Consider the following 57,671-nt stretch of genomic DNA (forward strand, 5'->3'; position numbering starts at 1 on the left):
TGCACCGGTTTGCTGAGCCAGCAAACGCAGACGTTGTACGGAGTCCATCACGTCTTTCGGTTGGGCGAGGAAGGCATCGCCCAGGCTTTGTACCCACGGCGGGTTTTCGCCCATCAGCGACATGAGCTGAGGAAACGCCACCAGCGATTTCACGCTCGGATCCCACGGCTGCCCGGAAACGGCCTGAATGGCGGCATCCCCCTGCATTTTAGGGTTGTCCTTTGACCATTGCGCAGCCTGGATAACGTTCGCGGGGTAGGTTGATGCCATCAATATTTGCGACAACAGGGCATCAGGATAAAGCGCAATAGGCGCTACCCACTGATCGATTTGCGCGGCACTGTAGGTTGGCGGTGCGACAGGCGCGGTTTGCGTTGCGGGGGCCGGTGTGGCAGCCGGAACCGGTGTTACAGGTTGTTGAGCAACGGGAGCAGGAGTGACGGGCGTTTCCGTTGCGCGGCTTTTGACAAACATAACGCCAGACGCGGCAAACAGCCCGGCACTGCATAAAAGGACAAGCAGATGTGGCTTAAATGGCAACTTCATAAAGTGACTCCAACGAGACAAGCGCTGTGCCGTGAGGCGTTCCTGTTGCCGCGAGTATTATTCACCCGTGTCTTACAGTTTTGACTTTTCTTGGGAAACCACCCGGAGTGTCCGGATAAAGAGTGTGAGCATTTATTACACAATTATATCTGAAGGTTGAAAAGCCGCTGGAATATACAGAACTGCTCCCGGGCCCGGTGACTGGTTGCTACACCAGCGAAGCAGGCCGAGAAGAAGAATAGTGGATTCAAAGGGGATGCAGAAGATGAGAAGTGAAGTTACATTAATTTTCATACGAAACAGGAAAGCGCTACGCAGTATTTCACCTTCGGATTGCAAGGAAACGATCTCTGGGGCAAAATTTTTATCCGTTGGGGTTTTGCCGCAAATCTGCCAGCCCGGTGTGCTACCACCGCAAGGCAACAAATTAACCGCTTTAAGGCGGTTTTTTTGTGTCCAAAATTCGAATCGTCTCCCTGCTATACCATCCTTAACGATTCAGCAAATTTTTTAATGTTGCTTTTTTGTAAACGGATTAACACTGTGCAGAAATCCTGCTATGCTGCCCGACGCGGTATCGGGCATTTACCCTACAAACTGCTGTCTCACAGGAGCGTGAAGAGATTCGCCCACATACACGCTGTGTATGCCGCAATATGACAATGAGAGCGAGGAGAACCGTCGTGCTAGAAGAATACCGTAAGCACGTAGCAGAACGTGCCGCCGAGGGAATTGTACCCAAACCTTTAGATGCAACCCAAATGGCCGCGCTCGTCGAGCTGCTGAAGAATCCGCCTAAGGGCGAAGAAGAATTCCTGTTAGATCTGTTGATCAACCGCGTACCGCCTGGCGTAGATGAAGCTGCCTACGTAAAAGCCGGTTTCCTTGCTGCCATTGCCAAAGGCGAAGCAACCTCCCCACTGGTGACTCCTGAAAAAGCGATTGAACTGCTCGGCACCATGCAGGGTGGCTACAACATTCATCCGCTAATTGACGCGCTGGATAACGAAAAGCTGGCTCCAATTGCGGCCAAAGCGCTCTCTTCAACGCTGCTGATGTTCGATAACTTCTACGATGTAGAAGAAAAAGCCAAAGCGGGCAACAAATACGCGAAGCAGGTTATGCAGTCCTGGGCTGATGCCGAATGGTTCCTGAACCGTCCTGCGCTGGCTGAAAAAATCACCGTGACCGTTTTCAAAGTAACCGGTGAAACCAACACCGATGACCTCTCTCCGGCTCCGGATGCGTGGTCCCGTCCTGATATCCCTCTGCACGCGCTGGCGATGCTGAAAAACGCCCGTGAAGGTATCGAACCGGATCAGCCTGGCGTGGTTGGTCCAATCAAACAGATCGAAGCCCTTCAGAAGAAAGGTTTCCCGCTGGCCTATGTGGGCGATGTTGTGGGTACCGGCTCTTCCCGTAAATCTGCAACCAACTCCGTGCTGTGGTTCATGGGCGATGATATCCCTCATGTGCCGAACAAACGCGGCGGCGGCCTGTGTCTGGGCGGCAAAATTGCCCCTATCTTCTTCAACACCATGGAAGATGCTGGCGCACTGCCAATTGAAGTGGACGTTAACAACCTGAACATGGGCGACGTGATTGACGTTTACCCGTTCAAAGGTGAAGTGCGTAACCACGAAACCAACGAACTGCTGGCAAGCTTTGAGCTGAAAACCGACGTGCTGGTCGACGAAGTCCGCGCCGGTGGCCGTATTCCACTGATCATCGGCCGTGGCCTGACCACCAAAGCGCGTGAAGCGCTGGGTCTGCCGCACTCAGACGTATTCCGTCAGGCGAAAGACGTGGCGGAAAGCAGCCGCGGCTTCTCTCTGGCGCAGAAGATGGTTGGCCGCGCCTGTGGCGTTGCCGGTATCCGTCCTGGTGCGTACTGCGAGCCGAAGATGACGTCCGTGGGCTCTCAGGATACCACTGGCCCAATGACCCGTGACGAACTGAAAGACCTGGCGTGCCTGGGCTTCTCGTCTGACCTGGTGATGCAGTCCTTCTGTCACACCGCGGCCTATCCGAAGCCGGTTGACGTGACTACGCACCACACGCTGCCAGACTTCATCATGAACCGTGGCGGTGTATCTCTGCGTCCGGGTGATGGCGTTATTCACTCCTGGCTGAACCGTATGCTGCTGCCAGATACCGTGGGTACCGGTGGTGACTCTCATACCCGTTTCCCGATTGGTATCTCCTTCCCGGCGGGCTCTGGTCTGGTGGCGTTTGCTGCTGCGACCGGCGTGATGCCGCTGGATATGCCGGAATCCGTTCTGGTGCGCTTCAAAGGCAAAATGCAGCCGGGTATCACCCTGCGCGACCTGGTTCACGCGATCCCGCTGTATGCCATCAAACAGGGTCTGCTGACCGTTGAGAAGAAAGGTAAGAAAAACATCTTCTCTGGCCGCATCCTGGAAATTGAAGGTCTGCCGGATCTGAAAGTAGAGCAGGCGTTCGAACTGACCGATGCCTCTGCTGAGCGTTCTGCTGCGGGCTGTACCATCAAGCTGAACCAGGCGCCGATCGAAGAGTATCTGACCTCTAACATCGTACTGCTGAAGTGGATGATCGCAGAAGGTTACGGCGATCGTCGTACGCTGGAACGTCGTGTTCAGGGTATGGAAAAATGGCTGGCGGATCCGCAGCTGCTGGAAGCCGATGCTGACGCTGAATATGCGGCAGTGATCGACATCGATCTGGCGGATATCAAAGAGCCAATCCTGTGCGCACCAAACGATCCAGACGATGCTCGTCTGCTCTCTGACGTTCAGGGCGATAAGATCGACGAAGTGTTCATCGGTTCCTGTATGACCAACATCGGTCACTTCCGTGCTGCCGGTAAGCTGCTGGATACCCATAAAGGCCAGCTGCCAACCCGTCTGTGGGTGGCTCCGCCAACCCGTATGGACGCCGCTCAGCTGACTGAAGAAGGTTACTACAGCGTGTTCGGTAAGAGCGGTGCGCGTATCGAAATCCCTGGCTGTTCCCTGTGTATGGGTAACCAGGCGCGCGTAGCAGACGGTGCGACGGTAGTCTCGACCTCTACCCGTAACTTCCCGAACCGTCTGGGCACTGGCGCTAACGTTTATCTGGCCTCTGCGGAGCTGGCGGCGGTTGCCGCGCTGATTGGCAAACTGCCAACCCCGGAAGAGTACCAGACTTATATTGCTCAGGTTGATAAGACTGCGGTGGATACCTATCGCTATCTGAACTTCGACCAGCTGTCTCAGTATACCGAGAAAGCTGACGGCGTTATCTTCCAGACGGCAGTATAAATGCTACCCTCTCCCGTGGGAGAGGGACTGGGGTGAGGGCACCAGACCGCACCTGACCCATTGCCCGGTGGCGCTACGCTTACCGGGCCTACAAAACCCATCGCAACTGCGGTGGGTTTTTATTTTCATTCCTCCCACCTCTCACGCTTTTTTTCTTCCTCGCTGCTGCGATAATTACCTTAATGGCTTTGCAGAGGAAAACACTATGGATTACGAATTTCTGCGCGACATCACCGGAGTGGTGAAAGTGCGTATGTCGATGGGCCACGAAGCCGTAGGACACTGGTTTAACGAAGAGGTGAAAGAGAATCTCGCGCTTCTTGATGAAGTTGAACAGGCGGCAAATACGGTGAAAGGCAGTGAGCGCTCCTGGCAACGCGCCGGGCATGAATACACGCTGTGGATGGACGGTGAAGAGGTTATGGTCCGTGCCAACCAGCTTGAATTCTCGGGCGATGAGATGGAAGAAGGGATGAGCTACTACGATGAAGAGAGTCTGTCGCTTTGCGGCGTTGAAGACTTCCTGAAGGTGGTGGCGGCGTACCGCGAGTTCATGAAACAGAAATAGCACACCGGAGCGTCCTTGCTCCTTGCGTCTCTTACATGGCCGGAATGTTACGGCCATAGTAGATTTCGCGCATCTCTTTCCAGATAAGGTCGGTGATGGCCTTACGCTCTTCGTCGCTCAGGTCTTCCGGTTTGGTGTGGAACATGTAGTGCTTAAGGTCAAACTCCTTAAGTAACATCTTGGTATGGAAGATATTTTCCTGATACACATTCACGTCCACCATGTCATACAGCGCTTTCATGTCCTCGGACATAAAGTTCTGAATGGAATTGATTTCGTGGTCGATAAAGTGCTTCATCCCATTGATATCACGGGTAAAACCTCGTACACGATAGTCAATGGTAACGATATCGGATTCCAGCTGATGGATTAAGTAGTTCAGCGCATTCAGCGGTGAAATCACACCGCAGGTCGATACTTCTATATCGGCGCGGAAGGTACACAGCCCGCCTTCAGGATGGCTTTCCGGGTAGGTGTGTACGCAGATGTGGCTTTTATCGAGGTGAGCCACTACCACTTCTGGCAGCGGGCCAGGGTGTTCGGTTTTGTCGATAAGCTGCGGGTCGACCGGTTCTTCGCTCACCAGAATGGTCACGCTCGCACCCTGAGGATCGTAATCCTGGCGGGCAATATTCAGGATATTCGCGCCAATAATAGAGCAGGTTTCTGACAGGATCTCCGTCAGACGATTGGCGTTGTAGAGTTCATCGATATAGGCGATATACCCATCGCGCTCTTCTGCTGTTTTGGCGTAGCAGATATCGTAAATACAAAAACTCAGGCTTTTTGTCAGGTTGTTAAAGCCATGCAGTTTAAGCTTTTTCAATTAGTTCACCCCCAGAGAGGACAACGCGTCTTGCAGATATTGCGGCAAGGCAAACGCGGCGGTGTGGACAGCCGGATTGTAGTATCGGCAATGAAGGCCGGCCTGGTGGAAACGGGCCTGAATGATTTCGGTGGAGAGATGGCGCAGCACCTCGTTATCCGTTGCCCAGGCGAAGGTCATGATCCCGCCGTAGTAAGTCGGGATCGCGGCCTGATAGAAACTGACATCGCCAAAATAGGTGCTTAACTTGCGGTGGCTGTCGATGGCTTCATCCTGTTGCAGGAAGCAAACGCCGTTCTGCGCCACGAAGATCCCACCGGGCTTAAGGCAACGTTTGCAGCCTTCGTAAAAGGATGAGGTAAACAGCGATGCGCCCGGGCCGATTGGGTCGGTGCAGTCAGAGATGATCACATCAAAGGTTTGTGTGGTCTGATTAACAAAGTTGACCCCATCGTCAATCACCAGACTAAAGCGCGGATCGTCATAGCTGCCGGCATTATGATTGGGCAGATACTGGCGGCAGAAAGAGACAACGCCTGCGTCGATTTCCACCATGGTGATGGATTCGACAGATTTATGGCGGGAGACTTCACGCAGCATGGCGCCATCACCTCCGCCGATAATCAGGACGTGTCTTGCCTGTCCGTGTGCCAGCAGCGGTACGTGGGTCATCATCTCGTGATAGATAAACTCGTCACGCTCGGTGGTTTGCACCACGCCGTCCAGCGCCATCACGCGCCCAAAAGCTGCGTTTTCGAAAATGATCAGATCCTGATGATCGGTTTTCTCATGATAAAGCACGTTATCAACGGCAAAGTACTGACCAAACTGATCATGCAGTGTTTCATGCCACAACGCGTTGTCGGCCATAAGCTGACGCCTCCTTTGTTAACATCCGTTTTCCCACGAAAAATGAGCAAAACATGATAGCTAACTATAACCGTGCTTGCACGGCTATAGGGTCAACAAGGAGAGTCGGGGGGGTTATTTTACGTAGGCGAGCAGGCTAAGAGAGTCGCGAGCCAGCGCTTTGCATTTCTTTGCCGTGGGAATGCCAATGCCGCTTAAATCGCGGTAGCTGTCTTCACCGAGCGCCTTCATGTCAAAGCTGTCGTAGTTGCTGAGATCCCACTGGTTCTGCTGGGCAAAAAAGACCAGGGCGCGACGAATCTGCCCGTTGGGTAAATTCTGGTAACCGCAATCATTTTTCAGGAATACAAAAACCGCCGTTAAATCGGCCATATCTTCTGCTTCATTTTCACTCAGCGCATAACTGTTCGCACACATAGCCATCAGGCTGCCGAACAAAATTGTCCTGAAAAACGTCTTCATTGCTTCTACCACTGCGTCACGGAAAATTAACGTTAGCATACTTGATGCCAGGGCGACGATCTTTATTATTGCCGCTTTGCTTGACCTTCCGGTAAGGGGAGGGTTTATGCTCAAAATATCGCCTGCTGGAAATAAGGAAATGAACATGCAACGTCGTGATTTTTTAAAATATTCCGTTGCGCTGGGAGTCGCCAGCGCATTACCGCTGTGGAGTCGCACAGTTTTCGCCGCCGACAGGCCCGCCTTACCCATCCCTGACCTGCTCACTGCGGATGCCCGCAGCCGCATTCAGCTGGTCGTTCAGTCTGGTAAAACTACCATTGGTGAGCATACGGCGACAACCTGGGGGTATAACAGCAATCTGCTCGGCCCTGCGATTCAGTTACGCAGAGGAAAAGCCGTTACTGTAGACATCCACAATTCGCTGGCGGAAGAGACAACACTGCACTGGCATGGCCTCGAAGTCCCGGGTGAAGTAGACGGCGGTCCTCAGGGCGTAATTAAAGCGGGCGGCAAGCGCAGCGTCACCTTTACCCCTGACCAGTCTGCGGCGACCTGCTGGTTCCACCCGCATCAGCATGGCAAAACCGGACGGCAGGTTGCGATGGGCCTGGCGGGGCTGGTGCTCATTGAGGATGATGAAAGCCGCCTGCTGCGTCTGCCAAAACAGTGGGGCATCGACGATGTGCCGGTGATTGTGCAGGACAAAAAGTTCACCCCGGACGGACAGATTGATTACCAGCTGGACGTGATGAGCGCTGCTGTAGGCTGGTTTGGCGATACGCTGCTGACCAACGGTGCGATTTACCCGCAGCACGCCGCGCCGAAGGGCTGGCTGCGTTTACGCCTGCTTAATGGCTGTAACGCGCGGTCGCTGAATTTTGCGACCAGCGATAAACGCCCGCTGTATGTGGTGGCGAGCGATGGCGGCCTGTTGCCTGAGCCGGTGAAGGTTAATGAATTACCGATGCTGATGGGCGAGCGTTTTGAAGTGCTGGTGGATATCAGCGATGGCAAGGCGTTTGACCTGGTGACCCTGCCGGTAAGCCAGATGGGTATGGCCGTTGCGCCATTTGATAAGCCGCATCCGGTACTGCGCATTCAGCCGCTTCAGGTCACGGCGTCGGGCATCTTGCCGGATACCCTGGTGAAGATGCCTGCTTTGCCTGCGCTTGACGGGTTAACTCAGCGTAAACTCCAGCTCTCGATGGATCCGATGCTCGATATGATGGGGATGCAGGCCCTGATGACGAAATATGGCAATCAGGCGATGGCCGGGATGCATCACGGGCAGATGATGGGCCATATGAATATGGATCACGGCAGCATGGGCGGAATGGGGAACATGAACCACGGTGGGCAAGGTTTTGACTTCCATAATGCCAACATGATCAACGGCAAAGCGTTCGATATGGATACGCCGATGTTTGCTGCCACGAAAGGGCAGTTTGAGCGTTGGGTGATTTCGGGGGAAGGTGACATGATGTTGCATCCGTTCCATATTCACGGCACGCAGTTCCGCATCCTCTCAGAAAACGGTAAAGCACCAGAGGCGCATCGTTCCGGCTGGAAAGATACGGTACGAGTTGAAGGTGGTGTAAGCGAGGTGCTGGTGAAGTTCGCGCACGACGCGCCGAAGGAGTTCGCCTATATGGCGCACTGTCACCTGCTGGAGCATGAAGATACGGGGATGATGCTCGGTTTTACCGTATAAAAAAAGCCGGGTGGCGGCTACGCCTTACCCGGCCTGTATATGGCACCCGTAGGCCCGGTAAGCATAGCGCCACCGGGCATTTCAGTTACTTGCTTTCATCCGGCAACGCATACGCGACGATATAGTCGCCCATCTTCGTGCCAAACGAACCGTGACCACCCGCAGAGATGACAACGTACTGCTTGCCATTCACTTCATAGGTCATCGGTGTTGCCTGTCCGCCTGCTGGCAGACGGCCTTGCCACAGTTTCTCACCGTTGGTCATGTTGTACGCGCGCAGGTAGTTATCTGCGGTTGCCGCGATGAACAGCACGTTACCGGCGGTAGAGATTGGGCCACCCAGCATTGGCATCCCCATATTGAACGGTACAGGAACCGGCATCGGGAACGGCATACTGTCCTGAGGCGTACCAATACGTTTCTTCCACACAACCTGGTTAGTTTTCAGATCCAGCGCGGAGATATAACCCCATGCAGGCTGTTTACACGGCAGGCCGAACGGTGACAGGAACGGGTTCAGGGTTACGCCAAACGGCACGCCATACTGCGGCTGAATACCGGATTCGGTCCCGGTACCTTTCGCGTCTTTCGGCGGTTCGATTGGGTTACCCGGGCCGCGTGGGATCAGTTTAGAGACGAACGGCAGCGCCATCGGGTTGGCAATCGCCACCTGGCGGTTCGGGTCAACGGAGATCCCGCCCCATTCGAACATCCCCAGGTTACCCGGGAAGACCAGCGTGCCCTGCTCAGAAGGCGGAGTGAAGATACCTTCGTAGCGCAGCTGATGGAACATCACGCGGCAGACCAGCTGGTCAAACATGGTAGCACCCCACATGTCTGCACCGCTCAGGTCTTTCTTCGGACGGAAGCTCAGGTCAGAGAACGGCTGCGTTTTGCTGACGTAATCGCCTTTTGCTGCCCCCTGCGGAACAGGTTTTTCCGGCGCAGGAACAACCAGCTTACCGTTGCTGCGATCCAGGACGAAGATGTTACCGGTTTTCGCTGGTGCATAAATCACCGGAACGGTTTTGCCGTTAACGGTAATGTCGGCAAGCGTCGGCTGGGATGGCATGTCCATATCCCACAGATCGTGGTGAACGGTCTGGTAGCTCCATGCCAGTTTACCGGTGGTCGCGTTCAGCGCCACGATAGCACTCGCGTAACGTTCCTGCTCCGGCGTGCGGTTACCGCCCCAGATATCTGGCGTGGTCACACCCATCGGCAGGTAGACCAGATCCAGCTTCGCGTCATACGCAGCCGGCGCCCAGGAGTTTGGTGAGTTAAAGGTAAAGGTGTGTTCGTCCGACGGGATCGCATTTGGATCTTTCGCGCCCGGATCGAAGGCCCACAGCAGTTTACCGGTGTTCACGTCAAAACCACGGATAACGCCAGAGGTTTCGCGGGTAGAGAAGTTATCCGTTACCGAACCGGCAATCACGATAGTTTTATCAGTGATGATCGGCGGCGAGGTCGGTTCATACAGACCCGGCGTGGTATCCGGCATGTTGGTTTGCAGATTCAGGATACCTTTGTTGGCAAAGGTTTCGCACAGCTTGCCCGTTTCGGCGTTAACCGCAAACAGTCGACCGTCGTTCACCGGCAGGATAATGCGGCGTGGGCAGTCGGCAATGACTTCCGGGCTGGCATTATCGGCACGCGCTTCGTGGTAAGAAACACCACGGCAGGTAACGTGCTGGAACGACGGGTTGGAGTTCAGCTGTGGATCGAAGTGCCATTTTTCTTTACCGGTAGCCGCGTCGAGCGCGAACAGACGCTGGTGCGCGGTACACAGATACAGCATGTTGCCAACTTTAATTGGCGTCACTTCGTTGGTCAGCTCACCCGGATCGTTAGGCATCTTCACGTCGCCGGTACGGAAGACCCAGGCTTCTTTCAGATCCTTCACGTTGTCGGCGTTAATCTGCTTCAGTGGAGAGTAACGCTGACCTTCCTGGTTACGACCATAGGCAGGCCAGTCGCTATCGGCAACCTGAGAGATAGCCGCGGCGGGCGTGGATTCCGTGTTCAGCGTGCCTTTGATCTCCTGCGGGTCGTTGAAGCCAGCCCAGGTGAGGATGCCACCGCTGATAAGCAGGGCAATCACCAGTGCGGCAACGGCACCACTGGAAGGCACAATCAGGCGACGCCAGACAAACGGCAGGATCAGCCAGATACCAAAGAACACGAGGATGTCACTGCGTGGCGTCAGTGCCCAGAAGTCGAACCCGACTTCCCAGACGCCCCAGATCATGGTTGCGAGAAGTAACGCGGCATAGAGCCACAGTGCTGATTGTTTGCCACGCCAGAGCAGGACGGTTACAGCAAGCATAACCAGACCCGCAACGGGGTAGTACCAGGAGCCGCCAATTGCGACCAGCCAGACGCCACCGATCAACAGATACAGGCCGCAAAAGGCGGCGAATAGCGCTGTTAAGGTCACCAGTAGACGCGACTGTTGAGTTTTTGTTTCAGCCATAGAAAAGTACTCGTCAGTTTTGTTAATTATTTGCTAGCAATTAATTATAGGTATTAACAAGTGTGATCGGAATCACAAAATTTGCTTTTTATAACTCATGCGCCAGGGCTATCCATTTGCTGTTATAATGGGTGGCTTGTGAATCGATGCCGGACGCAGATTCATCCGCATTGAGCGATTTTTATTAAAATCATATGGTTAGTAATATGAAACATACTGTTGAAGTGATGATCCCGGAAGCGGAGATCAAAGCGCGTATCGCCGAATTGGGTCGTCAAATCACCGAACATTACAAAGACAGCGGCAGCGAAATGGTGCTGGTTGGTTTGTTGCGTGGCTCTTTTATGTTCATGGCAGACCTGTGCCGTGAAGTGCAGGTGTCACATGAGGTCGATTTTATGACCGCCTCCAGCTACGGCAGCGGCATGTCCACAACCCGTGATGTGAAAATCCTTAAGGACCTGGATGAAGATATTCGTGGCAAAGATGTGTTGATCGTTGAGGACATCATCGACTCCGGCAACACACTCTCTAAAGTGCGCGAGATCCTGAGCCTGCGTGAACCAAAATCCCTGGCTATCTGTACCCTGCTGGATAAACCCACTCGTCGTGAAGTGCAGGTGCCGGTTGAGTTTGTAGGTTTCTCGATCCCTGATGAATTCGTGGTGGGTTACGGCATCGACTACGCCCAGCGTTATCGCCATCTGCCGTATGTCGGTAAAGTGGTGCTGCTGGACGAGTAAGTGCGGTTTATTGCCCGGTGGCGCGCAGCGATCCGGGCCTACTCATTGCACACCTGTAGGCCGGGTAAGGCGCAGCCGCCACCCGGCTTTGTTTATTTATGGTTCACATGCTTAAGCTTGAGGTTGGCAATGCCCGACCGATAGCGCTGTTCCAGCGTTTCGCGGTTGGTGGCGGTTACTTCCAGGTTACGCAGTAACCCGTCATGAATACCGTACGCCCAGCCGTGAATGGATACCTTCTGCCCGCGTTTCCAGGCAGATTGCATAATCGTGGAGTGGCCCAGGTTATAGACCTGTTCCATCACGTTCAGCTCGCACAGGGTGTCAAGACGGCGTTCTGGCGGCATTTCGCCGAGCAGTGAGCTATGTTTGAACCAGATATCGCGGATGTGCAGCAGCCAGTTGTCGATTAAGCCCAGCTCCGGGTTTTCTACCGCCGCCTGGACGCCGCCGCAGCCGTAGTGGCCGCAAATGATGATGTGCTCGACTTCCAGTACATCAACGGCATACTGAACAACCGAGAGACAGTTAAGATCCGTGTGAATGACCAGGTTGGCCACGTTACGGTGAACGAATAATTCGCCCGGTTCGAGGCCGGTCAGACGCTCTGCCGGAACGCGGCTATCGGAACATCCAATCCATAGAAAGCGCGGGTTCTGCGCTTGTGCCAGTTTGCCGAAAAATCCCGGGTCTTCTTCAACCAGCATCTTTGACCATAGTGCATTGTTGCTGATGAGTGTATCTATGTCATTCATGGACGTTAACGGCCTGTAACCAAGTAATTGCGTTGCGCTACTATAGGGTAACCCGACTTTTAATGAAACCACACAACGTGTGTCAGAACTATAGGTAAGTCTAATTCATGGCGATTGCACTGGAGCTTGAACAGCTTAAAAAAACCTATCCGGGCGGCGTTCAGGCGCTGCGCGGAATAGATCTCAAAGTAGAGGCGGGTGATTTTTATGCGCTTCTGGGGCCGAATGGCGCAGGGAAATCCACCACCATCGGGATTATCAGTTCTCTGGTGAACAAGTCATCCGGCAGGGTGAGCGTATTTGGCTACGACCTGCAAAAAGATGTCGTTAACGCCAAGCGCCAGCTCGGGCTGGTGCCGCAAGAGTTCAACTTTAACCCCTTTGAAACCGTCCAACAGATCGTAGTGAACCAGGCGGGTTACTATGGCGTTGAGCGCAAAGACGCGCTTGAGCGCAGCGAAAAGTACCTCAAACAGCTCGACCTGTGGGAAAAACGTAACGAACGTGCGCGGATGTTATCTGGTGGGATGAAGCGCCGTCTGATGATTGCGCGTGCGTTGATGCATGAACCAAAACTGCTGATCCTCGATGAGCCAACCGCCGGTGTGGACATCGAACTTCGTCGCTCAATGTGGGGCTTCCTGAAGGATCTGAACGACAAAGGCACCACGATCATCCTCACCACCCACTACCTTGAAGAAGCAGAGATGCTGTGCCGCAATATCGGTATCATCCAGAACGGGGAGCTGGTGGAAAACACTTCGATGAAAGATCTGCTTTCTAAGCTGAAATCAGAAACCTTTATCCTCGACCTGGCGCCGAAAAGCCCGCTGCCAAAGCTGGAAGGCTATCAATATCGTCTGGTGGATACCTCGACACTGGAAGTGGAAGTGTTGAGAGAGCAGGGGATCAACAGCGTGTTCGCCCAGTTGAGTACGCAGGGCGTGCAGGTATTAAGTATGCGTAACAAAGCCAACCGACTGGAAGAGCTGTTTGTCTCTCTGGTTCATGAGAAACAAGGAGACAAGGCATGACGCATCTTTACTGGGTCGCGCTGAAAAGCATCTGGGCGAAAGAGATTAACCGTTTTATGCGCATCTGGGTGCAAACCCTGGTGCCGCCGGTGATCACCATGACGCTGTATTTCATTATTTTCGGCAACCTGATTGGTTCACGAATTGGTGAAATGCACGGCTTTACCTATATGCAGTTTATCGTGCCGGGCCTGATCATGATGGCGGTGATCACCAACGCCTATGCCAACGTGGCGTCGTCATTCTTTAGCGCCAAGTTCCAGCGCAATATTGAAGAGCTGCTGGTCGCGCCTGTACCGACGCACGTTATTATTGCCGGCTATGTTGGCGGTGGCGTGGCGCGTGGTCTGTGTGTGGGGATCCTGGTCACGGCAATTTCACTGTTCTTTGTGCCGTTCCAGGTGCACTCGTGGCTGTTTGTCGCGCTGACGCTCCTGCTGACCGCAATCCTGTTCTCGCTGGCGGGCCTGCTGAACGCGGTGTTTGCCAAAACGTTCGACGACATCAGCCTGATCCCGACCTTCGTGCTGACGCCGCTGACCTATCTGGGCGGGGTGTTTTACTCCCTGACGCTGCTGCCACCGTTCTGGCAGGCGCTGTCGCACCTGAACCCGATCGTGTACATGATTAGCGGTTTCCGCTTTGGCTTCCTCGGTATTACCGATGTGCCGCTGTTTACCACCGTTGCGGTGCTGGTGGTGTTTATCATTGCCTTCTACATGCTGTGCTGGTATCTGATCCAGCGCGGGCGCGGTCTGCGCAGCTAACCTTCAGCCCGGCGACAATCCGTTGCCGGGCGCTTTTCTTTGACTGTTATCACCGTAAGCTAATCTTCACTGAGCTAAACTACTCGCCTGCTAAGGAGGGAGTTATGCTGGGATGGGTCATCACCTGCCACGATGAACAGGCGCAGGACATGTTGTTAAAGCTCGAAGCCCGTTTTGGGCCGCTGGTGCAATGCCGGGCGGTGAATTACTGGCGCGGGCTGAGTACCAACATGCTCAGCAGAATGATGTGCGATGCCCTGCATGAAACCGACTCTGGCGATGGCGTTATCTTTTTGACGGATAAATCGGGCGCGGCGCCTTATCGTTCTGCGGCATTGATGAGCCACAAACACGATTGCTGCGAAGTCATCTCCGGAATTAGCCTGCCGTTGCTGGAAGTCATGTACCCGCAGCGAGAAACACTCAGCAGCGCCGAATTTCGTCATGCTATCGTGGCGCAAGGTTTACCAGGCGTCAGTAGCTTGTGGCATCAGCAGCAGAAAAATCCTCCTTTCATCCTGCATCACGGCCTGTATAAGAATTAAACATTGGTATTGATGTCTCTTTTGCTACAATGACATCAGTTTTTTCGTATCGATAACGATCCAATGCTAACGCGTCTACTATTCCTGCTGTTGTTGTTCGTTTCCGGCATCAGTTCTGCCAGTTTATTAAGTCAGCAAAGACTGCCTGCTCAGTACATGCAAACCACCGAAGATGCGGCGATTTGGGCGCAGGTGGGAAATGACGTGGTCAACGTTGGCAACGTGCGCGCAGGGCAGATCCTGGCCGTGGTGCCTGCGGCGGCAGATTACTATGAGTTTCGCTTCGGTTTCGGCACGGGTTTTATCGATAAGGAGCATCTGGAGCCGGTTCAGGGCAAGATGCGCGTTGAAGATGGCCTGGGCGATCTTAACAAACCCCTCAGTAATCAAAACCTGGTTACCTGGAAAGATACCCCGGTTTATAACGCCGCCGACAACAGCAGCGCTCCATTCGGGACGTTAAGCGCCAATCTTCGCTACCCGATCCTGAGTAAGCTTAAAGACCGCCTGAACCAGACCTGGTTTCAAATCCGCATCGGCAACCGCCTGGCGTGGGTAAGCAGTCTGGATGCGCAGGAAGATAACGGTATCCCTATCCTGACCTACCATCACATCCTGCGTGATGAAGAAAATACGCGCTTTCGCCATACTTCTACCACCACCAGCCTTCGCGCATTTAGCAACCAGATGGCCTGGCTGCGCGATCAGGGCTACACCACGCTGACGATGTACCAGGTTGAAGGGTATATCCGCAATAAAATAAATCTGCCGGCACGCGCGGTAGCTATCACCTTTGATGATGGCCTTAAATCGGTCAGCCGCTATGCGTATCCGATCCTGAAAGAGTACGGCTTTAATGCCACGGCGTTTATCATCTCTTCGCGCATTAAGCGCCAGCCGCAGAAATGGGCACCGAAGTCGTTGCAGTTTATGAGCGTGTCGGAACTCAAGGGTATTCAGGATGTGTTTGATATTCAGTCCCATACCCATTTTCTGCACCGCGTCGATGACAACAAGCACCCGATATTACTGAGCCGCAGCTATCATGTGATCTTGTTTGATTTTCAGCGATCCCGACGGGATCTGGCGCAGTTCAACCCGCATGTGCTTTATCTTTCCTATCCGTTTGGGGGATACAACGATAATGCGGTGAAAGCGGCAAATGACGCCGGTTTTCATCTGGCGGTCACGACCGTAAAAGGGAAGGTAAAACCGGGGGATAATCCGTTCTTGCTGAAGCGTTTGTATATATTAAGAACGGATTCGCTGGAGACCATGTCGCGGCTGATCAGCAATCAGCCGCAGGGGTAGCAGCTATCAGGCAACCTGAACCGGGATCGCTTTCGCGGTACGTTTCATGTCATTGTCGCCTTCGAAGTAGGCGACTTTTGGCTGCCAGCGGCGCGCTTCTTCGTCAGACATCATGACGAAGCTTGCGATAATCACGATATCACCCACGTCAGCACAGTGCGCGGCAGCACCGTTGACGGAGATGATTTTGGAACCGCGTTCAGCGGCGATGGCGTAAGTAGAGAAGCGTTTGCCGTTGTTCACGTTCCAGATATCAATAGCTTCGTTTTCAAGAATACCCGCCGCGTCGAGGAAATCCTGGTCGATCGCGCAGGAGCCTTCATAGTGCAGGTCGGCCTGAGTCACTTTCACACGGTGAAGCTTACCTTGCAGCATTTTGCGAATCATTACGTCTACCTTTAATCATCATGCTTTACCCTCTCATACAAGAAGAGAGGGCAGGTGAGGGGAGTTATTCCCCAGGCAAATACGCGCGCAGTATTGCCCGATTTTTAGTCGGTGTCTACTACGCCAGCTCAACCACTTTGTTATCGATAAGACGCGCCTGACCCAGCCATGCCGCCACCAGGATAACCGCCCGTTTGCTGGACTCTGTCAGCTCCAGCAGGGTATCGGCATCGCGGATCTGCACATCGTCAGAGCGGAAACCTTTATCGTTAAGCGCCTGTTCGGCAAGAGCGATAATCTCTTCTGCGGTCAGCTCTTTCGCCAGCAGTTGCTCAGCCATGGTGTTCATGACCTTGCTCACCCCCGGCGCGATTTTACGCTGGTCTGCGGTTAAGTAACCGTTGCGGGAGCTCAGCGCCAGGCCATCTTTTGCACGCACAATCGGCACGCCAACGATTTCAATGTCGTAACCCATATCCGCAACCATCTTGCGGATCAGTGCCAGCTGCTGGAAGTCTTTCTCACCAAAGCAGGCGATATCTGGCTGTACCAGGTTGAACAGCTTGCTGACGATGGTTGAGACGCCACGGAAATGACCCGGACGGCTGGCGCCTTCCAGCATGGTCGAAATCCCCGGGACATCCACGTAGGTCGCTTCTTCTGTACCTTGCGGGTACACATCGGCAGGTGCTGGAGAGAAGACGATGTCTGTATGGCGTTTCTTCAGTTTTTCGCAATCTTCCTGAAGAGTGCGCGGGTAGCGCGCCAGGTCGTCAGCGCGGTCAAACTGCATTGGGTTAACGAAAATACTGACTACCACGATGTCTGCACGGGCTCTCGCCTCATCAACCAGTTTCATGTGGCCGTCGTGAAGGTTGCCCATGGTGGGGACCAGTGCGATACGTTTACCTTCCTGACGTGCTCTGCGGATATGCTGGCGCAGCAGCGGCAGGGTTTCAATGATTAGCACAACGAGACTCCTTAATGGAAACTGTGTTCTTCACCCGGATACACACCGGATTCTACGTCGGCAATATACTGCCTGACTGCCGCGCGCATGTCGCCCGCATCGGTCAGGAAATTTTTGGCAAATTTAGGGATATGTCCGCCCGTAATGCCAAACGCATCGTGCATGACCAGGATCTGGCCATCGGTGACGTTGCCCGCGCCAATGCCGATAACCGGAATGGAGAGCGCCTCGGTAATGCGTTTTGCCAGCTCGACAGGAACGCACTCCAGCACCAATAGCTGTGCACCGGCGGCTTCCAGCGCCACGGCATCATCAAACAGCGTCTGTGCGGCATCGCCACGGCCTTGTACTTTGTAGCCGCCAAAAATGTTTACCGACTGCGGCGTCAGGCCCAGGTGCCCGCACACGGGTACGGCACGCTCGGTCAGCATTTTCACGGTGTCCACAAGCCAGGCGCCGCCTTCGATTTTGACCATGTTGGCGCCAGCGCGCATCACTGCCGCTGAATTTTCAAACGCCTGCTCTGGTGTGGCATAGGCCATAAACGGCAGGTCGGAAAGCAGCAGACAGGCCGGTGCACCACGACGCACGGCGCGGGTGTGGTAAGCAATATCCTCTACCGTTACCGGCAGGGTGGAATCATGTCCCTGTACCGTCATCCCTAACGAGTCTCCGACCAGCATGACGTTGATCCCTTCTTCGGCAAACAGTTTGGCGAAGCTGTAGTCATATGCAGTGATGGTGGCGAAGCGTCTCTTTTCCTGTTTGCATTTTTGCAGCAAGGAGATGGTGGTTGGTTTCATACGGTTTCCTGATAGCCAAAGCGAATCTTTGCGCATTCTATCAGTAACATTCGAGGGAACAATGATTTTAGGCAATCGATTAACCACAATTGTTTAGCGGTTAATCGATAAAAAAACGGGGTTACCAGCGGGCGGGTTTTTCCGCGTTAAGGCTTTCCAGAATGGCTTTCAGGGAAATACCATCGGGGAAGGTCAGGTCAGGGGCGACTTCAAACAGCGGCCAGAGCATAAACCCGCGGTTTTTCATATCGTAATGCGGAACCGTCAGGCGCTCAGTGTTAATGGTCTCGTGACCAAACAGCATGATATCGAGATCCAGCGTCCGCGGCCCCCAGCGTTCGGCTTTGCGCACGCGACCCTGCTGCAATTCGATACGCTGGGTGTTGTCCAGCAGCGTTTCGGCGGCAAGGGCGGTTTCCAGCACCACGGCGGCATTCAGGTAATCGGGTTGATCCTGTGGCCCCAGCGGCGGCGTGCGGTAGAAAGACGATACCGCGATGATGCGGCTTTCCGGGATCTCGCCCAGCGCCTGAACGGCAGCATTCACCTGCTCCAGTGGAGACGCGAGATTGCTGCCGATGGCGATATACGCAAGGGTCATGCCGTGCCTTCGCGACGTGGCGCGCGCTTACGCGGGCGACGGTGGCGACGACGTGGTTCTGGCTCTTCATCCAGACTGGTCAGCATCCCTTTTTGCTCTGGCGGTGCAGAGACCTGGAATTCACCCCACCACTGTGCCAGGCGTTGCAATTCCTGATTCTTCTCAACTTCTGCACGCAGGGATAACAGGTCGAACGCGGCGCGGAATTTAGGATGCTCCATCAGCTTCCAGGCGCGTTTACCCTGACGACGGGACATACGCAGCTGAAGCTGCCAGATATCACGCACCAGCGTGGTAATGCGTTTTGGAATGGCCAGCGTCCGGCAGCCTTCGTCCAGCACGTCATTTGCGGCCAGCGCAAACGCATCGTAATAGGCCAGACCGCTTTCCTGGGCAATCTTCTGGGCGGTTTCCAGTAACGGATACCAGAACATTGCAGCAAACAGGAACGCCGGGTTCACGCGCATATCATTGTGAATGCGGGTGTCAGTATTCTTCAGCACCTGCGCAATAATGCGCTCCATCGGGCTGTCGCCATTTTCCGTGAAGTAACGGGTAATGGTCGGGAACAGCGGCTGGAACAGGCTGTATTCGCGCAGCAGGTTGTAGGTTTCGAACCCGTAACCGGCTTGTAGCAGTTTCAGCGCTTCTTCAAACAGGCGTGCAGGCGGGACATCGTTAATCAGCGTTGCCAGGCGCGGGATCGGCTCACCGGTTTCCGGGCTGATACGCATATTCAGCTTGGCAGCAAAACGTACGGCACGCAGCATTCGCACCGGATCTTCGCGGTAGCGCGTTTCTGGCGTACCGATCAGGCGAATCAGACCGGATTTCAGGTCCTGCATTCCGCCCACGTAATCACGGACGGTGAAATCCGCCACGCTGTAATAAAGGCTGTTAATGGTGAAATCGCGACGCTGGGCATCTTCTTCAATGGAGCCAAAGATGTTGTCGCGCAGCAGCATTCCGTTCTGGCCACGCTGAGACGTGGTTCGGTCTGCGGGGTTGCCTTCGTGATGGCCACGGAAGGTGGCAACTTCAATAATTTCAGGCCCAAACATAACGTGAGCAAGACGGAAGCGGCGGCCAACCAGCCGGCAGTTGCGGAATAATTTACGCACCTGCTCCGGCGTGGCGCTGGTCGTCACGTCGAAATCTTTTGGTTTTTTGCCTAGCAGTAAATCGCGAACCCCACCGCCAACGAGATAGGCCTCGTAGCCAGCTTTATTCAAACGATAGAGCACCTTGAGGGCATTTTCACTGATATCTTTGCGAGAAATATTGTGCTGCTCACGTGGAATAACCGACATATGGGCTTGTGCAATAGCCTCTTCAGCCATGCTCTCTTCCCGGCTTAGCACCTTACGGCAAAAATTAGCGACTCGGGTAAAAATAGTACACCTCGTAGTGTGTTTTGTTATGAAAAAAGCGGCTAATCATAGCTCAGCATAACGCATTTGAGAATGCTGGATTTTTGGCACGGTTTTTAGTGTCCAGTTAGCAACGGCAAATTTCAGCAATTCATCAATACTAAGGTCCTGCCATTCGCTCGTTATATTCTGGTTGAGAAATCGCAGCGCGTCGATCAAAACGGGGCGCGGATCGCCCTCTGGCAGAGCAGGGGCGTGGTTTTGCTTCGACAGTTTATTTCCCTGCGCATTCAGCGCCAGCGGTAAATGAATATATTCTGGGGCAAGCCAGCCAAATTGCTGGTACAGCGATATTTGCCGTACCGTTGGCTCAATTAAGTCTGCACCGCGCACTATTTCCGTGACGCCCTGAAAATGGTCGTCCACGACAACGGCTAAATTATAAGCAAATAAACCATCGCGACGGTGGATGATGAAATCCTCGCGCGCCAGGCGTTCATCAGCCTGAATGTCGCCTGATAATTGATCGTGGAAATGGGTCACAGGGAAATGCTGAACCAGGCGGACGGCGGCGTTTTCCGGGCCATGTCCGAGCGTACGGCAATGGCCATCATAGACGCCGCCCACGTTCTGAATGCGCGCCCGGGTACAGGTGCAATAGTACGAAAGCCCTTGCTCATAGAGCCACGCCAGACGTTCGCGGTAAGCCTCGTGCCGTTTTGACTGCCAGAGTACATCGCCGTCCCAGTGAAGGCCGTAATGTTCCAGCTGACGCAGGATCGTTTCTGCTGCACCGGGAACTTCACGCGGAGGATCAATATCTTCGATGCGGACACGCCAGATGCCCTGGTTTGCACGAGCTTGCAGGTAGCTGCCAAGGGCGGCTATTAAAGAGCCGAAGTGTAATTCACCGGAAGGAGATGGCGCAAAGCGCCCAATATAGTGTGATTCAGACATATCAACAGTAACAAGGCGGGAGAGACTCCCGCCTTTACAGGAAATACAGGGCTGGAATTAACCGGCCATCTGTTTTTCGCGGATTTCAGCCAGCGTTTTACAGTCGATGCACAGATCGGCGGTTGGACGCGCTTCCAGACGGCGAATACCAATTTCAACACCGCAGGATTCGCAGTATCCGAAATCTTCGTCCTCGACCTTTTTCAACGTTTTCTCGATCTTTTTGATCAGTTTGCGTTCGCGGTCACGGTTACGCAGTTCGAGGCTGAACTCTTCTTCCTGAGCGGCACGGTCTACCGGGTCCGGGAAGTTTGCAGCTTCATCCTGCATATGTGTAACGGTGCGATCGACTTCATCCCTGAGTTGATTACGCCATGCTTCAAGAATACGCTTGAAGTGCGACAGCTGGGCTTCGTTCATATACTCTTCGCCCGGTTTCTCTTGATACGGCTCCACCCCAGCGATGGCGAGAATACTCAGGGACGATGTTTTACGGTTTTGCCCTTCTTGCATGTTGCTTCTCCTTAACACGCACTATCGATCCCCGTGTTGGGGGAAAAATCAGGTCGCTATAAATAGCAGATGCTTTTCCGAATGGCAATTATCTATACGTAACACTTGACAAGCCTGTGAGGAAAAGCGTATTTGCGCACGCGACCAGAACACATAATAATCAATCGACTACTCCCTTTATAAGACCACGGGGAGAGAGGATCTCAGAGTCATATTATCGGCAGAAAGTTCCGCTTTATAAGCGAAAACCTCCACCCCCTGCTTTTGTGCCTCATTCAACAATTGCGCGTATTTGGGATCGATATGGCGGGCAGGAGAAAATCGTTCAATTGCCGAGTGCAATACCGCAAACAGCAATACGGCGCGCTTGCCCGCCGCCGCAACACTCATCAACTCCCGCAGATGCTTTTGCCCACGTAGCGTTACCGCATCCGGGAAGTAGCCATTATCATGTTCCGCTAACGTCACTGATTTTACTTCAATATAGCACTCAGGCCGATCTTCCGCCTGTAACATAAAGTCAATTCTGCTGCCTTCTTCGCCATATTTCACTTCGCTTTTTTGAACGCTGTAACCCACCAGTTCAGGAATATTCCCTGCAATCAGGGCTTCCTTAACTAATTGGTTCGCCCGCAATGTGTTGACACAAATAAATGCCCCTTGTTGCGTCTGCGTCATCTCCCAGGTATGGGGATATTTGCGTTTAGTATTTTCTGACGTTGAATACCAGACAGTGTCACCAGGCGTTGCGCAGCCGGTCATGGCACCGGTATTGGGGCAGTGCAGCGTTAGTTGTTCTCCTTCAGGCGTCACAACGTCCGCGAGAAAGCGTTTGTAGCGTTGAATGAGCGTGGCGTGTTGAAGCGCGGGGCTAAACTTCATCGGAATTCCTTAAGGTGTCGCCCAGCGTCCAGCGCTGTAAAGGCGTGTATCGGGTGCGTCCTTGTGCAAAGACAGATTCATAAAGCGCGAACGTATCCACCGGAAAAGACCATTGGAAACCCGGCGGCGGAATGGCCACGGCATGGCTGGCATCGCGCAGCAGGGTGATATGGGGATGAAAAGGCTGCGGGCTTTGGTAGCAACCACTGCGCGCGGCCTGTGCCCGGAGCATGTTGGCCAGCTGCAACAAACCGCGAGGTGGCTGGCGAGTCCCGAGCCATACCACGCGGGAGCGAAGCCACTGGCCCGCGTCATCCAGATTCAGCGTAAAACCGGGCTGGCTAATACGTCCGGCCATCGACGCTAACGCGCGCTGCTTTTCGGCGCTGACATCGCCCAGAAAGGCCAGCGTTATGTGCAGGTTTGCCGCAGCAACAGTTCGGCCCGCTTCCTGCGGGAAATGGCTTGCCCGCCAGCGAACAATCTGGCGCTGTATCGTGGGAGGCAGCTCAATGGCGAAAAACAGTCGTTTCGACTCAGACATACGGGGGACTCGGTAATGATATGTGGCGATGCTACAATGTACGCCGACTAATGTTAACCCTCTGGAGCTGTTAGTGTCCTCATTGCCAGTCGCCGCCGTACTTCCTGAGCTACTCGCTGCGTTACAACATGCCCCGCAGGTATTGCTCAACGCGCCCACGGGGGCGGGAAAATCAACCTGGCTGCCGCTACAGATCCTCAAAGACGCAAATCTGCACGGGAAGATAATCCTGCTGGAGCCGCGAAGACTGGCTGCGCGCAATGTGGCACAGCGTCTGGCAGAGCTGCTGAACGAGAAACCGGGTGAAACGGTGGGATATCGAATGCGCGCTGAAACCTGCGTTGGCCCGGCCACGCGGCTGGAAGTGGTCACCGAAGGTATTCTCACCCGGATGCTGCAAAACGATCCTGAACTCACCGGCATCAGTCTGGTCATTCTGGATGAATTCCATGAGCGTAGCCTGCAGGCCGATTTGGCCCTGGCACTGCTGCTGGACGTGCAGCAAGGGTTGCGCGACGACCTCAAGCTGCTGATTATGTCGGCCACGCTGGATAACGAGCGATTACAACAAGCCTTACCCGATGCGCCGGTTATCGCCTCCGCCGGGCGCGCTTTCCCGGTTGAACGTCGATATCAGCCGCTGGCCACGCATCAGCGCTTCGACGAAGCCGTCGCCATTGCCACCGCAGAGCTCCTGCGACAGGAGCCGGGCTCGCTGCTGTTGTTTTTACCCGGTGTGGGGGAAATTCAGCGCGTGCAGGAACAGCTGGCAACCCGCGTGGGAAGCGATGTGGTGCTCTGTCCGCTGTACGGGGCGCTGTCGTTAAATGAACAGCGTAAGGCCATCCTTCCTGCTCCTGCCGGACAGCGTAAAGCGGTGCTGGCAACCAATATTGCCGAAACCAGTTTAACCATTGAAGGTATTCGTCTGGTGGTGGATTGCGCCCAGGAGCGCGTCGCCAGTTTTGATCCGCGTAGCGGGCTGACAAAACTGCTTACGCAGCGGATAAGCCAGGCATCGATGATCCAGCGGGCAGGGCGCGCAGGGCGACTGGAGCCCGGGATCTGTTTGCATCTCACCAGCGCAGAGCAGGCCGAGCGCGCAGTGCAGCAAAGTACACCTGAAATTTTACACAGCGATCTTTCCGGCCTGGTTATGGATCTGTTGCAGTGGGGCTGCCCGGATCCCGTACAGCTGACCTGGCTGAATCCGCCACCTGCGGTGAATCTGATGGCCGCCCGTACCTTGCTGACCCGGCTGGGGGCGCTGGATGGCAGCCGCTTAACGGCGCAGGGGCAGAAAATGGCCGCGCTGGGCAATGAGCCTCGTCTGGCTGCCATGCTGGTGGCGGCAAAAGATGATGATGACATTGCCACGGCGGCAAAGCTGGCGGCGATTCTGGAGGAGCCACCGCGCGGCGGAAACAGCGACCTGGCGATGGCGTTTTCACGCAACCAGCCAAACTGGCAGCAGCGGGCGCAGCAGCTTTGCCGGCGACTCAACAGCCGTGGCGGAACACCAGACAGCAACCGTATTGCCAGCGCACTGGCGCAGGCGTTCCCGGACAGAGTTGCCCGGCGTCGCGGACTGGATGGGCGTTACCAGTTGGCCAACGGCATAGGGGCGATGCTGGACAGCGATGATGCTCTCACCCGGCACGAATGGCTTATCGCGCCGCTCTTATTGCAGGGCAGCCACTCCCCGGACGCACGGATCCTACAGGCCATTGCGGTCGATATTGATGCCCTGACGCGGGCGTGTCCGCAGCTGCTTCAGCAATCCGATATCGTTGAATGGGATGATGCGCAGGGGACGCTGAAGGCGTTTCGTCGCAGCCAGATTGGCAAGCTCACTCTCGGCACAAAACCGCTGGCCAAACCGTCGGAAGACGAGCTGCATCAGGCAATGCTTAACGGCATTCGGGAAAAGGGGCTGAGCGTACTGAACTGGACGCCAGAGGCTGAACAGTATCGTATTCGCCTGCACTGTGCGGCGCAGTGGCTGCCGGAGGATGACTGGCCCGCGGTTGATGATGAGACGCTTCTGGCTTCTCTGGAGCGCTGGCTACTGCCGCAAATGCGCGGTGTACACTCGCTGAAGGCGCTAAAAGCCCTGGATGTTAAGGACGCGTTACATAATTTACTGGACTGGTCATTACGTCAACGTCTGGATAGTGAACTGCCTGGGCATTACACTGTGCCGACCGGAAGCCGGATTGCCATTCGTTATCACGAAGATAACCCCCCTGCGCTGGCCGTCAGGATGCAGGAGATGTTTGGCGAGGCGCAAACACCGTCCATTGCAAAAGGGCGTGTGTCGCTGGTGCTGGAGCTGCTGTCTCCTGCGCACCGGCCTTTGCAGATAACCCGCGACCTGAGTGCGTTCTGGGCGGGGAGTTACCGTGAAGTGCAAAAAGAGATGAAGGGGCGTTACCCCAAACACGTATGGCCGGATGACCCGGCGAATACGGCGCCGACAAGGCGGACGAAGAAATATTCGTGAAAGGGGATGATGAGTGCGGCCTGATGCCCTCACCCCAGCCCTCTCCCATAGGGAGAGGGAGAAAACAATTTTGAGAGATTTCTTCTTTCACGGTGATGTGGAAGAAAAGAAAATCTGGCCTTTGCGCCTGAATGTTGCGGAGAAAAAGCATGGCGGGGAATGACCGCGAGCCAATAGGACGTAAAGGGAAACCTGCGCGTCCGGCGAAAGAAAAAGTGAGCCGTCGTCGTAAAGATGAAGATTACGATGATGACTATGAAGACGATTATGAGGATGAAGATCCGATGCCGCGTAAAGGAAAAGGCAAAGGGCGTAAGCCTCGTGGAAAACGCGGCTGGTTCTGGCTGTTGGTGAAGCTGTTCATTGTTTTTGTTGTTCTGATGGCTATCTACGGCGTCTATCTGGATCAGAAGATCCGCAGCCGTATCGACGGTAAAGTCTGGCAGTTGCCTGCGGCAGTGTATGGTCGCATGGTGAACCTTGAGCCAGATATGTCGATCAGCAAGAATGAGATGGTGAAGCTGCTTGAAGCCACACAGTATCGTCAGGTGTCGAAGATGACCCGTCCTGGCGAATTTACCGTGCAGGCGAAAAGCATCGAAATGATCCGCCGTCCGTTCGATTTCCCGGACAGTAAAGAAGGCCAGGTGCGTGCGCGTCTGACCTTTGATGGCGATCGTCTGGACACCATCGAGAATATGGATAGTAACCGCCAGTTTGGTTTCTTCCGACTCGATCCACGTCTTATCACCATGCTCTCTTCAGCGAATGGCGAACAGCGCCTGTTCGTGGCACGTAACGGTTTCCCGGATCTGCTGGTGGATACTCTGCTGGCAACTGAAGACCGTCACTTCTACGAGCATGACGGTATCAGCCTTTACTCTATCGGCCGTGCGGTGCTGGCCAACCTGACAGCCGGACGTACGGTGCAGGGGGCGAGTACCTTGACCCAGCAGCTGGTGAAGAACCTGTTCCTCTCCAGCGAGCGCTCCTACTGGCGTAAAGCCAACGAAGCGTACATGGCTGTGTTGATGGATGCGCGCTACAGCAAGGATCGTATTCTTGAGCTGTATATGAACGAGGTGTACCTCGGTCAGAGCGGTGATAACGAAATCCGCGGCTTCCCGCTGGCGAGCTTGTACTACTTTGGCCGCCCGGTTGAAGAGCTGAGCCTCGACCAGCAGGCGCTGCTGGTGGGCATGGTTAAAGGTGCGTCCATCTATAACCCGTGGCGTAATCCGAAGCTGGCGCTGGAGCGTCGTAACCTGGTGCTGCGTCTGCTGCAACAACAGCAGGTTATCGATCAGGAGCTGTATGATATGCTGAGCGCTCGCCCTCTGGGTGTGCAGCCGCGCGGTGGTGTTATCTCTCCTCAGCCTGCCTTTATGCAGATGGTTCGCCAGGAATTGCAGAGCAAGCTCGGCGATAAAGTGAAAGATCTCTCCGGCGTGAAGATCTTTACCACCTTCGATTCAGTGGCTCAGGATGCGGCGGAAAAAGCGGCCGTTGACGGTATTCCGGCACTGAAAAAACAGCGCAAGCTGAGCGACCTTGAAACCGCAATGGTGGTGGTTGACCGTAACACCGGCGAAGTTCGTGCGATGGTGGGCGGGGCAGAGCCGCAGTTTGCGGGCTATAACCGCGCAATGCAGGCGCGTCGTTCGATTGGTTCTCTGGCAAAACCAGCGACCTATCTCACCGCGCTCAGCCAGCCAAATCAGTACCGTCTGAACACCTGGATTGCCGATGCGCCAATCTCCCTGCGCCAGCCTAATGGCCAGGTGTGGTCGCCGCAGAACGATGACAAACAGTTCAGTGGCCAGGTCATGCTGGTGGATGCCCTGACGCGCTCCATGAACGTGCCAACGGTTAACCTGGGTATGGCGCTGGGCCTGCCGGCAATTACGGATACCTGGCAGAAGCTCGGTGTGCCTAAAGAGCAGCTTAACCCGGTTCCGGCGATGATCCTCGGTGCGCTTAACCTGACGCCAATCGAAGTGGCGCAGGCGTTCCAGACCATCGCCAGTGGCGGTAACCGGGCGCAACTTTCCGCCCTGCGTTCAGTCATTGCTGAAGATGGTTCCGTGCTGTATCAGAGCTTCCCGCAGGCGGAGCGCGCGGTTCCGGCGCAGGCGGCCTACATGACACTCTGGACCATGCAACAGGTTGTACAGCGTGGCACAGGGCGTCAGTTAGGGGCTAAGTACCCTGGCCTGCATCTTGCGGGTAAAACCGGGACCACCAACAACAACGTCGATACCTGGTTTGCCGGTATTGATGGCCGTGAAGTGGTGATCACCTGGGTAGGCCGCGATAACAACCAGCCAACCAAGCTGTACGGCGCGAGCGGGGCGATGTCGATTTACCAGCGCTATCTGGCCAATCAGTCCCCTGTGCCGCTGAATCTGGTTGCGCCGGAAGACATCGTCGATATGGGCGTGGACAGTTCCGGTAACTTTGTCTGCGGCGGCGGGATGCGTTCATTGCCTGTCTGGACCGCAAACCCGGACTCGCTGTGCCAGCAAAGTCAGCCAGAACTGCCAACGGGTAACCCGTTCGACCAGTCTTCTCAGCCACAGCAGCCGCAGCAGCAACAGCCGCAGCAGCAGAATGAGAAGAAAGACAGCGACGGTGTCGCGGGCTGGATTAAGGACATGTTCGGCGGTAACTAACCTTTTAAAGCCCTCTTCCCTGGAAGAGGGCTTTTTTTACCCGTAAAACTCATTTCGTTAACCCTCGCTTTAACTCTGATTAACCCTTCGTTTTCTCTTGTCTATTTCTTAAACCCTTAATTCTCGTAGGGCTGCATACTGCTTGCTATGCAACCAGCGTTTCGCATATTATTCTGGCGCTCATAATAATAATTCTCGTTTACGTTATCATTCACTTTCACATCAGAGATTCAACATGGCGCTTTCCAATACTGCTCAGCCAATTAACACGTCGCTGCGTAAAATCGCAGTTGTCGTAGCCACAGCGGTTGCCGGCATGTCTGCTTATGCGCAGGCCGCCGATACCCCGAAAAAAGAAGATACTATCACTGTGACCGCCGCTCCGGTTGCACAGGAAAGTGCCTGGGGTCCAGCTCCAACGATTGCGGCAAAACGCACCGCAACGGCGACCAAAACTGATACACCTATTGAGAAAACCCCGCAGTCTATTTCCGTCGTGACACGTGAAGAGATGGACATGAAACAGCCGGGTACGGTGAAGCAGGCGCTGGCCTATACGCCAAGCGTTTTTGCGACCCGCGGTGCATCTACCACCTATGACGTGGTTTCTATCCGTGGTTTCACCACCTCCAGCACCGTCAATACCAACCAGTATCTGGACGGGATGAAGCTCCAGGGCGATAACTATTCTGAAGCGTCCATGGATCCATATTTCCTGGAGCGCGTTGAACTGCTGCGTGGCCCGACCTCCGTACTGTACGGTAAAAGCCACCCGGGTGGCGTGGTGAGCATGGTCAGTAAGCGACCAACGACCGAGCCACTGAAAGAAATCCAGTTCAAAATGGGCACCGATAACCTGTGGCAAACCGGGTTTGACTTCAGCGATGCCATTGATGACAACGGCGTGTGGTCCTACCGCCTGACCGGCCTGGGTCGCAGTGAAAATGCGCAGCAGGAGATGGTGAAATCCACCCGCTATGCCATTGCACCTTCCTTCAGCTGGCGCCCGGATGATAAAACAGACTTCACTTTCCTGAGCAACTTCCAGAGCGATCCGGATGCGGGCTACTACGGCTGGTTGCCGCGGGAAGGTACTGTTGTGCCTTACTATGATGCCAACGGCAAAGCACACAAGCTGCCGACAGATTTCAACGAAGGCGAGGAAGACAACAAAATCTCCCGTCGTCAGAAAATGGTGGGTTACAGCTTCTCGCACGAATTCGACGACACCTTTACCGTGCGTCAAAACCTGCGTTACACCAAAATCAACACGCTTTACCGTTCTGTCTACGGCAACGGCTATATTGCTCCGGCGCAAATCAGCCGCGCATACGTACGTTCCGATGAAGATCTTAACTCCTTCACCGTTGATACTCAGCTTCAGTCCAAATTTGCGACCGGCGCCGTTGATCATACCCTGTTAACGGGTGTCGATTACCTTCGTATGCGTAATGACATTGATGCTGACTATGGCTCAGCTGACCCGATCAGCATGACCAAGCCTGCGTATGGCAACCCAAATGTTGACGTTTACTACCTGTACAAAGTGCTTAACCGTCAGGAACAAACGGGCCTGTATGCTCAGGACCAGGCTGAATGGGATAAGTGGGTGCTGACCATGGGTGGCCGCTACGACTTCGCTAAAACCTCTGCGCTGACCCGTACCACCGGAACCACCGCAGAAATTAACGATCAGGCATTCACCTGGCGTGGCGGTATTAACTACCTGTTCGACAATGGTATCACGCCGTACTTCAGCTACAGCGAATCCTTCGAGCCGATTTCAGGAACCACACAGGGCGGTAAACCGTTCGATCCAGCGCGCGGCAAGCAGTACGAAGTGGGTGTGAAATACGTACCGAAAGATCTTCCGGTTGTTGTGACGGCGGCGGTGTACCAGCTGACTAAAAACAACAACCTGACGGCCGACCCGGCGAACCCGACCAGCGGCTTTAGCGTGCAGGGCGGTGAAATTCGTTCACGTGGTTTCGAACTTGAAGCTAAGGCAGCCGTCAATGCCAACATCGATGTCACGGCATCTTATAGCTACACCGATGCTGAATACACCCACGATACCTGGTATGAAGGCCGTCGTCCGGCGGAAGTACCACGTAACATGGCCTCCCTGTGGGCGGATTATACCTTCCATGAAACGGCATTGAGCGGCCTGACCGTTGGCGCGGGTACCCGTTACATTGGTAACACGGTATCCTACTATTCAGCGGCATCTTCAAAAGCTTACCAGTCATTTAACGTTGCAGGTTATGCCCTGGCGGATGCAACGGTGAAATACGATCTGGCGCGCTTTGGCCTGCCTGGCTCTTCCGTTGGCGTCAACGTGAATAACATCTTTGACCGTGAGTATGTCTCCAGCTGCTATAGCGAATACGCTTGCTACTGGGGCGCAGGACGCCAGGTTGTGGCTACCGCGACCTTCCGCTTCTAATCTCTCTTTGGGCACGGTTCGCCGTGCCCTGTTTATTTAAGTTGGCTGACATGCAGGATATTAAGACGCAATCCGACACCACCTTTACGCTCAATCATCTCTCCTTTCGCGTACCCGGGCGCACCTTGCTGCATCCGCTCTCTCTGACGTTCCCCGCAGGCAAAGTCACTGGGCTCATTGGTCACAATGGTTCCGGTAAATCAACGTTACTCAAGATGCTCGGGCGCCATCAGCCCCCTTCAGAGGGTGACATTCTGCTTGACGAACAACCGCTTGATAGCTGGAACAGCAAAGCCTTCGCCCGCAAGGTGGCCTATCTGCCGCAGCAGTTGCCGCAGGCGGAAGGGATGACGGTGCGTGAACTGGTGGCGATTGGGCGTTATCCGTGGCACGGCGCTCTCGGGCGTTTTGGCGTGGCCGACAGAGAGAAAGTCGAAGAGGCCATCGCGCTGGTCGGATTAAAACCGCTGGCGCACCGCCTGGTGGACAGCCTTTCAGGTGGTGAACGTCAGCGTGCGTGGATTGCGATGCTGGTCGCCCAGGACAGCCGCTGCCTGCTGCTTGATGAACCGACCTCTGCGCTGGATATTGCCCACCAGGTCGACGTGCTGGCGCTGGTGCATCGCTTAAGCCAGCAGCGTGGTCTGACGGTGATTGCCGTATTGCACGATATCAACATGGCGGCACGTTACTGCGACTACCTTGTCGCGCTGCGTGGTGGCGAGATGATCGCTCAGGGCACGCCGTCTGAACTGATGCGCAGCGAAACGTTAGAGCACATCTACGGTATTCCAATGGGTATTTTGCCTCACCCTGCAGGGGCTGCACCGGTGAGCTTTGTGTACTGATGCTGGATCCAATGATTAGCCGCCGTCGCTTACTGACGGCGATGGCGCTCTCACCGCTGCTGTTAAAAATGAATACGGCGCGGGCTGCCGCGATCGACCCCCATCGTATAGTGGCGCTGGAATGGCTGCCGGTTGAGCTGATGCTGGCGCTGGGCGTTACGCCATATGGCGTTGCCGATATCCCCAACTACAACCTGTGGGTGAACGAGCCAAAACTGCCGGCATCGGTTATTGACATTGGCCTGCGAACGGAGCCAAACCTCGAACTGCTCACGCAGATGAAACCCTCGTTTCTGTTCTGGTCTGCGGGATATGGCCCGTCGGAAGCGACAATGGCGCGCATCGCGCCCGGGCGCGGTTTTTCCTTCAGCGATGGAAAAAAGCCGCTAACGATGGCGAAAAATTCCGTCAACGAGATGGCGCGCTTCCTGAACCGCGAGGCGGCAGCGAAACAGCATCTTGACGAATTCGATGCCCTGATCGACAGCCTGAAACCGCGCTTTGCTCACCGCGGTGAACGCCCACTGCTGATGGTGACCCTGCTGGATGCCCGTCATATGCTGGTGTTTGGGCAAAACTGCCTGTTCCAGGAAGTGCTTGATAGCTTTGGTATTCGCAACGCCTGGGACGGGGAAATGACTTTCTGGGGCAGCACGGCCGTTGGGATCGATCGCCTGGCGGCGTTTCGCGATGTGGATGTGCTGTGCTTTGATCACGGCAACGAAAGAGAAATGCAAAAACTAATGTCTACCCCGCTCTGGCAGGCCATGCCGTTTGTACGCGAGCAGCGATTCCAGCGGGTTCCGGCAGTGTGGTTCTACGGAGCAACGCTTTCGGCTATGCATTTTGCCCGTGTACTGGATGGCGCGCTGGGAGGCAAAGCATGAGTTCGCGTATCGGGCGTTTTCCGGCGCTGTTGCTGACGGCCATTTTCCTTGTCGCGCTGGCCTTAACCGGGTTCAACCTGTCGACGGCACTCCCGCGTGGCCAGTGGGGCGCTGCGCTGGCTGCGCCAGACATCGAAAATATTCAGCAAATGCTCTTCCACTATAGCCTGTTGCCGCGTCTGGCCATTTCGCTGTTAGTGGGGGCAGGGCTGGGGCTGGTAGGCGTCTTATTCCAGCAGGTGTTACGTAACCCACTGGCAGAGCCAACCACGCTTGGCGTGGCGACCGGCGCGCAGCTTGGGATCACCATTACGACACTGTGGGCGTTGCCCGGCGCGTTAACTTCGCAGTTTGCTGCGCTGGCGGGTGCATGTGTGGTGGGGGCGCTGGTCTTCGGCGTGGCCTGGGGGAAACGTCTTTCACCGGTCACGCTGATCCTGGCCGGGCTGGTGGTCAGCCTCTACTGTGGGGCAATCAATCAGTTGCTGGTGCTGTTCCATCACGACCAGCTGCAAAGCATGTTTTTGTGGAGTACCGGTACCCTGACCCAGACTGACTGGAGCGTTGTCGAGCGCCTGTGGCCGCAGCTGATTGGCGGTGTGCTGCTGACCCTGCTGCTGCTGCGTCCGTTAACGCTGATGGGTCTGGATGACGGCGTGGCGCGCAACCTGGGCCTGGCGTTATCGCTGGCGCGTCTGGCGGCACTGACGCTGGCGATTGTGCTCAGCGCGTTGCTGGTTAATGCGGTAGGGATTATCGGTTTTATCGGGCTGTTTGCACCGCTGCTGGCGAAAATGCTCGGCGCGCGGCGTCTGCTGGCGCGTCTGATGCTGGCCCCGCTAATTGGTGCGCTGATCCTCTGGCTTTCCGATCAAATTATTCTCTGGCTGGCGCGCGTCTGGATGGAAGTGTCCACCGGTTCGGTGACGGCGCTTATTGGCGCACCACTGCTGCTGTGGTTGCTGCCGCGCCTGCGTAGCATCAGCGCCCCGGCAATGGATGCGGGCGATAAAGTGTATGCAGAGCGTCAGTCTGTGCTGTGGTTTAGCCTGGCGGGCCTGGCCGTGCTGCTGCTGGCTTCTTTTGCAGCGCTCTCTTTGGGACGTGATGCAACCGGCTGGCACTGGGCCACGGGTGATTTGCTCAATGAACTGCTGCAATGGCGCTGGCCGCGTATCTTCGCGGCGCTTATTGCGGGGGTGATGCTGGCTGTCGCGGGGTGCATTATCCAGCGTCTGACGGGTAACCCGATGGCAAGCCCGGAAGTACTGGGTATCAGCTCAGGCGCGGCGTTTGGCGTGGTGCTGATGCTGTTCCTGGTGCCGGGGAATGCCTTCGGCTGGTTAATGCCTGCGGGGAGTATTGGCGCAGCGGCCACGCTGCTGGTCATTCTGGTCGCTTCCGGGCGTGGAGGATTTTCTCCTCACCGTATGTTGCTTGCCGGAATGGCGCTCAGCACCGCGTTTACGATGCTGCTGATGATGCTCCAGGCCAGCGGCGATCCGCGCATGGCGCAGATCCTGACCTGGATTTCCGGTTCAACCTATAGCGCCACTGGCAGCCAGGTGGTTCACACCGGTCTGGTCATGATTGTGCTGCTGGCGATTGTACCGCTGTGTCGCCGCTGGATGACCATTCTGCCACTGGGTGGTGAAACCGCCCGTGCGGTGGGGTTGGCGCTGACGCCTGCGCGTGTGGCTCTGCTGCTACTGGCGGCATGTCTGACGGCAACGGCCACCATGACCATAGGTCCATTGAGTTTTGTGGGATTAATGGCGCCGCATATCGCCAGAATGATGGGGTTCCGCCGGACAATGCCGCATATTGTGATGTCTGCTCTGACGGGCGGGGTGATGCTGGTCTTTGCGGACTGGTGCGGCAGGATGGTGCTGTTCCCGTATCAGATCCCGGCAGGGCTGCTTTCCACCTTTATCGGTGCGCCGTACTTTATTTATCTGCTGAGGAAGCAGAGTCGATAGTCAGGTGCGGTCCTCTCCCACAGGGAGAGGGAGAAAATCGTAGGCCCGGTGGCGCGGCGCCACCGGGCGTTTAACACTCGACTTAAAGCTTCGCAAACACCTTACGCGCTGCGTCGATGGTGTTATTGATATCTTCTTTGCTGTGCGCCACAGACATAAAGCCCGCTTCAAAGGCAGACGGCGCCAGATACACGCCTTCTTCCAGCATCAGGTGGAAGAAACGCTTAAAGCGTTCAACATCGCACTTCACCACGTCCTGATAGGAAGTCACGGTTTTTGCATCGGTGAAGAAGATCCCGAACATCCCGCCCACGTGATTCACTACCAGCGGAATACCCGTCTCTTCTGCCGCGTTCAGCAGGCCGTTTGCCAGCTGCGTGGTCAGGTCGGTCAGCGTTTTGTGGATACCCGGTTGCGCCACTTCGTTCAGACAGGCGAAGCCTGCAGCCATCGCGATAGGGTTACCGGATAGCGTACCCGCCTGATACACCGGCCCGGTTGGGGCCAGCGCTTCCATCACGTCCTTACGACCACCAAACGCGCCGACCGGCATCCCGCCGCCGATGATTTTGCCAAGGCAAGTCAGGTCTGGTTCAACGTCGTAATAAGACTGGGCACCCGCCAGTGCTACGCGGAAACCGGTCATCACTTCATCAATAATCAGCAGTGCGCCGAATTCGTCGCACAGTGCGCGCAGGCCCGGCAGGAACTCAGGCTGAGGTGGAATGCAGTTCATGTTGCCCGCCACCGGCTCAACGATGATGCAGGCAATTTCTTGCGGATACTGCTCGAATGCTGCGCGAACGGAGCTAAGATCGTTATAGGTGCAGGTCAGGGTGTGTTTAGCGAAGTCAGCCGGTACGCCCGGGGAGTTTGGCTGGCCCAGCGTCAGGGCACCAGAGCCCGCTTTCACCAGCAGACAGTCTGCGTGACCGTGGTAGCAGCCTTCAAATTTGATAATTTTGTCGCGGCCGGTAAAACCACGCGCCAGGCGGATGGCGCTCATGGTGGCTTCCGTACCGGAGTTCACCATACGCACCATATCCATGGTCGGCACCAGTTCGGTTACCAGCTCCGCCATTTTGACTTCCATCTCGGTTGGCGCACCGAAGCTCAGGCCGCGCTGAGCCGCTTCAATGACTGCATTGCGGATAGACGGATGGTTGTGCCCCAGCACCATTGGGCCCCAGGAGCCAACGTAATCAATATAGGCTTTGCCATCGACATCATACAGATACGCGCCGTCAGCACGTTCGATAAACAGCGGCGTACCGCCTACACCGGTAAAAGCGCGCACAGGCGAGTTCACACCCCCCGGGATAAGCTCGCGGGCTGCACTGTAGAGGTTTTCAGACTTGCTCATTGCGTCGTTCCTGGTTCGTAGAAATAAGTTAAGGCGGCTATTCTAAGTGATTCCCGGAAGGTTATGAAATTTTTGCCCCATTAATGCATAAACAATTGTTAAGGATTTTTCAGGGGACGCGGAAGCCGTGTCTGGTAAAATCCTTGCGGCGATTTGTATGATTAAAAAGAACAGGCAATGAAAGCAGATTCTCCCTCATTTGAAGAACAACAGTTTGCGCGTGCGCGGCACCGTATCAGCATCCGGCGGCTGCTCAATCGCGACAAGACACCGCTGGCTATTTTGCTGGCCGCAGCCGTAGTGGGGACGCTTGCCGGGCTGGCTGGCGTGGCCTTTGAGAAAGCGGTGAATGCCGTGCTCAACTGGCGCATCGGTACGGTGGCAGGGTATGCGGATAGCAAATGGCTGGTCTGGGTGTTGGCATTTGGTTTGTCTGCCATTTTTGCCATGGCAGGTTATTTTCTGGTACGCAAATTTGCGCCAGAGGCCGGTGGCTCGGGGATCCCGGAGATTGAAGGGGCGCTTGAAGAGCTGCGCCCGGTGCGCTGGTGGCGGGTGATCCCGGTTAAATTTATCGGCGGTATGGGCACTCTGGGGGCAGGCATGGTGCTCGGACGAGAGGGGCCAACGGTGCAGCTCGGCGGGAATGTCGGGCGCATGGTGGGTGATATGTTCCGGATGCGCAGCGCTGAAGCGCGCCATACGTTGCTGGCAACCGGGGCTGCGGCCGGGCTTTCTGCGGCGTTCAATGCGCCGCTGGCGGGGATCCTGTTTATTATTGAAGAGATGCGCGCCCAGTTTCGCTACAACCTGATCTCAATTAAAGCGGTGTTTACTGGCGTTATTATGTCGAGCATTGTCTTTCGCATTTTTAATGGCGAAGGCGCGGTAATTGAGGTGGGTAAACTCACCAATGCCCCAGTGAATACCCTGTGGCTCTATCTGGTGCTCGGTATGGTGTTTGGTGTTGTCGGCCCTCTGTTTAACACCCTTATCTTACGTGCCCAGGATATGTTCCAGCGTATTCACGGCGGGAATACCACCAAATGGGTTCTGGTAGGTGGTCTGCTCGGCGGGATGTGCGGCATCCTCGGCGTGATTGAACCGAATGCGGCTGGTGGCGGTTTTGGCCTGATCCCCATTGCTGCGGCGGGTAATTTCAGCGTTGGGCTGCTGCTGTTTATGTTTATTTCACGCGTGATCACCACGGTCCTTTGCTTCTCCTCCGGCGCGCCGGGAGGCATTTTTGCGCCAATGCTGGCGCTCGGCACCTTGCTTGGGACGGCTTTTGGCATGGCTGCAGCTGCGGGGTTCCCGGCGTATCACCTTGATGCAGGAACATTCGCGATTGCCGGAATGGGGGCGTTGTTGGCCGCCTCTCTGCGCGCGCCGTTAACCGGGATCGTGCTGGTTCTGGAAATGACAGACAATTATCAGCTCATTTTGCCAATGATCATTACCTGTCTCGGGGCGACACTATTAGCCCAATTCCTGGGTGGAAAACCGCTATACTCCACCATTCTTGCTCGTACCCTGGCAAAACAAGAGGCTGAACAGGCCTTGAAGCAGAATACTTGAATGAATTACCAGGGTATTAGATAATGAAAAAAAGAATTGGGTGATTTTTGCCCAATCGCAGTAAGCAGTATTCATGGGAGCATAAGATGAGTGATGACGTAGTCGCTGTGCCGCTGGAATTTACCGAAGCCGCAGCCAACAAAGTGAAAACCCTGATTGCCGACGAAGACAATCCGGATCTGAAACTGCGTGTATATATTACCGGTGGCGGCTGTAGCGGCTTCCAGTATGGTTTTACCTTTGACGACCAGGTCAACGATGGTGATATGACTATCGAGAAACAGGGCGTTGCGCTGGTGGTTGACCCGATGAGCCTGCAATATCTGGTGGGCGGTGCGGTTGATTACAGCGAAGGTCTGGAAGGTTCGCGCTTTGTGGTCACCAACCCGAACGCGACAAGCACCTGTGGGTGTGGTTCTTCTTTCAGTATCTAACACGAAAAACGGTAACCCCTGGGTTACCGTTTTGCTTTTACCTTCCGTTATCATCCAGCGCAAAGGTTGGCAATTTAAGGTGCCAGCGTATCGCCGCTAAACGTATCCCCAGCGTCACCACCATCCCCAGCATGGCTGAGATTTCCAGCGGTAAAGCAAAGGTGTAGTAGGCCGTGGCGTGCACAATTCCGCCAGCAATACAGGCTGTTGCGTAGATTTCTGTTCGCAGGATCATCGGGACTTCACGTGCCAGAATATCGCGGATGATCCCGCCGCCGACGCCCGTTAAAACGCCCATGCAGATGGCGACCATTGGCCCCGTGCCCGCGTTGAAGGCTTTGTTAACGCCAATCCCGACAAACACCGCAAGACCCACGGCATCCAGTACCGGCAGTATCCATTTAGGCAGTCTGCGCGGCTGGCGCACCAGCACGATGGTGAGCAGGCAGGTGACCATCGCCACCACCAGATCGGTCGGATCCTTTACCCAAAACACCGGGCCATTTGCCAGTGCCATATCGCGGATCGTTCCTCCGCCGACGGCCGTCACCACGCCCAATACCAGCACGCCAAACGGATCCATGCGTAATTTCCCGGCCAGCAGAACCCCGGAGATAGCAAAAACGGCTGTGCCAAGAATATCCAGCCAATACACGAGCATCGTTAAATCCTCGAAATGATCAGGTCTACATCTACGTTAATGACTCTGTGCCAGTGCGGCGCAGAGCTGTTTTGCGGCGAGGATAATACGCGGGCTGGCGCGTTCAAACCAGTCACTGTTTAGTGGTATCACCGGTATTTTTAACTGGCCCTGCCAGAATTGTTCAACTTTAGGAATCTCGCTTGCACTTCCGACCACCACAATCGCCTGCGGCTGTCGCGCCAGAACCTGTTCCCGGCTGACCTGAGGCCAGGGTACCCGGCTCGCAGCAAAGATATTTTCACCACCACACACTTCCAGCACCTGATTCTGGATAGAGCCTTGTCCGGTGGTAAACAGCGGTTGGCTACCAAATTGCAGGAAGACGCGTTTTTTCGTGGTGGTATCGTATTTTGCTTTTAATGCAGCATAGTCGCGAAGCATATTGTTTGCGGCAAGCTCCGCTTTTTGCGGCGCAGGACTATAAGGCGCCAGGTCGCGCAGCGCCTGAGCAACCTGCTCAATGCTGACCGCATCAATCCACATCACCTTAATTCCCAGCGAGCTCAGCTGGTTGACTTGCCGCTCGGCATTGCCCCCGCGCCAGGCCAGTACCACGTCTGGCTTAAGCGCCACAATGCGTTCAAGGTTCATACCTTGCCATGTCGAGACTTGCTCGATGCCTGCGGCCTGTGGGGGATAATCTGAAAAACTGCTTACGCCAACGGGCGTGATCCCGGCCGCAAAGGCCAGTTCAGTATTGGCGGGGGATAGAGTAATCACACGCGGCACAGCGTAAAGCCATGCCGGTGCGAGCAGAAGCAGGGCGCCCAGCGCCCTAAGGGTGTGCTTACCCACGTGCCAGTTTCTGCACCAGGGTTTCTACCATCACGGTAGACTGTTTTGCCGCAACGGCCAGGAACTCGTCAAAGCTCAGGTGAGACTGCTGATCGGCGACGTCGGAGATGGCGCGAACCACCACGAACGGGACGCTGAAGTTATGGCATACGTGCGCAATGGCAGTGGCTTCCATCTCAACGGCAACCGCCTGAGGGAAGTTGTGACGAATTTTTGCCAGACCCACGGAACCGTTGATGAACGCATCACCGCTGACAATCAGACCGCGCACGGCGTTGAGATTCAGTTCGGCAATGCAGCTTTCTGCGGCGGCAACCAGTTTGTCATCCGCTTTAAAACCAGCCGGGCAACCCGGAAGCTGGCCATATTCATAACCAAACGCGGTAACGTCGGCATCGTGGTAACGCGCTTCATCGGATACCACGATATCACCTACTTTCAGCGTTGGCGCCAGGCCACCCGCAGAGCCGGTGTTAATGATGACATCTGGCTTGCAGCGTTCCAGCAACAGCGTTGCGCCAAGCGCAGCAGCCACTTTACCGATGCCTGATTTCAGCAGAGCAACCTCAACACCATTCAGCTGGCCGGTATAGATCTCACAACCACCCAGAGAGAGGGTCTGACGGTTCTCAATTTTGTCACGCAGCAGCGTAACTTCTTCTTCCATTGCACCAATAATGCCGATTTTCATAGATTTACTCGCGATGTGCCTTGTTAAGATGCATAGTCTATCATGGGCTTTAGTGGAAGCGCATTTCTCACGCGGGGGAGCACATGGCGCAGATCGATTTTCGCACCAAGATTAACTGGCATCGCCGTTTCCGTTCTCCGCAAGGGGACAAGAGTGAACACGAGATCCTGCGCATTTTTGAAAGCGATCGTGGGCGCATCATTAACTCGCCCGCGATACGCCGTTTGCAGCAAAAAACCCAGGTGTTCCCGCTCGAACGTAATGCGGCAGTGCGCACCCGGCTGACGCACTCGATGGAAGTGCAGCAGGTGGGGCGCTACATTGCCAAAGAGATTTTAAGCCGTCTCAAAGAGCAGCGCTTACTGGAAACATACGGTCTTGATGAGCTGACCGGCCCGTTTGAAAGCATCGTCGAGATGGCCTGCCTGATGCACGATATCGGGAACCCGCCTTTCGGCCATTTCGGTGAGGCCGCCATTAATGACTGGTTTAAACAGCGGCTTTTCCCCTCGGATGCCATCAGCCAGCCGCTAAGCGATGACCGCTGTGTTGTCCGGGATCTGCGCTTGCGGGAAGGCGAAGAAGCGCTTAACGAACTGCGACGTAAGGTTCGCCAGGATCTGTGCCATTTTGAAGGGAATGCGCAGGGTATCCGGCTGGTGCATACCTTGATGCGCATGAACCTGACCTGGGCGCAGGTAGGGTGCATCCTTAAATATACGCGCCCGGCGTGGTGGATGGGTGATCCCCCGGCATCGCACAGTTATTTGATGAAAAAACCGGGCTATTATTTATCCGAAGAAGTTTATATTGAACGGCTGCGTAAAGAACTTTTACTGACGCCGAATGGCCGCTTCCCCTTAACCTGGATAATGGAAGCCGCAGACGATATTTCCTATTGCGTTGCCGATCTTGAAGACGCCGTTGAGAAAAGAATATTCAGCGTTGAAGAACTTTATCAGCATCTTTATGAAGCCTGGGGAAAACATGAAAAAGGGTCTTTGTTTGCTCAGGTTGTCGAAAATGCATGGGAGAAATCACGCTCAAATTCACTGAGTCGCAGCACTGAAGACCAGTTCTTTATGTATTTGCGGGTTAACACGCTAAATAAGCTGGTTCCTTACGCAGCCTCGCGCTTTATTGACAACCTGCCGCTGATTTTTAGCGGGGAATTCAATCATGCGCTGCTGGAAGACGATAGCGATTTCAGCCAACTTCTTGAACTGTATAAGAATGTGGCCATGCGCCATGTGTTCAGTCATCCCGATGTTGAACAGCTTGAGTTACAGGGATATCGGGTGATAAGCGGTTTGCTGGAAATTTATCGGCCGTTGCTGCAATTATCGGTCGACGAATTTAGCGAGCTGGTGGAAAAAGAACGCGTGCGCCGTTTACCGATTGAATCCCGGCTGTACCATAAACTCTCGACCCGGCATCGTCTCGCTTACGTCGAAGCGATTAGCAAGATAGACCGCCATTCTGTTCAGTGGCCGGTGCTGGAATATTATTATCGCTGCCGTCTTATTCAGGACTATATCAGCGGGATGACGGATTTGTATGCCTGGGATGAATACCGCAAGCTGATGGCGGTTGAATAATTTCGGAGTTTTGTAAAGACGACCAATAAATTTTTACTTTTTCCATAAACTTAATCCCGGAACTAAGCGGTATAAAACGAATCTGAGTTACACAGCAATTCTGCGTTATCTGTAAATCGAGATTGAGAAACATGAAAAAAACCACATTAGCAATGAGTGCACTGGCTCTGAGTTTAGGTTTAGCGCTGTCCCCTCTGTCTGCTTTTGCAGCCGAGACAGCGTCGTCGGCAGCAACCGCGCAGCAGATGCCAAGCCTGGCACCGATGCTCGAAAAAGTGATGCCATCGGTGGTGAGTATTAACGTTGAGGGCAGCACGACCGTCAACACGCCGCGGATGCCGCGTAACTTCCAGCAGTTCTTTGGCGATAACTCGCCGTTCTGCCAGGACGGTTCGCCGTTCCAGAGCTCCCCGTTCTGTCAGGGCGGTGGCGCGGGCGATGATAGCCAGGGCGGTAACGGCGGCGCCCAGCAACAGAAATTTATGGCGCTTGGCTCGGGTGTCATCATTGACGCCGCAAAAGGCTATGTCGTCACCAACAACCACGTTGTTGATAACGCCAACAGCATCAAAGTGCAGCTGAGCGATGGCCGCAAGTTTGACGCGAAGGTTGTGGGTAAAGATCCGCGTTCTGACATCGCGCTGATCCAGATTCAGGATCCGAAAAACCTGACGGCGATTAAAATTGCCGACTCCGATGCCCTGCGCGTAGGCGACTACACCGTGGCCATCGGTAACCCGTTCGGTCTGGGTGAAACCGTGACCTCAGGTATTGTCTCCGCGCTCGGTCGTAGCGGCCTGAATGCAGAGAACTACGAGAACTTTATCCAGACGGATGCGGCGATTAACCGCGGTAACTCCGGTGGTGCACTGGTTAACCTGAACGGTGAGCTGATTGGTATCAACACCGCGATTCTGGCACCAGACGGCGGTAACATCGGTATCGGCTTTGCTATCCCGAGTAACATGGTGAAAAACCTGACCGCGCAGATGGTGCAGTATGGCCAGGTGAAACGCGGTGAACTGGGTATCCTGGGTACTGAGCTGAACTCTGAGCTGGCAAAAGCGATGAAAGTGGATGCTCAGCGCGGGGCATTCGTAAGCCAGGTGATGCCGAACTCGTCCGCTGCGAAAGCGGGTATCAAGGCGGGTGATGTCATTACCTCCCTGAACGGCAAACCAATCAGCAGCTTCGCCGCACTGCGTGCAGAAGTGGGTTCAATGCCGGTGGGCAGTAAAATCACCCTCGGCCTGCTGCGTGACGGTAAGCCTGTAAACGTAAGTCTTGAGTTGCAGCAGAGCAGCCAGAACCAGGTTGACTCCAGCACCATCTTCAGCGGCATTGAAGGCGCAGAGATGAGCAACAAGGGCGAGGATAAAGGTGTGGTGGTGAACAACGTGAAAGCGAATTCACCGGCTGCCCGTATCGGCCTGAAAAAAGGTGATGTGATCATGGGTGCGAACCAGCAGCCAGTTAAAAACATTGCTGAATTGCGCAAAATTCTCGACAGCAAACCATCCGTGCTGGCGTTGAATATCCAGCGTGGCGACTCCTCACTTTATCTGCTGATGCAGTAATCTCCCCAGGCCCCTGCTCGTTGCTGAGCAGGGGTTTTTTCGTTTCTGTGACCCTTTCCACAAGTCCATACTTATTCCCCTGACTTTGTGCATTCGCACAATGCGGCAATGATTGAACTCCCCTATGCTTGAGCTCTGCTCACAGGAGGGTTACATGGCTGGCTGGCATCTTGATACCAAAATGGCGCAGGATATCGTGGCGCGCACCATGCGCATCATTGATACCAATATCAACGTAATGGATGCCCGTGGGCGCATTATCGGCAGTGGCGATCGTGAGCGCATTGGGGAATTGCACGAAGGTGCGCTGCTGGTGCTCTCTCAGGGGCGCGTGGTGGATATTGACGATGCGGTAGCGAAACATCTCCATGGCGTACGCCAGGGCATTAACTTACCGCTGCGACTTGAAGGCGAAATTGTCGGGGTGATCGGCCTGACCGGGGAACCGGAATCGCTGCGTAAATATGGCGAGCTGGTCTGCATGACGGCAGAAATGATGCTTGAGCAGTCGCGCCTGATGCACCTGCTGGCGCAGGACAGCCGGTTGCGCGAAGAGCTGGTTATGAATCTTATCCAGGCGGAAGAGCACACGCCTGCACTCAGCGAGTGGGCGCAGCGTCTGGGCATCGATCTTAATCAGCCGCGCGTAGTGGCGGTGATTGAGGTGGACAGCGGCCAGCTTGGCGTGGACAGCGCGATGGCGGAGCTACAGCAGCTGCAAAATGCGCTGGCAACACCAGAGCGCAACAACCTGGTGGCGATTGTTTCCCTGACCGAGATGGTGGTGCTGAAACCCGCGCTCAATCAGTTTGGCCGCTGGGATGCAGAAGATCACCGTCGGCGGGTTGATCAGCTCATCGCGCGGATGAAAGAGAACGGCCAGCTTCGTTTCCGCGTGGCGCTGGGGAACTACTTTACCGGACCGGGCAGTATTGCCCGCTCCTGGCGAACCGCGCGCACCACCATGATGGTGGGCAAGCAACGGATGCCTGAGAACCGTAGCTACTTCTATCAGGATTTGATGCTGCCAGTTCTGCTCGACAGCCTGCGCGGTGGCTGGCAGGCCAACGAACTGGCGCGCCCGTTAGTACGGCTGAAAGCAATGGATAACAACGGCTTGCTGCGGCGTACATTGCAGGCGTGGTTTCGCCATAACGTGCAGCCTCTGGCTACATCGAAAGCGCTATTTATTCACCGTAATACGCTGGAATACCGGCTTAACCGGATCTCGGAACTGACGGGGCTGGATCTGGGGAATTTCGATGACAGGCTGTTGTTGTATGTGGCGCTGCAGCTGGACGAACAACGATGATGCTGTTTGCCGGGTATGCGAAGCGCCACCCGGCAATAAAACGGCTTATTTGTTGCGCGTTAATTTCTCAAGATCGGCTTCAATTTCGCTGATCTTGTTGGTAACAACGCTTTCCAGATGACGCAGGTCATCAAGGATCTTACGTTTGAGATCGACTTCGGTGCGATCGCGCTGACAGATCTGATCGAGTTCATCGATGACGTAGCGCAGGTTCGGACTAATCTCCTGAACCTCTTTGTATCCCTGACCGATGCCATCGGCAACGACGGTCTTACGCTGGCGTGGGTATTTAAACTTCACGCTCTTGGCGAAAAACTCTCCTTTGTCCTTGTGAAAATAGATTTTCAAAATATCGTTATTGGCTTCCTGACGGAGACTGTAACGATCAATTTCATCAGGATTGGTAATGCCCAGACTTTTCAGATTATCGTACATAGCGGTACCCTTGATCTCAACATAACCTTTGAATAATTAACGAAAAAATCTATTTTCGCCACCCTCAGATACAAAAAAAGCGGGGTTGCCCCCGCTTTTTGTTATACCCGATTAATCGATGGTGCGCAGCAGTTCGTTGATACCCACTTTGCCGCGCGTTTTCGCATCGACTTTCTTCACGATAACCGCACAGTACAGGCTGTATTTGCCATCTTTTGACGGCAGGTTACCGGAAACAACCACGGAGCCCGCTGGTACGCGGCCGTAATGTACTTCACCAGTTTCACGGTCATAAATACGGGTGCTCTGGCCGATGTATACGCCCATGGAGATAACAGAGCCTTCTTCCACGATCACGCCTTCAACCACTTCAGAGCGTGCGCCGATGAAGCAGTTGTCTTCGATGATGGTTGGGTTCGCCTGGAGAGGCTCCAGAACGCCACCGATACCTACGCCGCCAGACAGGTGGACGTTTTTACCGATCTGCGCGCAAGAACCCACGGTAGCCCAGGTATCCACCATGGTGCCTTCGTCAACGTAAGCACCGATGTTCACGTAGGATGGCATCAGCACGGTGTTGCGGGCGATGAATGCGCCCTGACGAACTGCCGCTGGTGGAACTACGCGGAAGCCTTCTTTCTGGAAGCGCGCTTCGTCGTAGTCAGCGAATTTCATCGGGACTTTATCGAAGTAGCGGCTTTCTGCTCCGTCGATAACCTGGTTATCGTTGATACGGAAAGAGAGCAGCACGGCTTTTTTCAGCCACTGATGAGTTACCCACTGACCGTTGATCTTTTCTGCTACACGCAGTGCGCCGGAATCCAGCAGGGAAATCACCTGGTTAACGGCTTCACGGGTAACGGTATCCACATTTGCCGGGGTAATCTCGGCGCGACGCTCAAAAGCGGACTCAATAACGTTCTGTAACTGCTGCATTGTTTACTCTTTCCATTTCACTAAAAAACACGTCACCCTTTATCGTTTGGATTGAGGGCTGCTGTCAACCGTTGTTGCACTTCAAGTTGCAGGTCATTATTAAGGGCACGTCGGTCGGCGGTCGCGATTATAAATAAATCTTCTACTCGCTCGCCAATGGTTGTAATTCTGGCGCCGTGCAGCGAAATTCCCAGATCGGCAAAAACCTGGCCCACGCGGGCGAGTAGCCCCGGCTGGTCGAGCGCGATCAGCTCGAGGAACGATTTACGGTCTGTATGGGTCGGCAGGAAATTGACCTCGGTATCGACGGTAAAGTGCCGTAATTTTGCAGGCTGACGGCGCGGCTGCGGTGGCTGCCAGCTGTGCTGGGTAATCGCCTGCTCCAGACCAAAGCGTATCCCTTCATGCCTGTCCGATGACAGCGGGCTGCCATCCGGCTCCAGCACAATAAAGGTGTCCATCGCCATGCCGTCGCGGGTGGTGAAAATCTGCGCGTCGTGAACGCTCAGGTTACGTCTGTCAAGCTCGGCACAGACGGCGGCAAACAGGTAAGGGCGGTCAGGGCTCCAGATAAAGATCTCCGTACCGCCGCGAGTGGCCTGCGGGCTCAGCAGGATCATCGGCTTCGACAGGTCGTGCTTCAGCAGATGCCGTGCGTGCCACGCCAGCTGGTTTGGGCTGTGGCGGACAAAGTAGTTGGCACGACAACGCGCCCAAATCTGATGCAACGCCTCTTCATCGATGTTATCCATGCGCAGTAACGCCAGCGCCTGTAGCTGGTGATGACGCACGCGCTCGCGCATGTCCGGGGTGTTCTGCATCCCGCGGCGTAGCTGTTTTTCGGTGGCGAAGTAGAGTTCTCGCAGCAGGCTTTGCTTCCAGCTGTTCCACAGCGTTTCGTTGGTGGCGCAGATATCGGCCACCGTCAGGCAGACCAGATAGCGAAGGCGGTTTTCCGTCTGCACCTCTTCGGCGAACTGCTTAATCACCTCAGGATCCTGGATATCACGGCGCTGCGCGGTGACCGACATCAGCAGGTGATGACGTACCAGCCAGGCCACAAGCTGCGTTTCGCGTGAATTGAGTCCGTGGAGTTCGGCAAATTTCAGGACATCCTGCGCCCCGAGTACCGAGTGGTCGCCACCACGGCCTTTGGCAATGTCGTGGAACAGAGCGGCAATCAGGATCAGCTCCGGGTGCGACAGGCGTGGCCACAGTTCAACGCACAATGGGTGGCGAGAGCGGGTCTCTTCCTGAGCAAAGCTTTCCAGCTTGAGCATGACGCGGATCGTGTGTTCATCCACCGTGTAGGCATGGAAAAGATCGAACTGCATCTGACCGACAATATGTGACCACTGGGGCATGTAGGCCCACAATACACTGTGGCGGTGCATTGGCAGCAGACCACGGCTCACCGCACCCGGATGACGGAGCATACTGAGGAACAGTGAACGCGCTTCAGGTATATAGCACAGGGGCTGTGTCAGATGACGACGGGCATGGCGCAGATGACGCAGGGTAGTGGAGTAGATCCCGGTGATCGCGCTGTTGCGAACCATGGTGTAGAACATGCGCAGGATCGCTTCCGGCTCACGAATGAACAGCGTCTCGTCACGGAGATCGATAAGCGTGCCGCGCAGCTGGAATTCATCATCAATCGGACGCGGTTTTTCGTCCGCCGTTAGCGCCAGGATCGCCTCATCGAACAGCTGCAACAGCATCTGGTTCAGCTCAGTGACGCGACGAGTGACACGGAAGAAGTCCTTCATCATATGCTCTACCGGCTCGTTGCCTTCACCGCTGTAGTTCAGGCGCTGGGCAACGCTGAGCTGGCGGTCGAACAGCAGGCGGTTGTCATAGCGATTCAGTTCCAGATGCAGGGCAAAGCGAATACGCCAGAGCAGGTGCAGACATTCATTCAGTTCATTACGTTCGGCTTCGGTTAAAAAGCCGAAACCCACCATCTCATCCAGCGAGGTTGCGCCGAAATGGCGCCGGGCCACCCACTGCAACGTGTGGATGTCGCGCAGGCCGCCAGGGCTGCTTTTGATATCGGGCTCGAGGTTATAGCTGGTGCCGTGGTAGCGTTGATGGCGCTGGTTTTGCTCTTCGACCTTCGCGGCAAAGAACTTTTCTGATGGCCAGAAGCCGTCGCTGAAAATGTGTTTCTGTAGCTCCAGGAACAGCGCGACATCGCCAATCAACAGGCGGGTTTCAATCAGGTTGGTAGCAACGGTAAGGTCAGATAACCCTTCCAGCAGGCACTCTTCAAGTGTGCGCACGCTGTGGCCGACTTCCAGCTTCACATCCCAGAGCAGCGTCAACAGCTCGCCAATTTTTTGTGCTTGTTCGTCCGGGAGTTTCTTGCGGCTCAGGATCAGCAGGTCGATGTCGGAGAGGGGATGAAGTTCACCCCGGCCATAGCCCCCGACGGCGACCAGCGCGACATCGCTAATTTGCCCGAAACCGTAATCGATCCATAAACGCTGCAGCAGCTGGTCGATAAACTCGGTTCGCGCTTCAATCAACTGTTCGGCAGAGATACCCGCGTCGAAAGCACTGCCCAGCCAGCGCTGGAAAACATCCATATGCGCTTTGATGTCGGCACAGGTCAGCTCACGCTGCGGCCAGACGCCGGGGTTATCGGGCTGATCGGGGAGGGTGGGAAGTGCTGTGTTAGCATACTGTTCGGGTAAAAGATTACTCATCGCGTGCCACCCATAAGAAAAAGCTATCGCCATTAAAAAAGCCGGCATTTGCCGGCTTTTCATCATTCGTTGTGTGTCAGTATCGCCGGGATGGTGTCATCCTTGCGCAACGTCATAATTTCGCAGCCGTTGTCTGTCACCACAATAGTATGCTCGTACTGCGCAGACAAGCTTCTGTCTTTGGTTTTCACCGTCCAGCCGTCTTTCATGGTGCGGATGCGGTAATCGCCAGAGTTGACCATCGGTTCAATGGTGAAGGTCATGCCTTTCTGCAGCACCACACCACCGTCATCGGCATCGTAGTGCAGAACCTGCGGCTCTTCGTGGAAGACGCGACCAATGCCGTGCCCGCAGTACTCGCGCACCACGGAGAAACCTTCGGCTTCAACGAACTTCTGAATAGCCGCGCCAATGGTACGCAGACGGATACCCGGCTTAACCATTTTCAGCGCCAGGTAGAGACTTTCCTGCGTCACTTTGCACAGGCGCTCACCCAGAATGGTTGGCTTACCGACGATAAACATCTTTGAGGTGTCGCCGTGATACTCGTCTTTAATCACGGTCACGTCGATGTTGACGATGTCGCCATCTTTCAGCAGCTTTTCGTCATCCGGAATACCGTGGCAAACCACTTCATTAATAGAGATGCAGACGGATTTCGGGAAGCCGTGATAGCCGAGGCAGGCGGAGACAGCGTGCTGCTCGTTCACGATATAGTCGTTACAAATGCGATCCAGCTCGCCGGTGCTGACGCCCGGTTTTACGAACGGCTCGATCATTTCCAGCACTTCCGCGGCCAGACGACCGGCGACGCGCATCTTTTCAATTTCTTCAGGTGTCTTAATAGAGATAGCCATGTAATCTGTCCATCGGTGTCGATTTTTTCGACAATACTAGTTCAAGTGTCGTCAATGGTATCAGTCAGGCGCACCCCGTGCCAAATTGAGAATCATTAACAGCACACTCAGCCAACAACTGTTGGTGTCTGGTCGTGTTTTGTGGTATAAAGCGCGCCGGACTTCCGATCCATTTCAGATACACAGGCTGGACGGAAGCGACAAATCTCACTTTGTGTAACAACACACACGTATCGGCACATGTTCCGGGGTGCCCTTAGGGGTCGGTAACATGGGATACGTGGAGGCATAACCCCAACTTTTAATATAGAGGTTTTAAACATGGCAACTGTTTCCATGCGCGACATGCTCAAGGCTGGTGTTCACTTTGGTCACCAGACCCGTTACTGGAACCCGAAAATGAAGCCTTTCATCTTCGGCGCACGTAACAAAGTTCACATCATCAACCTTGAGAAAACTGTACCAATGTTCAACGAAGCCCTGGCTGAGCTGAACAAGATCTCTTCCCGTAAAGGTAAGATTCTGTTCGTTGGTACTAAGCGCGCTGCAAGCGAAGCTGTGAAAGATGCTGCTAACAGCTGCGATCAGTTCTTCGTGAACCATCGCTGGTTGGGCGGCATGCTGACCAACTGGAAAACCGTTCGTCAGTCAATCAAACGCCTGAAAGATCTGGAAACCCAGTCTCAGGACGGTACTTTCGACAAGCTGACTAAGAAAGAAGCGCTGATGCGCACTCGTGAACTGGACAAGCTGGAAAACAGCCTGGGCGGTATCAAAGATATGGGCGGCCTGCCAGACGCGCTGTTCGTAATCGATGCAGACCACGAGCACATCGCAATCAAAGAAGCTAACAACCTGGGTATCCCGGTATTCGCTATCGTTGATACCAACTCCGATCCGGACGGTGTTGACTTCGTTATCCCGGGTAACGACGATGCAATCCGTGCTGTTAGCCTGTACCTGAGCGCTGTAGCTGCTACCGTTCGTGAAGGCCGTTCCCAGGATCTGGCTTCTCAGGCGGAAGAAAGCTTCGTAGAAGCTGAATAATAAGGTTTCACCCCTTATTAGTACCGTGTATGAATAGGGGCCAATTATCGGCCCCTTTTTTCAATTTATACTGTTTGGCTTCTGGCCGGGCAGTTCACATCTCCCGAGGATTTAAGAATGGCTGAAATTACCGCATCCCTGGTAAAAGAGCTGCGCGAGCGTACTGGCGCAGGCATGATGGATTGCAAAAAAGCGCTGACTGAAGCGAACGGCGACATCGAGCTGGCAATCGAAAACATGCGTAAATCCGGTGCGATCAAAGCAGCTAAAAAAGCAGGCAACGTTGCTGCTGACGGCGTGATCATCACTAAGATCGACGGCACCTACGGTATCATTCTGGAAGTTAACTGCCAGACTGACTTCGTTGCTAAAGATGGCGGTTTCCAGGCATTTGCGAACAAAGTACTGGACGCAGCTGTTGCTGGTAAAATCACTGACGTTGAAGTTCTGAAAGCACAGTTCGAAGAAGAACGTGTTGCTCTGGTTGCTAAAATCGGTGAGAACATCAACATCCGTCGCGTTTCTTCTCTGGAAGGTGACGTTCTGGGTTCATACCAGCACGGTGCTCGCATCGGTGTTCTGGTTGCTGCTAAAGGCGCTGACGAAGAGCTGGTTAAACAGCTGGCAATGCACATCGCTGCAAGCAAGCCAGAATTCGTTAAACCAGAAGACGTGTCTGCTGAAGTGGTAGAGAAAGAATACCAGGTTCAGCTGGACATCGCGATGCAGTCTGGTAAACCAAAAGAAATCGCAGAGAAAATGGTTGAAGGCCGCATGAAGAAATTCACCGGCGAAGTTTCTCTGACTGGCCAGCCTTTCGTAATGGATCCAAGCAAGTCTGTTGCTCAGCTGCTGAAAGAGCACAACGCTGACGTAACTGGCTTCATCCGCTTCGAAGTGGGCGAAGGCATCGAGAAAGTTGAGACTGACTTCGCAGCAGAAGTTGCTGCAATGTCCAAGCAGTCTTAATAATAAAAAGGAGCCGCCTGAGGGCGGCTTCTTTTTGTGCCCCGTCATGTGAAAATCAGCCAGGCTCCTATAGTCATTGTGCTGATATGCGACATAACATGTCGCCAGAATTAACCCCATCTTAATCGTTGACAGTCTCAGGAAAGAATCATGGCTACCAATGCAAAACCCGTGTACAAACGCATTCTGCTTAAGCTAAGTGGCGAAGCGCTTCAGGGAGCGGAAGGCTTCGGTATTGACGCAAGCATCCTCGACCGCATGGCGCAGGAAATCAAAGAACTGGTTGAACTGGGCATCCAGGTTGGTGTGGTCATTGGTGGTGGTAATCTTTTCCGTGGCGCTGGTCTGGCGAAAGCGGGTATGAACCGCGTTGTGGGCGACCACATGGGGATGCTGGCTACCGTGATGAATGGCCTGGCAATGCGTGATGCGCTGCATCGTGCCTATGTGAACGCCCGCCTGATGTCCGCCATTCCGCTGAACGGCGTATGTGATAACTACAGCTGGGCAGAGGCTATCAGCCTGCTGCGTAATAACCGCGTAGTTATCCTCTCTGCGGGTACCGGTAATCCATTCTTTACCACTGACTCCGCAGCCTGCCTGCGTGGTATCGAAATCGAAGCCGACGTCGTACTGAAAGCGACCAAAGTTGATGGCGTGTTTACTGCCGATCCGGCAAAAGATCCTTCTGCCACCATGTACGAGCAGCTGACTTACAGCGAAGTGCTGGATAAAGAGCTGAAAGTGATGGATCTTGCCGCCTTCACGCTGGCTCGCGACCACAAACTGCCAATTCGTGTCTTCAATATGAACAAGCCTGGCGCGCTGCGTCGCGTGGTAATGGGCGAAAAAGAAGGCACTTTGATCACGGAATAATTTCCGTTGGCGATAAATACAGGTAAGATTCCGCTTTATTTTGTAGTGGTATCTTACCCGGACGCGCCTTTGGCGTTGTCATGAATTAAACGCGACTATACTTAGCACACCTGTAGCAGCTGTGCTGGCGGATAGTCTGCCTGAGACAAGTTTTCAAGGATTCGTAACGTGATTAACGACATCAGAAAAGATGCTGAAGTACGCATGGACAAATGCGTAGAAGCGTTCAAAACCCAAATCAGCAAAATTCGTACTGGCCGTGCTTCCCCAAGCCTGCTGGATGGCATCGTAGTGGAATACTACGGCACGCCAACTCCACTGCGTCAGCTGGCTAACGTCACTGTTGAAGACACCCGTACGCTGAAAATCAACGTATTCGATCGTTCTATGGGCCCGGCAGTTGAAAAAGCGATTATGGCCTCCGATCTGGGTCTGAACCCAAGCTCTGCTGGCACTGATATCCGTGTTCCACTGCCTCCGCTGACGGAAGAGCGTCGTAAAGACCTGATCAAGGTTGTGCGTGGCGAAGCTGAGCAGGGGCGTGTTTCCGTACGTAACGTGCGCCGCGATGCGAACGATAAAGTTAAAGCACTGCTGAAAGACAAAGAAATCAGCGAAGACGACGATCGTCGTTCCCAGGACGACGTGCAGAAACTGACTGACGCAGCTATCAAGAAAATTGATGCGGCGCTGGCAGATAAAGAAGCGGAACTGATGCAGTTCTGATTTCTGTCGTACACTGATAAACGCCGTTCAGAGAGCCTACATGGCTTGCTGGCGGCGTTTTGCTTTTATCTGGTCTAACATTTTTCCGGGCATCTCATGAAGCATTTAACTCTCCTTGGCTCAACCGGCTCTATTGGTTGCAGCACTCTCGACGTTGTTCGCCATAATCCTGACATCTACACCGTGACCGCTCTCGTGGCCGGAAAGAACGTGCAGCGCATGGTTGAGCAGTGTCTGGAGTTTGCACCTCGCTATGCGGTAATGGATGACGAGGACAGTGCTCGCCAGGTGAAAGCCTTGCTGGAAGAGAAGGGCAGCCGTACCGAAGTGTTGAGCGGGCAGCAGGCGGCTTGCGAAATGGCTGCGCTGGATGACGTTGATCAGGTGATGGCGGCAATCGTCGGCGCGGCAGGGCTTCTGCCGACGCTTGCCGCTATTGATGCCGGTAAAACGGTATTGCTGGCAAATAAAGAGTCATTGGTGACCTGCGGGCGTCTGTTCATGGATGCCGTAAAACAGCGTGGGGCGCGCCTTTTGCCGGTAGACAGCGAACACAACGCGATTTTTCAGAGTTTACCTCAACCTTTTCAACAGAACCTGGGGTACGCTGACCTGGAGCAAAATGGCGTTGTGTCTATTCTGCTTACCGGGTCTGGTGGCCCGTTCCGGGAAACGCCACTGTCTGAACTGCGCGCAATGACGCCGGATCAGGCGTGTCGTCATCCGAACTGGTCGATGGGGCGTAAGATCTCCGTTGATTCTGCCACCATGATGAACAAAGGTCTGGAATACATTGAAGCTCGCTGGCTGTTTAACGCATCGGCGAAACAGATGGAAGTGCTGATCCACCCGCAATCGGTGATTCACTCGATGGTGCGTTATCAGGATGGTAGCGTGCTGGCACAGTTGGGTGAGCCGGATATGCGTACACCTATCGCGCACTCAATGGCGTGGCCAAATCGCGTGAAATCGGGCGTAAAACCCCTCGATTTTTGCAAGTTGAGTTCACTGACCTTCAGCGAGCCCGACTATGACCGCTACCCGTGTCTGAAACTTGCCATGAATGCGTTTGACCAGGGGCAAGCGGCGACGACAGCACTCAATGCAGCCAATGAAATTACCGTTGAGGCATTTCTGAATCAGCAGATCCGCTTTACCGATATCGCGGCATTGAATTTGTCGGTGCTTGAGATGATGGATTTGCGTGAACCACAGAGCGTGGAAGAGGTGCTGGCGGTGGATGAACAGGCTCGTATTATTGCGCGTAAACAGGTGACACATCTCGCAAGCTGGTGATAAAGCAGCCACTAGTGGTCGTGCTATTTGTTAGCGTAGGGCTTCAGTGATATAGTCTGCGCCACCTGATCGCAGGAATTTGACTTTACGTGGTCAGGTAAGCCGTGGTTTGACACGGCTTTTTTATGTATAGGCTTCAGTATTCCTGAGTACCGTTAAATCCTTTTCAGGGACTAAAAACGCGTTATGTTGTCTGCGAATCAACCAATAAGCGAAAACTTGCCAGCTCATGGCTGCCGTCATGTAGCAATCATCATGGATGGCAACGGCCGCTGGGCGAAAAGACAAGGGAAGATAAGAGCCTTTGGGCATAAAGCCGGGGCGAAATCTGTTCGCCGCGCCGTTTCTTTTGCCGCCAATAACGGCATTGATGCGTTAACGCTCTATGCTTTTAGCAGTGAAAACTGGAATCGACCTGCGCAGGAAGTCAGTGCGTTGATGGAATTGTTTGTGTGGGCGCTCGACAGCGAAGTAAAAAGCCTGCATCGCCACAACGTCCGCCTGCGTATTATTGGTGAAACCAGTCGTTTTAACTCACGTTTGCAGGAACGAATTCGTAAAGCAGAAGCGTTGACTGAAAATAATACCGGTCTGACGCTCAATATCGCGGCGAATTACGGCGGACGCTGGGATATTATCCAGGGCGTTCGGCATTTAGCCGAACAGGTTCAGGAAGGGCTGTTGAGACCCGACCAAATTGATGAAGAGGCGCTGGGTCAGCAAATCTGCATGAATGAACTGGCTCCCGTGGATTTGGTAATTAGGACAGGGGGGGAGCATCGCATAAGTAACTTTTTGCTTTGGCAAATAGCCTATGCCGAACTTTACTTTACGGATGTTCTCTGGCCCGATTTTGATGAACAAGACTTTGAAGGTGCGCTGCATGCCTTTGCCAATCGAGAGCGTCGTTTCGGCGGCACCGAGCCTGGTGGCGACAACGCCTGATGGGGGTAGCTTTTGCTGAAGTATCGCCTGATTTCCGCTTTTGTATTAATACCCATTGTCATTGCGGCGCTGTTTTTACTGCCCCCAGTGGGATTCGCCATTGTTACGCTGGTGGTGTGTATGCTCGCCGCGTGGGAATGGGGACAGTTTAGCGGCTTTACCTCGCGCACTCAGCGGGTATGGCTGGCGGTGCTCTGTGGCTTTATTCTGGCCCTGATGCTGTTTACATTGCCTGAATATCATCATGATATTCATCAACCGCTGGTGGCTGGCGCACTTTGGGTGTCGCTGGGCTGGTGGGTTGCCGCGTTGTTGCTGGTGCTTTTTTATCCAGGCTCCGCGGCACTATGGCGTAACTCTAAAGTTTTACGCCTTATTTTTGGCCTGCTCACAATTGTTCCTTTTTTCTGGGGTATGCTCGCGCTGCGCGCATGGCACTATGACGACAACCACTACAGCGGCGCGTTATGGCTGCTCTACGTGATGATTCTCGTCTGGGGGGCTGACTCAGGTGCCTATATGTTTGGTAAACTGTTTGGCAAACATAAACTCGCACCGAAGGTCTCTCCGGGGAAAACCTGGCAAGGATTCATCGGCGGCTTGTTTACGGCAGCGATCATCTCCTGGGGCTACGGCGTCTGGGCGAATCTTGAGGTTGCACCGTCAACCCTGCTGGTATGCTCTATTTTCGCTGCGCTGGCCTCTGTTTTGGGGGATTTAACCGAAAGCATGTTTAAGCGCGAAGCAGGGATCAAAGATAGTGGTCACCTTATCCCAGGACATGGCGGTATACTGGATCGCATTGACAGCCTGACAGCGGCTGTTCCAGTGTTTGCTTGCCTGCTTTTACTGGTATTTGGGACGATTTAACGGAAGGTTTTATGCTGAGCATTCTCTGGAATCTGGCGGCGTTCATAGTTGCACTGGGTGTACTGATTACCGTGCATGAATTTGGCCATTTCTGGGTTGCTCGCCGTTGCGGTGTGCGGGTAGAGCGATTTTCCATCGGTTTTGGTAAATCGCTCTGGAAGCGCACCGACAAACATGGCACCGAGTTTGTCCTCGCACTTATTCCCCTGGGCGGTTATGTCAAAATGCTCGACGAACGCGTCGAGCCTGTCGCCCCTGAACTTCGACACAGCGCGTTTAATAACAAAACGGTTGGACAACGCGCCGCCATCATTGCTGCCGGACCGGTAGCCAATTTCATCTTTGCTATTTTCGCCTACTGGCTGGTGTTTATCATCGGCGTCCCTGGCGTTCGTCCGGTTGTGGGTGAAATTGCCCCCAACTCCATCGCGGCGAGTGCGCAAATTACACCAGGGATGGAACTTAAAGCGATTGATGGCATCGAAACCCCTGATTGGGATGCCGTGCGACTGCAACTGGTTGCCAAAATTGGTGATGCGCAGACCACCGTCAGCGTGTCGCCATTTGGTTCTGACCAGCGGCAGACCAAAGTGCTGGATTTACGCCACTGGAGTTTTGAGCCTGACAAAGAGGACCCGGTCTCTGCACTGGGGATTCGACCGCGCGGCGCGCAGATCGAGCCGGTATTAGCCGAAGTACAGGCAAATTCGGCAGCGAGCAAAGCGGGTTTGCAAGCGGGCGACAGGATCGTTAAAGTCGATGGTCAGCCATTAACACAGTGGATGACCTTTGTTAATCTGGTGCGCGATAATCCAGGCACTTCACTCGCACTGGAAGTAGAAAGGCAGGGGAGTCCGCTGTCACTGACGCTTATCCCGGATACCAAATCGGGCGGCACAAAGGCGGAAGGGTTTGCAGGCGTTGTGCCGAAAGTCATCCCACTGCCAGATGAGTACAAGACAATACGCCAGTATGGGCCGTTCAGCGCCATCCTTGAAGCCACGGATAAAACATGGCAACTGATGAAGCTTACGGTCAACATGTTGGGGAAATTGATAACCGGTGATGTGAAACTGAACAACCTCAGTGGGCCAATCTCTATTGCCCAGGGGGCTGGGATGTCAGCGGAATTCGGGGTGATTTACTATCTCATGTTCCTCGCGCTCATTAGCGTGAACCTTGGGATAATCAACCTGTTCCCGCTTCCCGTATTAGACGGGGGTCATCTGCTGTTTTTAGCCATTGAAAAGCTAAAAGGCGGGCCGGTATCCGAGCGAGTTCAAGACTTTAGTTATCGCATTGGCTCAATTTTGCTGGTGCTGTTAATGGGGCTTGCACTTTTCAATGATTTCTCTCGGTTGTAAGAGAGTGTTAGGAAGAACGCATAATAACGATGGCGATGAAAAAGTTGCTCATAGCGTCGCTGCTGTTTAGCAGCGCCACCGTATACGGTGCTGACGGGTTCGTAGTGAAAGACATTCATTTCGAAGGCCTCCAGCGTGTCGCCGTTGGTGCGGCCCTCCTCAGTATGCCTGTACGCCCCGGCGATACGGTTAATGATGATGATATCAGTAACACCATCCGTGCTCTGTTTGCCACCGGCAACTTTGAGGACGTTCGCGTTCTGCGCGATGGTGATACGCTGCTGGTTCAGGTAAAAGAACGCCCAACGATCGCCAGTATCACTTTCTCCGG

The 57,671-nt window shown here is 54.5% G+C and carries 51 protein-coding genes (2 of these 51 cut by a window edge); 28 read left to right on the top strand and 23 right to left on the bottom strand.

All coding sequences use genetic code 11. The features are described from left to right. A protein-coding gene (locus N1249_RS03780; RefSeq protein WP_259834714.1) for a DUF3300 domain-containing protein crosses the window boundary here: on the bottom strand, positions 1 to 546 show its 5' portion. It extends 1,047 nt beyond the left edge of the window; the window shows 546 of its 1,593 coding nt (coding positions 1-546); the start codon lies at positions 544 to 546; its stop codon lies beyond the left edge, outside the window. A gap of 683 nt (positions 547 to 1,229) precedes the next feature. Here N1249_RS03780 and acnB point away from each other — a divergent pair. Continuing rightward, positions 1,230 to 3,827 (top strand): bifunctional aconitate hydratase 2/2-methylisocitrate dehydratase, encoded by a 2,598-nt coding sequence (gene acnB, locus N1249_RS03785; protein ID WP_259834717.1) that lies wholly within the window; start codon positions 1,230 to 1,232, stop codon positions 3,825 to 3,827. Positions 3,828 to 4,032: 205 nt separating this feature from the next. Further along, positions 4,033 to 4,395, top strand: coding sequence for a protein YacL (yacL, locus tag N1249_RS03790; protein WP_014068929.1), 363 nt, complete (start codon positions 4,033 to 4,035; stop codon positions 4,393 to 4,395). A gap of 31 nt (positions 4,396 to 4,426) precedes the next feature. On the opposite strand, the gene speD is transcribed toward yacL, so the two are convergent. The 3 genes from speD to N1249_RS03805 all read right to left on the bottom strand — a co-directional run bounded on the left by speD (position 4,427) and on the right by N1249_RS03805 (position 6,553). Then, a complete protein-coding gene (gene speD / locus N1249_RS03795) occupies positions 4,427 to 5,221 on the bottom strand; it encodes an adenosylmethionine decarboxylase (RefSeq protein WP_014068930.1) in 795 nt (264 codons plus the stop codon). Further along, on the bottom strand, positions 5,222 to 6,091 hold the full coding sequence (gene speE / locus N1249_RS03800; protein ID WP_259834721.1) for a polyamine aminopropyltransferase: 870 nt from the start codon (positions 6,089 to 6,091) through the stop codon (positions 5,222 to 5,224). A 114-nt stretch (positions 6,092 to 6,205) separates the two neighbouring features. Beyond that, a complete protein-coding gene (locus tag N1249_RS03805) occupies positions 6,206 to 6,553 on the bottom strand; it encodes a YacC family pilotin-like protein (protein WP_014882582.1) in 348 nt (115 codons plus the stop codon). A 145-nt stretch (positions 6,554 to 6,698) separates the two neighbouring features. Between N1249_RS03805 and cueO the strand changes: the two genes are divergently transcribed. Next, on the top strand, positions 6,699 to 8,267 hold the full coding sequence (cueO, locus tag N1249_RS03810; RefSeq protein WP_259834723.1) for a multicopper oxidase CueO: 1,569 nt from the start codon (positions 6,699 to 6,701) through the stop codon (positions 8,265 to 8,267). An 85-nt stretch (positions 8,268 to 8,352) separates the two neighbouring features. Here the strand turns inward: cueO and N1249_RS03815 are convergent, their stop codons facing one another. Then, complete coding sequence (locus N1249_RS03815) at positions 8,353 to 10,743, bottom strand: glucose/quinate/shikimate family membrane-bound PQQ-dependent dehydrogenase (protein WP_259834725.1); 2,391 nt, start codon at positions 10,741 to 10,743, stop codon at positions 8,353 to 8,355. A gap of 206 nt (positions 10,744 to 10,949) precedes the next feature. On the opposite strand from N1249_RS03815, the gene hpt reads away from it, so the two are divergent. Next, a complete protein-coding gene (gene hpt, locus N1249_RS03820; RefSeq protein WP_014068935.1) occupies positions 10,950 to 11,486 on the top strand; it encodes a hypoxanthine phosphoribosyltransferase in 537 nt (178 codons plus the stop codon). Between the two features lie 92 nt (positions 11,487 to 11,578). Here hpt and can read toward each other — a convergent pair whose 3' ends face one another. Beyond that, positions 11,579 to 12,241 (bottom strand): carbonate dehydratase, encoded by a 663-nt coding sequence (gene can / locus N1249_RS03825; RefSeq protein ID WP_014068936.1) that lies wholly within the window; start codon positions 12,239 to 12,241, stop codon positions 11,579 to 11,581. A gap of 107 nt (positions 12,242 to 12,348) precedes the next feature. On the opposite strand from can, the gene N1249_RS03830 reads away from it, so the two are divergent. The 4 genes from N1249_RS03830 (at position 12,349) to N1249_RS03845 (ending at position 15,898) form a co-directional block, all read left to right on the top strand. Next, positions 12,349 to 13,275 carry an ABC transporter ATP-binding protein gene (locus tag N1249_RS03830; RefSeq protein ID WP_259834727.1) on the top strand — a complete coding sequence of 309 codons (927 nt, stop codon included), beginning with the start codon at positions 12,349 to 12,351 and terminating at the stop codon, positions 13,273 to 13,275. After that, complete coding sequence (locus N1249_RS03835) at positions 13,272 to 14,042, top strand: ABC transporter permease (protein ID WP_014068938.1); 771 nt, start codon at positions 13,272 to 13,274, stop codon at positions 14,040 to 14,042. Before N1249_RS03830 ends, N1249_RS03835 begins: the two co-directional genes overlap by 4 nt. Before the next feature lie 104 nt (positions 14,043 to 14,146). After that, entirely contained in the window at positions 14,147 to 14,587 is a 441-nt protein-coding gene (locus N1249_RS03840; RefSeq protein WP_014068939.1) for a PTS sugar transporter subunit IIA, read from the top strand. A 63-nt stretch (positions 14,588 to 14,650) separates the two neighbouring features. Beyond that, positions 14,651 to 15,898 (top strand): polysaccharide deacetylase family protein, encoded by a 1,248-nt coding sequence (locus N1249_RS03845; protein WP_259834729.1) that lies wholly within the window; start codon positions 14,651 to 14,653, stop codon positions 15,896 to 15,898. A gap of 6 nt (positions 15,899 to 15,904) precedes the next feature. On the opposite strand, the gene panD is transcribed toward N1249_RS03845, so the two are convergent. The 9 genes from panD to thpR all read right to left on the bottom strand — a co-directional run bounded on the left by panD (position 15,905) and on the right by thpR (position 22,925). After that, positions 15,905 to 16,285: an aspartate 1-decarboxylase gene (panD, locus tag N1249_RS03850; RefSeq protein WP_006810068.1), complete on the bottom strand. Its 381-nt coding sequence runs from the start codon at positions 16,283 to 16,285 to the stop codon at positions 15,905 to 15,907. Between the two features lie 118 nt (positions 16,286 to 16,403). Then, a complete protein-coding gene (panC, locus tag N1249_RS03855) occupies positions 16,404 to 17,255 on the bottom strand; it encodes a pantoate--beta-alanine ligase (RefSeq protein WP_014068941.1) in 852 nt (283 codons plus the stop codon). An 11-nt stretch (positions 17,256 to 17,266) separates the two neighbouring features. Continuing rightward, on the bottom strand, positions 17,267 to 18,058 hold the full coding sequence (gene panB / locus N1249_RS03860) for a 3-methyl-2-oxobutanoate hydroxymethyltransferase (protein WP_259834733.1): 792 nt from the start codon (positions 18,056 to 18,058) through the stop codon (positions 17,267 to 17,269). Positions 18,059 to 18,179: 121 nt separating this feature from the next. Further along, positions 18,180 to 18,659, bottom strand: a complete 480-nt coding sequence (gene folK / locus N1249_RS03865) for a 2-amino-4-hydroxy-6-hydroxymethyldihydropteridine diphosphokinase (protein WP_259834735.1) — start codon at positions 18,657 to 18,659, stop codon at positions 18,180 to 18,182. After that, on the bottom strand, positions 18,656 to 20,053 hold the full coding sequence (gene pcnB, locus N1249_RS03870; protein WP_259837981.1) for a polynucleotide adenylyltransferase PcnB: 1,398 nt from the start codon (positions 20,051 to 20,053) through the stop codon (positions 18,656 to 18,658). The genes folK and pcnB overlap by 4 nt, the downstream gene beginning before the upstream one ends. A gap of 42 nt (positions 20,054 to 20,095) precedes the next feature. After that, the gene (gene gluQRS / locus N1249_RS03875) at positions 20,096 to 20,986 is read right to left on the bottom strand and encodes a tRNA glutamyl-Q(34) synthetase GluQRS (protein WP_259834736.1); all 891 of its coding nucleotides are present in this window, start codon (positions 20,984 to 20,986) and stop codon (positions 20,096 to 20,098) included. Positions 20,987 to 21,043: 57 nt separating this feature from the next. Continuing rightward, on the bottom strand, positions 21,044 to 21,499 hold the full coding sequence (dksA, locus tag N1249_RS03880) for an RNA polymerase-binding protein DksA (protein WP_001155232.1): 456 nt from the start codon (positions 21,497 to 21,499) through the stop codon (positions 21,044 to 21,046). Positions 21,500 to 21,676: 177 nt separating this feature from the next. After that, entirely contained in the window at positions 21,677 to 22,381 is a 705-nt protein-coding gene (gene sfsA, locus N1249_RS03885; RefSeq protein ID WP_259834737.1) for a DNA/RNA nuclease SfsA, read from the bottom strand. After that, positions 22,371 to 22,925 (bottom strand): RNA 2',3'-cyclic phosphodiesterase, encoded by a 555-nt coding sequence (thpR, locus tag N1249_RS03890; RefSeq protein WP_259834738.1) that lies wholly within the window; start codon positions 22,923 to 22,925, stop codon positions 22,371 to 22,373. The genes sfsA and thpR overlap by 11 nt, the downstream gene beginning before the upstream one ends. A gap of 73 nt (positions 22,926 to 22,998) precedes the next feature. Between thpR and hrpB the strand changes: the two genes are divergently transcribed. The 6 genes from hrpB (at position 22,999) to fhuB (ending at position 34,260) form a co-directional block, all read left to right on the top strand. Next, on the top strand, positions 22,999 to 25,428 hold the full coding sequence (hrpB, locus tag N1249_RS03895) for an ATP-dependent helicase HrpB (protein WP_259834739.1): 2,430 nt from the start codon (positions 22,999 to 23,001) through the stop codon (positions 25,426 to 25,428). Between the two features lie 149 nt (positions 25,429 to 25,577). Beyond that, the gene (gene mrcB, locus N1249_RS03900; protein WP_259834740.1) at positions 25,578 to 28,100 is read left to right on the top strand and encodes a bifunctional glycosyl transferase/transpeptidase; all 2,523 of its coding nucleotides are present in this window, start codon (positions 25,578 to 25,580) and stop codon (positions 28,098 to 28,100) included. Between the two features lie 235 nt (positions 28,101 to 28,335). Next, positions 28,336 to 30,546 (top strand): ferrichrome porin FhuA, encoded by a 2,211-nt coding sequence (gene fhuA / locus N1249_RS03905; protein ID WP_259834743.1) that lies wholly within the window; start codon positions 28,336 to 28,338, stop codon positions 30,544 to 30,546. A 50-nt stretch (positions 30,547 to 30,596) separates the two neighbouring features. Then, positions 30,597 to 31,394, top strand: coding sequence for a Fe3+-hydroxamate ABC transporter ATP-binding protein FhuC (fhuC, locus tag N1249_RS03910; RefSeq protein ID WP_014068955.1), 798 nt, complete (start codon positions 30,597 to 30,599; stop codon positions 31,392 to 31,394). Further along, a complete protein-coding gene (gene fhuD, locus N1249_RS03915; protein ID WP_259834745.1) occupies positions 31,394 to 32,281 on the top strand; it encodes a Fe(3+)-hydroxamate ABC transporter substrate-binding protein FhuD in 888 nt (295 codons plus the stop codon). Before fhuC ends, fhuD begins: the two co-directional genes overlap by 1 nt. Continuing rightward, the gene (gene fhuB / locus N1249_RS03920) at positions 32,278 to 34,260 is read left to right on the top strand and encodes a Fe(3+)-hydroxamate ABC transporter permease FhuB (RefSeq protein WP_259834747.1); all 1,983 of its coding nucleotides are present in this window, start codon (positions 32,278 to 32,280) and stop codon (positions 34,258 to 34,260) included. Before fhuD ends, fhuB begins: the two co-directional genes overlap by 4 nt. 82 nt (positions 34,261 to 34,342) lie before the next feature. On the opposite strand, the gene hemL is transcribed toward fhuB, so the two are convergent. Continuing rightward, positions 34,343 to 35,623: a glutamate-1-semialdehyde 2,1-aminomutase gene (gene hemL, locus N1249_RS03925; RefSeq protein WP_259834749.1), complete on the bottom strand. Its 1,281-nt coding sequence runs from the start codon at positions 35,621 to 35,623 to the stop codon at positions 34,343 to 34,345. Between the two features lie 177 nt (positions 35,624 to 35,800). On the opposite strand from hemL, the gene clcA reads away from it, so the two are divergent. Beyond that, positions 35,801 to 37,201: a H(+)/Cl(-) exchange transporter ClcA gene (gene clcA / locus N1249_RS03930; protein ID WP_259834751.1), complete on the top strand. Its 1,401-nt coding sequence runs from the start codon at positions 35,801 to 35,803 to the stop codon at positions 37,199 to 37,201. An 86-nt stretch (positions 37,202 to 37,287) separates the two neighbouring features. Further along, positions 37,288 to 37,635, top strand: coding sequence for an iron-sulfur cluster insertion protein ErpA (gene erpA / locus N1249_RS03935; RefSeq protein WP_014068960.1), 348 nt, complete (start codon positions 37,288 to 37,290; stop codon positions 37,633 to 37,635). A gap of 37 nt (positions 37,636 to 37,672) precedes the next feature. Here erpA and N1249_RS03940 read toward each other — a convergent pair whose 3' ends face one another. From N1249_RS03940 to mtnN, 3 genes are read right to left on the bottom strand one after another with little or no spacing between them, the layout of a single operon-like run. Beyond that, the gene (locus tag N1249_RS03940; protein WP_014068961.1) at positions 37,673 to 38,296 is read right to left on the bottom strand and encodes a TRIC cation channel family protein; all 624 of its coding nucleotides are present in this window, start codon (positions 38,294 to 38,296) and stop codon (positions 37,673 to 37,675) included. A gap of 36 nt (positions 38,297 to 38,332) precedes the next feature. Next, complete coding sequence (gene btuF / locus N1249_RS03945) at positions 38,333 to 39,133, bottom strand: vitamin B12 ABC transporter substrate-binding protein BtuF (protein WP_259834754.1); 801 nt, start codon at positions 39,131 to 39,133, stop codon at positions 38,333 to 38,335. Then, positions 39,126 to 39,824, bottom strand: coding sequence for a 5'-methylthioadenosine/S-adenosylhomocysteine nucleosidase (mtnN, locus tag N1249_RS03950; protein WP_166717914.1), 699 nt, complete (start codon positions 39,822 to 39,824; stop codon positions 39,126 to 39,128). The genes btuF and mtnN overlap by 8 nt, the downstream gene beginning before the upstream one ends. 83 nt (positions 39,825 to 39,907) lie before the next feature. Here mtnN and dgt point away from each other — a divergent pair, with 83 nt between their 5' ends. The 3 genes from dgt to cdaR all read left to right on the top strand — a co-directional run bounded on the left by dgt (position 39,908) and on the right by cdaR (position 44,311). After that, on the top strand, positions 39,908 to 41,422 hold the full coding sequence (gene dgt / locus N1249_RS03955; protein ID WP_259834757.1) for a dGTPase: 1,515 nt from the start codon (positions 39,908 to 39,910) through the stop codon (positions 41,420 to 41,422). A 131-nt stretch (positions 41,423 to 41,553) separates the two neighbouring features. Continuing rightward, on the top strand, positions 41,554 to 42,999 hold the full coding sequence (degP, locus tag N1249_RS03960; protein ID WP_259834759.1) for a serine endoprotease DegP: 1,446 nt from the start codon (positions 41,554 to 41,556) through the stop codon (positions 42,997 to 42,999). Between the two features lie 154 nt (positions 43,000 to 43,153). Further along, entirely contained in the window at positions 43,154 to 44,311 is a 1,158-nt protein-coding gene (gene cdaR / locus N1249_RS03965; protein ID WP_259834761.1) for a DNA-binding transcriptional regulator CdaR, read from the top strand. A 45-nt stretch (positions 44,312 to 44,356) separates the two neighbouring features. Here cdaR and N1249_RS03970 read toward each other — a convergent pair whose 3' ends face one another. The 4 genes from N1249_RS03970 to map form a co-directional block, all read right to left on the bottom strand. Next, positions 44,357 to 44,746 carry a DUF3461 family protein gene (locus tag N1249_RS03970; protein ID WP_010426739.1) on the bottom strand — a complete coding sequence of 130 codons (390 nt, stop codon included), beginning with the start codon at positions 44,744 to 44,746 and terminating at the stop codon, positions 44,357 to 44,359. A 111-nt stretch (positions 44,747 to 44,857) separates the two neighbouring features. Then, complete coding sequence (gene dapD, locus N1249_RS03975) at positions 44,858 to 45,682, bottom strand: 2,3,4,5-tetrahydropyridine-2,6-dicarboxylate N-succinyltransferase (RefSeq protein WP_014068967.1); 825 nt, start codon at positions 45,680 to 45,682, stop codon at positions 44,858 to 44,860. A gap of 32 nt (positions 45,683 to 45,714) precedes the next feature. Next, positions 45,715 to 48,390: a bifunctional uridylyltransferase/uridylyl-removing protein GlnD gene (glnD, locus tag N1249_RS03980; protein ID WP_259834764.1), complete on the bottom strand. Its 2,676-nt coding sequence runs from the start codon at positions 48,388 to 48,390 to the stop codon at positions 45,715 to 45,717. Positions 48,391 to 48,452: 62 nt separating this feature from the next. Then, positions 48,453 to 49,247, bottom strand: a complete 795-nt coding sequence (gene map / locus N1249_RS03985) for a type I methionyl aminopeptidase (RefSeq protein ID WP_014068969.1) — start codon at positions 49,245 to 49,247, stop codon at positions 48,453 to 48,455. A gap of 321 nt (positions 49,248 to 49,568) precedes the next feature. Between map and rpsB the strand changes: the two genes are divergently transcribed. The 9 genes from rpsB to bamA form a co-directional block, all read left to right on the top strand. Then, the gene (rpsB, locus tag N1249_RS03990; RefSeq protein WP_003856207.1) at positions 49,569 to 50,294 is read left to right on the top strand and encodes a 30S ribosomal protein S2; all 726 of its coding nucleotides are present in this window, start codon (positions 49,569 to 49,571) and stop codon (positions 50,292 to 50,294) included. Positions 50,295 to 50,411: 117 nt separating this feature from the next. Then, positions 50,412 to 51,263, top strand: a complete 852-nt coding sequence (gene tsf / locus N1249_RS03995; protein ID WP_006173611.1) for a translation elongation factor Ts — start codon at positions 50,412 to 50,414, stop codon at positions 51,261 to 51,263. A 150-nt stretch (positions 51,264 to 51,413) separates the two neighbouring features. Continuing rightward, complete coding sequence (pyrH, locus tag N1249_RS04000; RefSeq protein WP_259834769.1) at positions 51,414 to 52,139, top strand: UMP kinase; 726 nt, start codon at positions 51,414 to 51,416, stop codon at positions 52,137 to 52,139. 168 nt (positions 52,140 to 52,307) lie between these two features. Continuing rightward, positions 52,308 to 52,865, top strand: coding sequence for a ribosome recycling factor (frr, locus tag N1249_RS04005; RefSeq protein ID WP_014068970.1), 558 nt, complete (start codon positions 52,308 to 52,310; stop codon positions 52,863 to 52,865). Between the two features lie 96 nt (positions 52,866 to 52,961). Beyond that, positions 52,962 to 54,161, top strand: coding sequence for a 1-deoxy-D-xylulose-5-phosphate reductoisomerase (gene ispC, locus N1249_RS04010; protein ID WP_259834771.1), 1,200 nt, complete (start codon positions 52,962 to 52,964; stop codon positions 54,159 to 54,161). 186 nt (positions 54,162 to 54,347) lie between these two features. Then, a complete protein-coding gene (ispU, locus tag N1249_RS04015; protein ID WP_182059634.1) occupies positions 54,348 to 55,106 on the top strand; it encodes a (2E,6E)-farnesyl-diphosphate-specific ditrans,polycis-undecaprenyl-diphosphate synthase in 759 nt (252 codons plus the stop codon). Between the two features lie 12 nt (positions 55,107 to 55,118). After that, positions 55,119 to 55,976 carry a phosphatidate cytidylyltransferase gene (gene cdsA / locus N1249_RS04020; protein WP_014068973.1) on the top strand — a complete coding sequence of 286 codons (858 nt, stop codon included), beginning with the start codon at positions 55,119 to 55,121 and terminating at the stop codon, positions 55,974 to 55,976. Between the two features lie 11 nt (positions 55,977 to 55,987). Beyond that, positions 55,988 to 57,340 (top strand): sigma E protease regulator RseP, encoded by a 1,353-nt coding sequence (gene rseP, locus N1249_RS04025; protein WP_259834776.1) that lies wholly within the window; start codon positions 55,988 to 55,990, stop codon positions 57,338 to 57,340. A 29-nt stretch (positions 57,341 to 57,369) separates the two neighbouring features. Beyond that, on the top strand, positions 57,370 to 57,671 hold the 5' portion of the coding sequence (gene bamA, locus N1249_RS04030; RefSeq protein WP_259834778.1) for an outer membrane protein assembly factor BamA. It continues 2,116 nt past the right edge of the window; the window shows 302 of its 2,418 coding nt (coding positions 1-302); it begins with the start codon at positions 57,370 to 57,372; its stop codon lies off the right edge, out of view.

It is taken from the genome of Enterobacter sp. CP102 (assembly GCF_025152625.1).
Classification (GTDB): domain Bacteria; phylum Pseudomonadota; class Gammaproteobacteria; order Enterobacterales; family Enterobacteriaceae; genus Enterobacter; species Enterobacter soli.

Bases quoted from the DNA above. Each gene is read 5' to 3' on its own strand.
- yacL (WP_014068929.1), top strand. From the start codon at position 4,033: ATGGATTACGAATTTCTGCGCGACATCACCGGAGTGGTGAAAGTGCGT.
- speE (WP_259834721.1), bottom strand. From the start codon at position 6,091: ATGGCCGACAACGCGTTGTGGCATGAAACACTGCATGATCAGTTTGGT.
- N1249_RS03805 (WP_014882582.1), bottom strand. From the start codon at position 6,553: ATGAAGACGTTTTTCAGGACAATTTTGTTCGGCAGCCTGATGGCTATG.
- cueO (WP_259834723.1), top strand. From the start codon at position 6,699: ATGCAACGTCGTGATTTTTTAAAATATTCCGTTGCGCTGGGAGTCGCC.
- N1249_RS03815 (WP_259834725.1), bottom strand. From the start codon at position 10,743: ATGGCTGAAACAAAAACTCAACAGTCGCGTCTACTGGTGACCTTAACA.
- hpt (WP_014068935.1), top strand. From the start codon at position 10,950: ATGAAACATACTGTTGAAGTGATGATCCCGGAAGCGGAGATCAAAGCG.
- can (WP_014068936.1), bottom strand. From the start codon at position 12,241: ATGAATGACATAGATACACTCATCAGCAACAATGCACTATGGTCAAAG.
- N1249_RS03830 (WP_259834727.1), top strand. From the start codon at position 12,349: ATGGCGATTGCACTGGAGCTTGAACAGCTTAAAAAAACCTATCCGGGC.
- N1249_RS03835 (WP_014068938.1), top strand. From the start codon at position 13,272: ATGACGCATCTTTACTGGGTCGCGCTGAAAAGCATCTGGGCGAAAGAG.
- N1249_RS03840 (WP_014068939.1), top strand. From the start codon at position 14,147: ATGCTGGGATGGGTCATCACCTGCCACGATGAACAGGCGCAGGACATG.
- N1249_RS03845 (WP_259834729.1), top strand. From the start codon at position 14,651: ATGCTAACGCGTCTACTATTCCTGCTGTTGTTGTTCGTTTCCGGCATC.
- panD (WP_006810068.1), bottom strand. From the start codon at position 16,285: ATGATTCGCAAAATGCTGCAAGGTAAGCTTCACCGTGTGAAAGTGACT.
- panB (WP_259834733.1), bottom strand. From the start codon at position 18,058: ATGAAACCAACCACCATCTCCTTGCTGCAAAAATGCAAACAGGAAAAG.
- folK (WP_259834735.1), bottom strand. From the start codon at position 18,659: ATGACCCTTGCGTATATCGCCATCGGCAGCAATCTCGCGTCTCCACTG.
- gluQRS (WP_259834736.1), bottom strand. From the start codon at position 20,986: ATGTCTGAATCACACTATATTGGGCGCTTTGCGCCATCTCCTTCCGGT.
- dksA (WP_001155232.1), bottom strand. From the start codon at position 21,499: ATGCAAGAAGGGCAAAACCGTAAAACATCGTCCCTGAGTATTCTCGCC.
- sfsA (WP_259834737.1), bottom strand. From the start codon at position 22,381: ATGAAGTTTAGCCCCGCGCTTCAACACGCCACGCTCATTCAACGCTAC.
- thpR (WP_259834738.1), bottom strand. From the start codon at position 22,925: ATGTCTGAGTCGAAACGACTGTTTTTCGCCATTGAGCTGCCTCCCACG.
- mrcB (WP_259834740.1), top strand. From the start codon at position 25,578: ATGGCGGGGAATGACCGCGAGCCAATAGGACGTAAAGGGAAACCTGCG.
- fhuA (WP_259834743.1), top strand. From the start codon at position 28,336: ATGGCGCTTTCCAATACTGCTCAGCCAATTAACACGTCGCTGCGTAAA.
- fhuC (WP_014068955.1), top strand. From the start codon at position 30,597: ATGCAGGATATTAAGACGCAATCCGACACCACCTTTACGCTCAATCAT.
- fhuD (WP_259834745.1), top strand. From the start codon at position 31,394: ATGCTGGATCCAATGATTAGCCGCCGTCGCTTACTGACGGCGATGGCG.
- fhuB (WP_259834747.1), top strand. From the start codon at position 32,278: ATGAGTTCGCGTATCGGGCGTTTTCCGGCGCTGTTGCTGACGGCCATT.
- hemL (WP_259834749.1), bottom strand. From the start codon at position 35,623: ATGAGCAAGTCTGAAAACCTCTACAGTGCAGCCCGCGAGCTTATCCCG.
- clcA (WP_259834751.1), top strand. From the start codon at position 35,801: ATGAAAGCAGATTCTCCCTCATTTGAAGAACAACAGTTTGCGCGTGCG.
- erpA (WP_014068960.1), top strand. From the start codon at position 37,288: ATGAGTGATGACGTAGTCGCTGTGCCGCTGGAATTTACCGAAGCCGCA.
- N1249_RS03940 (WP_014068961.1), bottom strand. From the start codon at position 38,296: ATGCTCGTGTATTGGCTGGATATTCTTGGCACAGCCGTTTTTGCTATC.
- mtnN (WP_166717914.1), bottom strand. From the start codon at position 39,824: ATGAAAATCGGCATTATTGGTGCAATGGAAGAAGAAGTTACGCTGCTG.
- dgt (WP_259834757.1), top strand. From the start codon at position 39,908: ATGGCGCAGATCGATTTTCGCACCAAGATTAACTGGCATCGCCGTTTC.
- degP (WP_259834759.1), top strand. From the start codon at position 41,554: ATGAAAAAAACCACATTAGCAATGAGTGCACTGGCTCTGAGTTTAGGT.
- cdaR (WP_259834761.1), top strand. From the start codon at position 43,154: ATGGCTGGCTGGCATCTTGATACCAAAATGGCGCAGGATATCGTGGCG.
- N1249_RS03970 (WP_010426739.1), bottom strand. From the start codon at position 44,746: ATGTACGATAATCTGAAAAGTCTGGGCATTACCAATCCTGATGAAATT.
- dapD (WP_014068967.1), bottom strand. From the start codon at position 45,682: ATGCAGCAGTTACAGAACGTTATTGAGTCCGCTTTTGAGCGTCGCGCC.
- glnD (WP_259834764.1), bottom strand. From the start codon at position 48,390: ATGAGTAATCTTTTACCCGAACAGTATGCTAACACAGCACTTCCCACC.
- map (WP_014068969.1), bottom strand. From the start codon at position 49,247: ATGGCTATCTCTATTAAGACACCTGAAGAAATTGAAAAGATGCGCGTC.
- rpsB (WP_003856207.1), top strand. From the start codon at position 49,569: ATGGCAACTGTTTCCATGCGCGACATGCTCAAGGCTGGTGTTCACTTT.
- tsf (WP_006173611.1), top strand. From the start codon at position 50,412: ATGGCTGAAATTACCGCATCCCTGGTAAAAGAGCTGCGCGAGCGTACT.
- pyrH (WP_259834769.1), top strand. From the start codon at position 51,414: ATGGCTACCAATGCAAAACCCGTGTACAAACGCATTCTGCTTAAGCTA.
- ispC (WP_259834771.1), top strand. From the start codon at position 52,962: ATGAAGCATTTAACTCTCCTTGGCTCAACCGGCTCTATTGGTTGCAGC.
- ispU (WP_182059634.1), top strand. From the start codon at position 54,348: ATGTTGTCTGCGAATCAACCAATAAGCGAAAACTTGCCAGCTCATGGC.
- rseP (WP_259834776.1), top strand. From the start codon at position 55,988: ATGCTGAGCATTCTCTGGAATCTGGCGGCGTTCATAGTTGCACTGGGT.